A 53,131-nucleotide genomic window follows, 5' to 3' on the forward strand; every position below is an offset into this window, starting at 1 on the left:
TAATTTTATTTGTACATTTTTTATGAAAATAATCACATATCGTTTAGTTTTTGCCTAAACGGTATAACTAAGCGCTCAATTCAACTTGGAATTTTATCTTTAGCACGATCTTGCAAACTTAAATGACCACGCAAAACATCGGCAAACATCCGCCAGTCTGAAATAAAACTATACACAGGCTGTTTAAAACTGGCAGGTTTATTTTTTTCAAAAACAAAGTGCCCGACCCATGCACAAGCATAGCCTGCCAGCAAACCATAGAGTACATATTTGGCTTTTTTATGGCGTATGGCTTTACTCACACAATATAAACCGATACTACTGCCAACAACGTGCAAACGACGGCTCATAATGTTGCGGTGTTCAGTTAAATAAAAGCGATAAAATGTTGAATAATCCTGAATTGGCAATTCAAACTTGGGATCTGGTGTCGGCTCAAATTCGGGGTTTAATGCTGCGTTCATGTTCATCATCCTGATGTTTATAGGTTTGAATTATTTTTGCTACGCTCAACGACACTTTAAACTAAGCCAAAAAAAAACCAAACTCAAGGGTCTGTTGACACTTCGTCTATGTTTGCGACAACGCATATTTTTCAGCTGATATAAGGCATGAGACAGGAAATTTAGTCGTTCTAAATAACTGACTCATAACGCAATAGCAGCAAAAAATATGCTTGTCCTGAAAGGCTGTGGCTAAAACTTTCTCAGATTGCGTTATGAAACTTGGCAATAGTCTCGCTATTCCCTACGTTTCATGCCTGATCTGCTCAGTTTTAGCCTACAGCGCAAGCCATTTAGGAAATGCCAACAGACCCTAAAAAAGCCAAGGTCAAGCCTTACTTCTTGGCATATTTTAGTTACAATCAAACGCACTTTTGCAAAACCTTCGTTCTGCAATTTTCACAAATTTATAATACCAATTTGTTTGCCGCTGCTTTGGCGCAACATGCTTTACGTTCAGGATATTTTTCATGGTCGAAGTTGAATTAAAATTTCAAATTCCAGTCGCACGTCGTACTGCACTACTCAAAACTTTAGACCCGAAAAAATCGACTCAAATTCCATTAAAAGCACGCTATTTTGATACATCTGCGCACAGCTTGGCGCATCATGGCATGGCGTTAAGACTGCGTTTAGAAGGTGAGCAATGGGTACAAACTTTAAAAGCGGCAGGTCAAAGTCATTTTCATAGTTTTGAACATAACCATCCACTTGCGCCAACTGAAAATCCAGATACTCCACCACAACTTGATCTGCAAATTTATCAAAGTATTCCCGAAGCACAACAATTGCTAAATCAAGCTTTGGGACAAAATTGGGATCAGTTGCAACTACAATTTGAAACCGATATTCAACGTACCTCACGACTAATGACCGTTGAAGATACTGACATTGAAATCAGTTTAGATGTTGGTCACATTCGTTGTGCAGATGCTGAAGTTGAAGTACATGAAGTTGAGTTTGAACTGAAACAAGGTTCAATTCAGCAATTGCTGGCTTTTAGTTTTGAATGGGTGAAAAAATTTCATTTATGGCTGGATGTGCGCAATAAAGCAGAAATTGGACATTTGCTTTCTGTGCAGCAAAAAGTCAGCCCTGCGGCTCAGAGCAAAGAATTTCAATTCAGTAAAAAAGACCATGCCGACCAAAATTTACGCCTGTTAATTGCACAACAATTACAGCATTTATTGCCCAATATTGCCGCAATTTCTGCTCAAGTTGCCGAACAAAGTCATATTGATCAGGCGCAGTTCGCTTTGCAACATTTACAACTAACACTATCCTTATTTAAAGATTGGTCGAAGCATTTAGGCGATAAATGGGCAATGCAAATTGCAGCATTTAAACAACATTTTGATCACCTGCAGCATTTGGAACACATGCAAGCCACACTCGGCGCATTTTTACAGAACCCGACGACTGCAGAGAACCTAAAAAAAGATACCTTGTACGCCCAAGAAAAATTGGTCAATTTAGTCCGTTCAACGCAAAATGTGCATCACTATTTAGAATTATTGATGTTTAGTTTAGCCGCGAGCGATCACTCAGGTTTAGACTTAAAAACTGCCGCACAAAACACGTTGCAACAGCAATATAAGCAGTTGCATGAACAATTACAGCACAGTGATATTCACGATTTTGAAAGTTTAGATCAACTGGCTTTGCGTATTCAGGAACTAAAATTTAGCTTCCCCATTTTGACGCATATTTATGATGTCAAAAATTTGCAGAAATATAGTAAAGCTTTGAATGATGCACAGCTTGCAGCACAGGAATATCAAGTGTTGGCATCTTCTGCAGCATACATTCAACAAACTGAATTGGAAGCGAGCGACTGGTTTGTTTTAGGTTGGCTCACTGCAAAACAGGAAGTGTATGCACAGCGTTTATTGGAAGCGACAGAACAATTTATGGTGAGCCGTAAATTCTTAAAATAAGTATCCTTAACATCCTCAAAGCACACGCTAAAAATACTGCAATACAACGGCAGCCTTGTGAATATTCATTCGGCTGCTTTGTGTTAAAAACTGAATACAAATTATTTTATTTTTCAAGCTTTTGTTCACAGTTCTCCCCTTGTTCATTTATAGATTTACACTATAGTAAAGAGAACTTATCTTGTTTCATCAAGGGCATTCCCGATGTGTGAAATAGAATTAAAATTTCAAATTCCACACAACTATCGTGCGGCATTTGAAAAAGCATTTAAAAAGAACAAACTGGTTCAACAACAACGCTTATGGGCTAAATATTATGATAGTCCTGAACAGCACTTAGCCAAGCAACGCATTGCCCTGCGTCAGCGTTTAGAGGGCGATATTTGGAAACAAACTTTAAAAGCGCCTAGTCCACAACATTATGAACGCTTTGAGCTTGAACATGAATTAGGACATGATGCGCCTGAATTGTGTGATTTGGCATGTTATGAAAATCATAAACAAGCTCGGAAGATTTTAAAAAAGGCTTTGGATGGTTCAAAAGTCAATTTAACTCTGCAGTTTGAAACCGATGTTTTACGCTACAGTCAATTGGCACATTATAAAAACAGCCAAATTGAAGTTGCTTTTGATTTAGGTGAAATCCGACAAGGTAAAAATTCGATTGAAATTTACGAAGTTGAGTTTGAACTGAAACAAGGTGAAATTGCAGATTTAATTGCCTATATTCAGCCGTGGATTAAAAAATATCATTTATGGCTCGACACACGTAGTAAATCGCAGCGTGGCAATATGCTGTATAACAATGAAACCATGATTCCTGTACAGCAGCAAAGTGCTTTACAATTGCAACACCCCGAAAATATGCATGAGTTGTTGACACAAATTACTCAGAATTGTTTGGCACACTTGCTACCCAATGCAGCTGCGATTGCCAGTCAAGATTATGCCAGTGGGCATGTGCATCAAGCGCGTGTTGCCATTCGACGTTTACGCAGTGCCTTAAAAATTTTTGCTGAATATGATGCGTTGGCAAATAACAATTGGGAAAGTCAATTGGCGACACTTTTTCAGCAGTTAGGTTCGACCCGCGATCAAGATGCTTTGCGCGAGAGTCTGATTCCGCAACTTGAAAATGCAGGCTCACCTATTACCGAACTACCACCTGCAGCATCTGAAAACATTGCGATTGATGCAATTTTCCGCTCACCGACCACAACCTTATTACTGTTACAACTTATGAGTTTTGCACATTCGGCTGCGATTGCAGATGCAGAATCAAAACCATTCAAAAAAGTATTACGTAAACGCTTGCAGAAAATGCATCAACAAATTTGTGATGATACAGGTCATTTCCAAACCTTGGATGTGGAATCTAAACACCGCACGCGTAAGCGTGTAAAACGTTTACGCTATACCGTGGAGTTTGTGAGTAGTTTATTTGCAGAAGATGACGTCAAAACGTATTTAAAAACCCTAAAACCATTACAGGAAACTTTAGGGCATTTTAATGATTTAATGGTGGCACAAGGTCTATATGAAAGCCATGCTCAAACTGAACCGAAAACATGGTTTGTATTGGGTTGGATTGCGTCGGAAGAACGTCATATTTCCATACAGATTGAACAGGATTTACAGCAGTTTGCTGAAAGTCAGCCTTTTTGGTCGTAGTTGAAGTTTGATCATCAATCAATGATCACATTTAAGCTCAACAGGGATTCATTTCATGTTGAGCTTATTTTTTATATCTTAGATTAGTATTTAATCTGCAAATTCCAAACTTTCTAAAAGATTAACGATATTTACCAAATACTTTCCATGTTTGGTTATCTGCCAAAGGGTCTTGATAACTGTCACTACGCTGCTTACGTGGCTTATCTCGGGCATCGACCAGTTCAAAATATGGTTCGACACTTAATACAATACCATTCACATAAAAACGGGTGCGCGTGTAGTCACTTTGCCCATGCTGAAACACATAAGTACGCAAATCAATAAACTCACGATGTGCCACCAGTGCTGCATTGTCATCACTGTCTAACCAACGCTGCATGAGCTGAATTTCCTGCGGTTCAAATTGCCCACATTTTTCGATCAGGCTGGCAATCCCCCGAAAAGTTTTCGATTCTTTGGCGCGGGTTTTATTCACTCGAATCCGATCGACATGAAAATAAAATAAGGGCAAGTTCAAATGACTGGGTAAATGCACCGCATCAATGACTGCATCTTGCATAAAAGGCTGAAATAAATCCTGTGCACGTTCAATCAACCCTGTCCATTGTTTATAGTATTCTGCTACTTCTGCGCGTGTTCCATAATAAATCGGCAAGCCTTCAACATGGGCAAGTTGCACGGGTGGCCAAATATTTTGACGTAATAAAGCAATGTCGCTTTTTAAACTTTGTACCGCAATCGCATCTTGCATCAACCACTCCAATTTTGCTTAGGCTATTTTTAGCTTAAGGCAAAGGTTTTGTTTCTGCAAGGCTTTGCCTATAATGAAACATTCAGATTTTTAGCTTAGGAAAAATTCATGGTTCAAAAGATTGAAGCAACCGATGTAACCGAAGAAGAAGCATTAAATGCGGCTTTTTTTGAACGTGCCGATGAATTTATTAAACAGGCCAATGGCTTCTGTCATTTTGAAAAAGGCTCGACAGTAAAACCTGCCGAAATTCGTGGTCAGGTGAGTGCTGCCATGTTATTTGCTACTGCACGTTTTAATACTTGGGTGGCAGCCAATAATTTTAAAGATGGCAATGAAATGCGCGATGCCAAAGACCAAGTTATGTCATATATCTTGCAGCAATTTCAAATGATGCTTGAAGATAACTATGATGAATATTGCGAACAGTTTGAAAACTATTTGCGCTTCCGTCACAACGAAGAATTTCATACCCATAAACATGATCACGACCACTCGCACGATCATTAATTTTGCATATAAACAAAGCCCTACGGGGCTTTTTTATTGCGGCTAATTTTCAAACTTGTAGATTTCGATAAATAACCCTTCCCTTTTGTAACATGATGGCTTTGAATAGTGAAATAATAGCGTCATAAAAACAGGATCATTATGCAGAATCTAGGATTTGCACTCATTGATGCACATATTCATCAGTGGGATCCGTATAACACGCCACACAGCGCACGACTTGCTGTTAAGCTTTTGGGCAAGCATCCCAATTTGCTAGATAAAACCATCCGCCTGATAAAACCGAAAACACTCATTGAAACTTTGGGACGCACCGAGCACGTCACATCGCCCTATTTACCTGAGCATTATGCCCGCGACTTAGGTTTTTATACGGCTGAAAAAGTTGTGCATATTGAAGCCAATTGGCACAACCATAAAGGCAAAGGTGTAGTTGGTGAAACCGAATTTATAGAAAGTCTGGATTTTAAAAATAATGGTTTGGCTTTGGGCGCGATTGTCGCCACTGCAGACCCGCGCGATTCTAATTTTAAGAAAATTCTAAAATTACATCACAAAGCCTCTCCAAACTTCCGTGGAATTCGTAAAATGGCAGCCGTGCATGAAGATCACGGGATTTTCTCTTGGGCAGACGAACCACATTTATATCGGAACAAAAAGTTTCTAAAAGGTTTTGAAGCTTTGGCGCAATATAATTTAAGTTTTGATGCATGGACGTATTCGACCCAATTGGGCGATGTCTTGGCGCTGGCTAAACAATTTCCAGAAACTTCTATTGTACTTGACCATTTGGGCACACCTGCAGGGCTGTTCGGGCAAGTTGGCACACATACAGGCGTGACCAAAACAGCACGGGAAAACATTCTGTTTCGTTGGCAAGAAGATATTGCCGAGTTGGCACACTGTCCAAATGTTTACAGCAAAATTTCAGGGTTATTTATGCCTGTTTTAGGACATCAATTTCACTTGCAAAAACGTGAAGCCTCAAAACAGGAAATTATAGATTTAACTGCACCACTGATTCAGCATGCCTTACAAAGCTTTGGAATATATCGGTTGATGTTTGCTTCCAATTTTCCAATGGATCGAGTGAGCACGTCTTTGGTCAATTTAATTGATGCGACTAGTGATATTGTTGCGGCCTATCATCCAAATGCTTTGCAGCAAGTGTTTCATCATAATGCCAAACAGTTTTATCGTTTATAAAGCTTTAGCCAATTGAGCATAGATAGCAAACTTGAAGACAAAAAACGCATCGAAATGGATGCGTTTTTTGTATCTGCTCAAAATTAAATTGAATCTTTATTTAGACTGCGGCTTTAACGGCAGCACCTCAACATTGGCTTGACCATATTGATCGGCGGCTACTTCAAGCAAATGTTCTAAGCGTAAATATTTCTGAATCACAGCATCTACATCAGCTTTACTGAGTTTTGCCAACGCTTGATCACGTCGCTCACGGTAACGTAAATCACGACCTTGTTCTAATTGTGGCACTAACATACGGTGGATACTGCGTTCATCTTCTAAGGCAGTCACACGTTTTTTCAAAATATCGGCTTTTGCAGCTTCAACTTCTTGCAAGCTGACACCATCACGGCGCAAATCCTGCAACACTTTATGCACCGCCTGTGACACTTGAGCCGACTTGCCTGCACTGTATTGTGCAGAAATACTGAGCGCACCCGATTGTTCAAATTCACTTAAACTCAAACCACTACTAAAACCATAAACCAATGCATTTTTTTCACGTAATTCTTGCGCCAAACGTGAAGACAATTGCGATTCGCCCAAAATATAACTCAGCACCATCATGGCAGGTGTGTCAGGATGATTTACGCCCAAAGGCAAGGTCAATAAACTTTGATAACTGCCAAATTCGCGCTGTTCTGCCAATACATGCAACTTTTTCGCAGGATATGCCGTATAGGCTGAATCTAAGCGTTGATACACTTCCGTATTACGCGATTGCCCCAAACGCTGAACTAAAGTTTTTTTAATTTGTTTCGGATCAAACTCACCTGTAATGGCAATCTGTGCATAATTCATGGCGAAAAATTGACGATATAACTGCTGCACCTGCGCTTGGGTTGCAGCTTGCAGTTGTTGCTTCGCAAATCCAGGTTCGAAGTGATAGCGTAAATCGCCCTGCGGGTAAATTTCAATTAAACGCGCCATAGTCAAAGCAGCCACAGTTTCAGGCTCGGTATAAGGTCGTTCTAAACTGGATAAACTTTGAGAACGAATTAAATCAAACTGACTTTGCTCAAAACTTGGGTTTTGCATGACATCTAAAACAAAATTAAAAAACGCATTAAACTTTTCTTTTTTTGCCACAATTTGAATATGAATCGCATTAGCATCGGCTTGTGCAAAAGCCGAACCACCTGCAGCAATTGACTGATCGGCGATGTCTTGCAAACTATGCTCTTGAGATGCACGCAGCAACAAATACGCGGTTAAATCTAAAATTTCGCCCTGCTTAAATAAAGATTGTGCCGTACCAAAATTTACCGAAATAGTGGCATAGGTTTTATCATCACGCGTTGCAGTTGGAAATAATGCATACTTGGCACCATTTTTTAAGCTGCCACGCTGAATCTTTTTTTCATTTTGAATCAAAGCTTGTTTAGATTTTTGCACATAGTCTGTCACTTCTTGCTGATAACTTTTCACATCTTTCAAAGGTGTAACAGGTGTATCTTGCTGATCTAAAGTTTTTGCTGTATTTAGATTATTTTTTGCTGTGAGTGCCTGTTTTTGATCTTCAGGTGTGGGCTGAATATCGCCAATGACCCGATGCTGTGCAGTGAAGAACTGTTTTAAACGCTGATTTAGTTCATCTGCATTTAACTGTTGAATATTGTTTAAATCACGCCAATATTGTGTCCAATCACCTTGATACGCCACAGCATAATCACTCAAGCGACCACCCAAAGCCACCGCATCATTCATTACACTGTCTGCCTGATTTTGAATCAAGTTTTTCACACGTTGTAACTCGGCATCATCAAAGTTTTTTGCCTGTTCGATGCTTTGGTTTAAGCCAATTTGTACTTGCTTGGCATCATGATTGGGTGCATACAAAGCCCCCATCAGCACCAAATTAAAATCTTGATCTAACCAAGTGCTGGACTGCACCATCGTACTTTTGCCTGTTTCTACCAGTGTTTGATACAAATGCCCACTCGGTTGCAACGTATGTAAATAAGGTGACAGCGCCAAAGCGGTTTTGATCTTTTCGTCATTGCCATTTAAATACAGATTAAACTTGGCCAGTTGACTGCCCTTTTGCACCACAAAATTACGTTGCTGAATTTTATTACTGTCTAATCGTGGCACCTGTACCTGTTTGGGAATTTGCCGTGCAGCAATTGGACTAAAATGCTGATCAATTTGTTTTAACACTGCTGCCTGATCAAACTTGCCTGTCATCACTAAAATGGCATTATTCGGCGCGTACCATGTGCGGTAAAATTGATTTAATTCCTGCATTTTAATGGATTGCAGTTCGTTTAAATCGCCAATGGGTAAGCGTCCGAAATACTGATTACCATAGGCCGATTTCCACACCTGATCTAACAAGACTGAAAACGGTTGATCCATACGCACTTCGCGTTCACGCTTTACAATCGCAATTTCGGCAGGCACATATTTTTCCTGCATGACCAATTTATCCATGCGTTCCGCTTCAAGATAAATCATCTCATTGACGGCGCGAGTTTCAGGACGAATGATGTTGGTGTATTTAGTCGAGTAATAGTCGGTGCTGGCATTGTGCATTAAACTATATTGATCTAAACGGCGCTGAAACTCCTCGGCAGGTACGTTTTCTGTACCTTTAAATGCCAAATGTTCCAACAAGTGTGCCAAACCACCTTTGCCTTGTGGATCATTCAATGAACCCGTTAAATACACCATATTCATAAAGACTTTATTTTCTTTCTGATTGGGTGCCAAAATGACTTTTAAGCCATTATCAAGTTGATATTCTTGTATTTCTTGCTTAGATTTTACTAAAACTGGCTGCGCGAAAATCACGCCATTAAATGCCAGTACACATAAAGATAAAGTGAGAGTTTTAAAACGTAGCAACTTCTTTTTCCCGATTGATTTCATTCTATTTTTTGATTTGCCATGAAATATGACAATTTTCAACTTGAGCGCAAACAGCATAACAAGCTGCAATTAAACCCACAGTAAATATTTGCAAATGATGTAAGTTAAAACCAAGAAAAAAATCCAGCAGACTTCTCTCATCTCAGCTTCATCTCCAAAATAAAGTAAAATGAAAACTCAATTTTGACCCTGCATTTGAACATTTTTAAATGGATGAAAGGTCTAATGCTGTGCATGTTTAAATCATGATTTCGCCCTGCAAATATAACTGCGCATAACCTGAAATTTCGATGCGATCATTAGGCAAAATCTTGCAATACAGTACGCCACCTCGGGCAGAAGCCTGATATGCCACAAGTTCGGTTTGCTGTAATTTTTCTGCCCATAGCGGTGCAATTGCAGTATGAATTGAACCTGTAACAGGATCTTCTGCAATGCCCATGGCTGGTGCAAAATAACGCGATACGCAGTCATACTGTGTATTTGCAGAGACAGTAATCGCAACATCAACACTCGACTGTGCCGTAATGGCTGTGCGCAACTGTCCCAATTGTTTTAATAATTCAAGGTTGGGCTGTTCATCTAACACATCTTGTACCGATTCATATTCCACAATATAGGCTTGCGCATTGATATAGACGTTTTTAAATGGTTTAGTCAAAGCTTGGCGTAAAATATCGGGATAATCTTCAACTTGTTGGGCAGCACGAATTGGGAAATTCATGCAAATTTTGCCATCTTGCTGTTGCTGAACTGTAAAAATCCCCAATTTTTTCACATGAAATTGAATTGTCTTTGTCTCGGTATAATCCTTAAATAAAACAAAGCCGCTGGCAAGTGTCGCATGTCCACAAAAATCGACTTCTGTTGTGGGTGTAAACCAGCGAATTTCAAAGTTTTCCGCATCTATCATTTTGACAAAAGCGGTTTCAGACAGATTATTTTCCAATGCGATATTTTGCATTAAATCATCGGCTAACCATGTTTTACTAACAAGTACGGCAGCAGGATTGCCTTTAAATAATTCATGGCTAAAAGCATCGACTTGGTAAATTTTCATTAATGAACTCATGATCCTAAAAATATATACACTTATTTCATCTTAAGTTCTTTTCACTATAAGTGCCTAGCCAATTTCTATACTTTCAATCTGCCTAGTAGTTTGATTTTGGATTAATTCGGCATAAAGCGAGCTGTAATATCTAGTAAGTATGTTATTGGCTGTGATGCCAAGTTTGTAAAAGCTGCCTTCTTTATTCCAATATTTGATTAAGTAGAAGATTGCTTGTCCAGCATTTAATACGGCTTAATCGAGGAAAGACGGTCATTTGTATTCATTAGCTTTCATTTCGTAATAGCATCTTTATAGACCTATTAACAGGACTTGCATCAGGTCTTTAAATTGATTATATTGTCTGTACATATTGTGGAGTGATGCTAATGAACAACATTATTCACAGTCGATTTGTCGCTAGTGTTTCGAAGCTTAAAGAAAACCCAATGAAAGTCGTCAATGAAGGATTTGGTGAAGCTGTCGCTATTCTGAATAGAAATACCCCTGCTTTTTACTGTGTTCCTGCTGAGTTATATGAAGAAATGATGGACTTAATTGAAGATCGAGAGCTTATAAAACTGGCTGAACAAGTTGATACTACAGAAACAGTAAAGGTATCTATTAATGACCTACGAGCTAGAGTTCGCAGACGCAGCTCTGAAGAAGTTTGATAAACTAAATCCACAAATTGCTGAACAATTTATTAAAAAGTTGGAAGCAATCTTAGATTTTCCCAAGATACCTAAAAATAAGTTACGTGGATCTTCTGATCTTTATAAACTAAAGCTTAAATCTGCAGGATATAGATTGGTGTACCAAGTTATTGACGATAGGGTTCTTGTATTAGTCCTAGATGTTGATCGGCGAGATACTGTCTATAAAAATATGTAAGCTAGATTAGCCCTCAATTTCAGATTGTAGGGCTTTTTAGCGCTTAGCTTTCTAGTTTTTAATCGTTGTGATACTGCTGCTCATTTTGGCAAGCACACCAAAAAAATATTTATCAATAAGCAATACTTTCCCCCATTCTTATCGCATAATAGAGCCATCTCAAACGCACTGTATTTGCGATTTAATTGGAAATCGCCCGTTTTTCCTTTTAAATACTCTCAATTTTCCCAATTTATTGAATTTAAAGAAGCATTTCTTATGAAAATCGTCATCTTAAATAAACCATATGACGTTCTCTCTCAATTCCGTGAAGATGAAAAACATCTCACCATGTCGGCTTTTGTTGATGATCCAGACTTACGTTTAGCTGGTCGTTTAGATATGGATTCGGAAGGCTTGGTGTTCTTGACTGATCATGGCGGCTTGAATCAGTTTATTACCAATCCAGCCAATAAAAAATACAAAACCTATTTGGTTCAAGTCGATGGTGATGTCACTGAAGATGCCTTGGCACAATTGCGTAAAGGCGTGGAACTGAAAGATGGCATGACTTTGCCTGCGCAAGCGTATAAAGTCGATGAGCCTGAATGGTTGTGGGAGCGTGATCCTCCTGTACGTTTCCGTGCTTCTGTACCTACTTCGTGGATTCAAATTTCAATTTGTGAAGGTCGCAACCGCCAAGTGCGTCGTATGACGGCTGCGGTTGGTTTTCCAACTTTGCGTTTAATCCGCACCAAAATTGGTTCGATTGACTTGGTACAGTTGGGTTTACAACCCGGTGAAACTAAAGAAATCGAACCGTTGTTGTATCCTGATTTTAAAGATGTGCCTGCTGCTGAACCGTATCGCTCGCGTTCTTATGTGAAAAAACCTGGTGGTACGGGTGGCAAGCCAATCCATCAAAAGAAAAATAAAGATGGCACTACCAAGAAAAAATCAGGTACGCCACGTATTTGGCAAATGGAAGAAAGTGAGAAACCTCGTCGTAAGACCAATGGTACTACACGCCCTAATACCAAAAGCCGTGGACGTCGGGCACGTTAATGAGTTGGTGAGTCAAAACTCAACTTGTTCAAGATACAAAAATGGATGCCGAAGCATCCATTTTTTTATAGCTGAACTTTAAATTAAACTTTAACTCAGCCTTTTAACCACTGTTCTACTTTTGCCTGATCTGTAACGCTTAATGCCACTTCTGGCAATTCAATCTGCGCAGCATTCAGTTCAAAAGTCATCAACTCATCACGGCGAAATGCATGAACAGTATAAGCTGCATCCTGTTTGGCATATTGCTCAAGTGATTTTACAGATGCCTTTAAGCCATCAATCGCAACAATCACATCAAGCGCAGAAAGTCCTGCTTTTGCCGCAGCACCTTCACGATGGGCAGCTTGTACCAACACCCCTTCAGGTTTATCTGCCAATTTTAAACCAAACGGCAAAGACTTATCCTGTTTTAGCTGATAATCAACGCCAAATTCAGGCAATAACTGATCGAGCGGCAATTCATCAGTCGTGTTAATTAAATGATGGATTTGCTCCGACCAATCATCTCCTGTCAATTCTTTACATAATTCAAAGATAGTGCGCTCATGCACTTGAATGCCCTGTTGCGCATTAGCGTACAATTTCTGCATTAAGGCATCTAAGCTTGAACCACGTAAACGCAAGCCCAAATCTAAACATAAAGCCACCAAACAGCCTTTGTTATAGTAGCTGGTTCCTGCATTGTTCGAGTTTTCATCTTGACGATAGAACTTAACCCAAGCATCAAAACTAGATTCTGCTACCGTTTGAATCGCACGACCCGGATTTTGCAAATAACGATCAATTTGTGCTTTGAGCAACTCCAAATAAGCCGCCTGATCAATTACACCACTACGCAGCAATAACAAATCATCGTAATAAGACGTAAAGCCTTCAAAAATCCATAACAGCGATGTATAACCTTCCTGATTCAGATCATAATTCACAAAGCTTTCAGGACGAATGAATTTCACCAACCAACTATGAAAATACTCATGGCTGCACAGACCTAAAAAGCGCTGATAATCTTTAGAAGGTTGTTCAGGTTCGTTAGCTTTCGGCAAATCATCACGAGGTGTAATTAAACTGGTACTGTTTGGATGCTCTAAACCGCCATAGCTATTGCCTGTTGCCATGGTCATAAAGGTATAGTTTTCAAATGGCGCAGAACCAAACATGGTAATTTGTGTAGCACAAATTTTTTCAATATCTTGCTGCATACGCGCAGCGTTCATTGCATGTTTGCCCGAAACCACAAATTCGTGTGGAATATCTGCTGCGGTAAAACTAAAACGGGTTTGTTCTGCCAATTCAAACGGTGCATCAATCAGTTCGGCATAGTTTTTGGCTTTTAAGGTATAACGCCCTTTCACCAAACTTTTTGCTGCCAAACCTGTCGCAAGCTGAAAATGCTTCAGCTCGTCTGGTAAAAATAATTCAACTTCAATAGCTTTATCTTCTTGCCCATCTAAGCCCAAACAGGCACAGGCAGGATTGACGTATAAACGGGTTTGATCGACATAAGCGCCACGCACTGACAAATCATAAGCGTAGACATCATATTCCACCGTAATCAATTCATGATCGATATTAAATAAGCGCCATTTATTCTTTTCAAATTTCTGAATTTTAAGGATACGCCCCGCTTCATCATAAGCACGTACCGACTCAAGATGTTTGGAAAATTCACGAATTAAATAGCTGCCTGGAATCCAAGTGGGTAGAGATAAAACCTGAGTAGGATTAGCCAAAAAACGCACGGTGACATGAATAAGATGCTGACGATAATCGTCAAATTCGATTTGATAATGCAACATAATGGGCAATACAAAATGTATAAATAAGAACTTGGCAACAAGCTTAACATTTTTTTAGCAATTGATGCGTCAAGATGAGATTTGTCTGCATTTATGGGTAGCCATCTGAGCAAAAAAGGCATAGCATTCCCTAGTCAATTGTTATTGTTTTTGCTGCTTAAAACCATTGTGACACCAATGGATTGGTGTAAATAAGGAACTTCTTTGAAACGTGTTATCTATCTGATTGCGGCGCTCTGCTGGCTCTGCAGCGCAATCACGCATGCCGCATTATTGAATATTCAAGCTGAAAGTGTCGAAGCCGAAGCATGGGCAATTTTAGACCCACAATCTGGGCAAGTGATTGCAGAACACAATAGTCACGTACAACGTGCACCTGCTTCACTCACTAAAATGATGGTGGCCTATATTGTGCTGAAAGATATTCAGGCAGGTAAATTAGACCGACATGAAATTTTGACCGCAACACCTGTGGTAGAACAAGTGATGTGGGATGAATCACAAATGTATCTAAAAGCAGGTGAGCAGATTTCGGTAGATCAATTATTGGCAGGCTTAATTATTATGTCTGCTAACGATGCTGCACTCACTTTAGGTGAACGTGTTGCAGGTGGTGTGCCGCAGTTTATTGCCCGAATGAATCAGGAAGCGCAAGCTTTGGGTATGCAAGACACACATTTTCAGAATCCGTCTGGTGTGACCATGCCAAACCATTATTCTTCTGCGGCAGATATGGCACGTTTAGCACAAGCGATTGTGACTGAAACACCCGATTATTTGGCTTATTCAAAACAGACCAGTTTTACCTATAATCAGCACTTTCACCGTGCGACCAATATTTTATTAAAACAAGACCCAAGTGTAGATGGATTAAAAACAGGCTTCACCAAAGCTGCAGGCTACAACCTTGCCCTAACCGCAAACCGCCCAACACTGGACAGTGATGCACCTGAACGTCGTTTGGTGGTGGTGGTGATGGGAACCAAGAGTGCGCAAAAACGCGCTGAGGTGGCACATCAATTATTAAATTTAGCCTATAGCTATACCCGTAATGAAGTCGCGATTAAACCCAAACAAATGATTGCAGAATTGCCTGTGGTGAAATCGACTTTACGCATGTTTAAGATTGAAAGCAGTCAGCCAAAGTTTGTAACGACATCACTGTATGAACAGCCACATGCAATTAACTTGGCGCAGTTTGATCAAAGCACTCAACGTCTACAACTTACGAATGCACAAGGTGGATTAGAAACACTTGAACCTGCACAGCGTACACAAACGCATGTCAATATTGAGTTGTCTGAAAAGTTACTGACTGCGCCATTGGCACAGGTCATGAAACTGGCAACCGTACACGTTTATCAAAATAATCAATTGATTAATAGCTTTGCGATTGAAGAACAAGTCAACATTGTTGAAGCCAATATTTTTGAAAGAATTATGATGTGGTTTGGCAGTTTGTTTAATTTCTTTAGCCATCAACCTGTAGAAGATGAGCAAACTTCACTTGGTTAGAAGCCGATGATCCTCAAGATTTAACGATCACCAAGATGGGCAATGTCCCATCTTTTTTATTGTCATCTACACATCATACAAAGGGGTTAAAATGAGCCTGCAATAAAATCTGCAAATTTATATGTATGACGCATAAATTTGCATTGAAATTATAAAAATTGCCCCGATTAACTAAAAAATGTCATAAAAACTCGGAAAAGTGAAGAATTTGCAGAAATGTCTATAACAAATTCCACGTTTCACTTTATGATGTACCCTTAAAAAATTGAATGGATCAATAACATGACTGCTATTGCAAATGACCTCGTGGTTTCTTTCCACTACACATTGACTAACGCAGAGGGTGAAACTCTCGACAAATCTCAAGGTGAACCACTTGCCTATTTGCATGGTGCAGGTAATATCATCCCTGGTTTAGAAAAAGCGTTAGAAGGTAAAACAGTAGGTGAAAAATTTACTGTAAACGTACCTGCAGCTGAAGGTTATGGCGAATACAACCCAGACTTAGTACAAGAAGTTCCTGCACAAATGTTCCAAGGTGTAGACAACATCCAAGCAGGCATGCAATTCCAAGCGCAAACTGATGATGGCGTTCAAATCGTAACTGTAAAAGCAGTTGAAGGCGACAACGTAATTGTTGATGCAAACTTCCCACTTGCTGGTCAAGATTTAACGTTTGAAGTTGAAATCATTGAAATCCGTGAAGCTTCTCAAGAAGAATTAGATCACGGTCACGTACACGGTGCGGGTGGTCATCACCACTAAGATCAGTATTGATCGAAGCAAAAGGCAAAGTATTTTTACTTTGCCTTTTTTGTTTGTCATTCTAAAATTCAGGATAAGCACATGACTGAAAGATCCTTTCAGGCAGACTATTGCGGAAAGATCATTACAGGAAAAATCAACACAGCACATTGTCGTTTTATTGGACAATTAAACCCTTCGCATTTAAGACAATTTTACCCAGTCATGCTTATAATGAAGTCACCTTTCTAGCGCTCACATCAAGCATTCTTCCCATGCAAAACTATAATTTAGTTTGGTTCCGACAAGATTTAAGAATTTCAGATCACACCGCACTTTGGCATGCTAACCAAGCAGGAGCTTGTATTGGCGTGGTGATTCTTTCGCCTCAGCAATATCGTTTACATCACGATGCGCCCATTAAAATTGACTTTTACTTGCGTCAATTAAATGCACTAAAAGACGAACTCGCACAACTCAATATCCCACTGATTGTTCAAATTACACCATCTTGGGCTGACATTGCACAAACACTGCTCCAACTATGCCAAACATTGAAGGACTCTCATCCGATTCAAAATATTTATGCCAATATTGAATTGGGAGTGAATGAGCTAAAACGTGATCTTGAAGTTCAACAAACCTTGAACCAACACGGTCAGGATTTGGTTTTGTACCATGACCGCACGCTTTTTCCTGTGGGTACGGTGCGCAATCAGAGCATGAAACCGTATCAGGTATTCAGCGCATTTAAAAAGTATGCCTATCAACAGTTGAATGTCAGTATTCCGCGTTGCTTTCCTCTGCCGCAACCACAACTACCCATCCAACTTCCTAAACAATATCTCTCTACAGTGCCAAGTTTAGAACACTTAGGTTTCGACCCGCTTCCAACGGCACAACAAAACTTATGGGCAGTCACGGAACAACATGCACATCACTTGTTGGATGATTTTACACGTGAAAAAATGCACGATTATCAGCAACAGCGTGATTTTCCTGCGTTGTCTGGTACCAGCCAATTATCTGCGTATTTAAACTGTGGCATTCTCTCCATTCGGCAATGTCTGGCTGCGGTTTTTGCTCATTCACAAGGGCATTTTCATCTCGAAAATGTAGGACAACAAACTTGGTTAGATGAATTACTTTGGCGTGAGTTTTATCAACATATTTTGTTTGATTATTCCAAAGTTTCCAAGCACCGTCCTTTTAAAGATCAGACCACACAAGTGGCGTGGCGCAATGATTCTGCTGGTTTAGCAGCATGGCAGCAAGGAAAAACAGGCATCCCCATTGTGGATGCAGGCATGCAACAACTTTTGCAAACGGGCTGGATGCATAATCGAGTCAGAATGATTTGCGCAATGTTTCTGTGCAAAAACCTGTTAATTGACTGGCGCTTGGGCGAACAGTGGTTTATGCAACATTTAATTGATGGTGATTTGGCTGCCAATAACGGTGGCTGGCAATGGTGTGCCTCGACTGGTACAGATGCAGTGCCCTATTTTAGGATTTTCAACCCTGTGAGCCAATCACAAAAGTTTGACCCCAATGGTGATTATATTCGCACATGGCTACCTAAACTGGCTCATTTAGATGCCAAAAATATTCATGAACCATATGCGAAAAATCCAAATCTAAAACTGGATTATCCGCATCCAATTGTAGATTTAAAACTTAGCCGATTACGTGCCATAGAAGCCTTTAAACAGCTTTAAGAGTACAAACAGGAGATTGGTCAGTCTCGCCCCCATCTGCCATAGGTTAGCATGATGGGAGATTCAACGATTAAACCGACAGTTAGGCGGCTTGCTCGTCACGTTTAAAGACCAATTCGCCTTTTAAAGAACTGTCTGCATCGAAATAATAACCTTCACTATTGAATGCTTTTAAGTCTTCTGCGCGTTCTAATTTATTCTCGATGATATAACGTGCCATCAAACCACGGGCTTTTTTGGCATAAAAACTGATGACTTTATATTTACCATTTTTCTGATCTAAAAATACAGGTTTAATAATTTCAGCCTGAATTTTCGCTTCCTGCACCGACTTATAATATTCATCGGAAGCTAGATTAACTAATAATGCCGACTGGTTATGTTTTAAATCTTGGTTAATTAAATTGGTGATGATATCGCCCCAGAAACGATACAAATTTTCACCGCGCGCATTATGCAACTTAGTGCCCATTTCCAAACGATACGGCATCATTAAATCTAAAGGACGCAATAAGCCATATAAGCCAGAAAGCATACGCAGGTGTTGTTGAGCAAACTCAATATCTGCAGCAGACAAACTATAAGCATCTAAGCCTGTGTACACATCACCTTTAAAAGCAAACATGGCCTGACGTGCATTGGCAAGATCAAACTCTGCTTGCCAGTCACGAAAACGCTCGACATTCAAAGTGGCAATTTTTTCACTGACACTCATTAAACTGGCAATTTCTGTAGCAGAAAGTTTACGTGCTACATCAATTAACTCTTGTGAATGTTGAAGTAATCTAGGTTGAGTATATTCATCGCTTGGTAATGCAGTTTCATAATCTAAAGTCTTGGCTGGAGAAATTAAAGCGAGCATAAACCACCTAAATAAAAAATACTGCGCTCACTATAGCAGCAGCTTTCAACAAACTCCAATGCGCGTTTTTGTTTACCCTTATGGGAAAACACGTTCAGTACGTGTTTCCTTACGATGATCGATTAGATCAATCCAACGTGGAGGATGAGGTGCTTTTATTTTAGTGCATGCTTTTAAAAACATTGGTTCTCTCTAATCAGTTGAGGTTTTTTTCAGTACTTACAACTTTTCTCTAGGCAATAAAAAACCCACTTAACTCTCCCAAATTAAGCGGGTTAAATAAAAACTATTTTGTTGTATTGTTCTTGCTGCTTAATATACGGTTGTGATGTGTCATTTAGATGACACATCAATTAAAAAACGAATGATTTTGATTTAAAAATCATGTATAGATTTTAAACATCCAACACATATCGTCCTAGTTTAACCTTTCCACTCAAATTCACTAAAAGATTGGTCTTCTTTCAGAGTATTTTCTACCGCTTGCGCCAATTGATTTAATAAACTTTGCTCTGTAATCCGTTCTAGCCAGTCTTGTTCTTCATTGGGGTATGAAGTAATTTCACAAACAAGATGTCCATCTTCACCACGGCTTTGACAGTTCACAGCCAAAGGCAGCGCATGTTGATCTACACTTACAGCGACTTGTGCACCACTCTGCGGCAACGTTTGAAAGCCATAGTGAGATAAGTTTTGTGAAAGTAAATTCGCCACATAATTCTGTGCCAAAGTGCAATCTTGTAACTCTTGTTTATTTTCACAATTCGCCATAAATTTTAATTTGCGCATGCTCGAACCCAAAGGCTTTTTTCTTGTATGGGTTTAGCATAAGCAATAAAACGCAAACAGCCAAGCAAAAGCTTGGCTGTTTCAGCATAAAGTCTAGGCTTTGCGATTTGTCATCGCAGCCCGTATCGTTTTGGCTTATTCTGTCACTTGAATATTCAGACCTGCCACACCTGCAAGCTCAGTAAAGGTAGGGAAACTTGTTGCTACTGTTTCTGTACCTACAATTTTAATTTCACCAGAAGTACGCAAGCCTGCCATAGAGAAACTCATGGCGATACGATGGTCATGATGTGATTCAATCTCGCCGCCTGTAAATATCGCTGACCAGTCGCCTGCTTTGCCTTTACCCTGAATGATGATGCCATCGTCAGTGGGTGTGCAGTCAATGCCCATGGTTTTTAAACCATCTGCCATCACTTGAATACGGTCTGATTCTTTTACGCGCAATTCTGCAGCACCTGTCAGTACAGTTTGACCTTCAGCACAAGCTGCAGCAATGAACAATGCAGGAAATTCATCAATCGCCAATGGCACTTGATCTTCAGGAACATGAATCCCTTTTAAAGTACGTGAACCACGAATACGAATATCTGCAATTGGTTCACCGCCTGCAATACGTTCATTTTCCACGCTCAGGTCTGCACCCATTTGTTTCAGAATTTCAATCACACCTGTACGGGTTGGGTTAATGCCCACCGCTTCTAAGGTTACATCTGAATTTTCTGTAATGGCTGCACCCACCATGAAGAATGCCGCAGATGAAATATCAGAAGGTACTTGAATATCTGTACCCACCAATTTACCGCCGCCTTGCAATGAAATACGGTTACCTTCAGTTTTCACTTCATAACCAAATGCTCGTAACATACGTTCGGTATGGTCACGCGTTGGTTCAGGCTCAGTCACTGAAGTTTCACCTTCTGCCCAAAGCCCTGCCAATAAAATACCAGATTTCACCTGTGCAGATGCCATTGGCAAATCATAGTGAATACCTTTCAGCGCTTGCGCACCTGTAATCGATACTGGCGGTGTGCCACGTTCACCCGTCGTTTGAATTTGTGCACCCATTTCACGCAATGGTTTAGCAATACGTTCCATTGGACGCTTGGTCAGTGACGCATCACCTGTCATAACAGAATCAAACTGCTGTGCAGACAACATGCCTGCCAACAAACGCATAGATGTGCCTGAGTTACCCATATAAATTGGGCCTGCAGGTGCTTTTAAACCTTGCATACCTACGCCATAAATGGTGACCTCACCATTTTTAGGGCCTTCAATGCTCACACCCATATCACGGAATGCCTGCAAAGTCGCCAATGCATCCTCACCTTCAAGGAAACCTGTCACATGCGTAGTGCCTTCGGCAATTGCACCAAACATAATGGAACGATGTGACACAGATTTGTCACCCGGTACGGTAAATTTACCTTGGAAAGTCTTAGCACCCGGCAAAATCGTAAATTGTTGTGTCACGTTATTGTTCTCCATAAAAGGTTTCTTGGCGAGCATATGATTAAAATGCTGTCGTGCCGCTTGTGCATGTCCAAGCAAGCCCATTAAAGCATGCGAGTCTTCTTGTTCAATCAGTTGGCGAATAATCGCGAGTTGACTTTCAAAGCCATCCACCGCTTTTAACAATGCAGTTTTATTGGCAAAGAAAATGTCATGCCACATTTGTGGATCGCTAGCAGCAATACGTGAGAAGTCACGAAAGCCACCCGCAGCATAGCGGAAAATGTCTAAATTATCTTCCCGATTTGCCAATTGTTCGACTAAATTAAAGGCCATTAAATGTGGAAGATGACTGGTATATGCCAATACCTCATCATGTTTTTCCACATCCATGCAAATTACTTCGGCTTTGGCGCTTTCCCACATTTGAATCAGTTTATTGACTGCCCACGGCGCACTGCTTGGTAATGGTGTCAAAATGACTTTGTGATTGGCAAATAAATCAACCTTGCCTGCATGCACGCCTGTATGCTCTGCCCCAGCAATTGGATGCCCGGGTACAAAACCTGCAGGTAAATGTTCTCCAAAAACCGCTTTGGCTGCAGCCACGACACTGCCTTTGGTGCTGCCTACATCGGTCAGAATTACATTATCTGCCAAATGTGGCTGAATTAATCGCAAGACTTTTTCTGTGGCTTGCACAGGTAGCGCCAACACCACTAAATCTGCGCCTTGTACCGCATCTACAGGATTGTTAAAGCCTTGTTCAATTAATCCTAATTCCAAAGCATCTTGCAGCGTTTTTTCAGAACGGGTCGATGCCACAATATGCCGACTTAAGTTTTCTGCCAGCATTACACGTGCCAAACTCGAGCCTATTAGCCCGAGTCCGATAAATGCAACTTTTTCAAACAATGGTTGCGCCATGTTTTATGCCTTTGCTTCCTTGCCCAATACTTTGGCTAATGCACGCAGGAACTTGGCATTTTCTGCTTCTGTGCCAATTGAAACACGTAAATGGGTCGTAATACCCACAGGACGTACAATTACACCTTCTTTCAATAAGGCATTAAAAGTTTGACCCGGATCGGCTTCTACATCTACCAAAATAAAGTTAGCACGTGAAGGCACATAATTCAGACCCAATGCTTTAAAGCCTGCTTCCAATTGCGCCATGCCTGCTTTGTTGGCAATACGTGATTTTTCGATAAAATCTTCGTCTTTTAATGCCGCAACCGCAGCCACCATTGCCAAGTGATTGACGTTAAATGGTTGACGAATACGGTTTAAATAATCGGTCACTTCTGCAGAAGCTAAAGCAAAACCAACGCGCAGCGCCGCCAAACCATAGCACTTAGATAAAGTACGGCTCACGATTAAGTTTGGATATTGCTCAAGGAATTTAAGGCTATTGAAGTTCTCTGGAAAATATTCCACATAGGCTTCATCTAATACCACAATCACCCGTGCAGGAACTTTTTGCATAAAGGCTTCAAATTCAGCCTCTTCAAACCATGTGCCTGTTGGGTTATTTGGGTTGGCAATAAAGATTAACTTGGTGTTGTCTTGAATTGCTGCCGCCATAGCATCCAAGTCATGTGAAAAACCTTTGGCAGGCACTTCAATCGCTTGAGCATTAATCGCTTGCGTTACCAAAGCATATACTGCAAAGGCATGTTGGCTGTACAACACTGAATCTTGATCTGAAACGAATGCGCGAGCAAACATTTCTAGCAAATCGTTTGAACCATTACCCAAAGTAATACGGTCATGCGCAAAGCCAAATTGTTTTTGAATTTGGTCTTTTAAAATAAAACCACCACCATCTGGATAGCGACCAATTTCAGCAATTTCTGCTGCAACGGCTTCTTTGACTTTGTCTGAACAGCCCAATGGGTTTTCATTTGAAGCAAGTTTGACGATATCTGTAATCCCCAACTCACGCTCAAGTTCACTGATTGGTTTACCTGGTTGATAAGGCTTTAACTTCGAGATGCCTTCATTGGCTGGGACAAACGACATTTTACACTTCCAGTTGACTAGGTGGTGAATGTGGCGCGCATGACAAACATGCACACCACTGAATTAAATACGATTACAACACGGCAGCAGGATAAGAACCCAAGACACGAATTTCTTTCACCAATGGACGGATTTCTTCAATCGCTGCACGGACATTGTCTTGCTCGACATGCCCTTCTAGGTCAATGAAGAATACATAGGCCCATTTTTCAGGCAAGGCAGGACGTGTTTCAATACTGGTCAAGCTAATATTATGCTTCGCAAATGGCGCAAGAATCTCAAGCAACGCCCCTGCGCGGTCATGTGCAGACACCAACAATGAAGTTTTGTCATTGCCACTAGGTGGAACTTTCTCACGACCAATCACCAAGAAACGTGTGGTATTTTCTGGGTTATCTTCGATATTGCTATGTAAAATTTCAAGTTCGTAAATATTGGCCGCAATTTCAGAAGCAATTGCAGCAGAATGCCATTCATTACGAATACGGCGTGCTGCTTCTGCATTGGAGCTGAGTGCTACACGCTCTACACCCGGATAATGTACATCTAACCATTTACGGCATTGTGCCAAAGTTTGCTGATGCGCATAAATTTGTTTAATGCTGTCTTTACGAGTGTTTTCTGACACAAGGAATTGGTGATGAATACGCAATTCTACTTCACCAATCACATTTAATGGCGATGATTTAAAGCAATCTAAAGTATGGTTCACCACACCTTCAGATGAGTTTTCGACAGGTACTAAACCATAGTGTGCACTGCCTGCTTCCACTTCACGGAAAACTTCATCAATAGTAGGCAAAGGACGCACAATCGCATCTTGACCAAAATGTTTAAGTACTGCGGAATGCGTATAAGTACCAATTGGCCCTAAAAACGCAATACTTTGTGGCGCTTCAAGTGCCAAACATGCCGACATAATTTCACGGAATAAACGTGCCATGGTCACATCAGACAACGGCCCTTCGTTGCGTTCCATAACATTACGTAAAACTTGCGCTTCACGTTCAGGACGGTAAAACAACGGGCTCTCTTCTGCTGCAAATTTTGCTTTCGCCACCGCTTCAGCAAGTCGTGCTCGACGGTTAATCAGCTGCTGAATCTGTTGATCTACAGAGTCAATATCTTCACGGATTTTAGCGAGATCAAGAGAAGTCGTTGTGTTCTGATCGTCTTGGATCATTGTTATGTCGCCCTTCATAAACATTTTGCAAATAGTATAACAATAGTTAGCTTTCAAATGTTGCGCAATACAACTTTCAGTGTTTCAGATTTAAAAACATACAGTTGATCAAAGCATCACCAATCTATACATTTAAGCCGCAACTTTGCACAACGTACCGCTTAAAACTGGGCAACTATGCTTTTCTTTTTTGCATCTCTAATTCTAAGCGGTGTAATTTTATTTTTAAGTGTAATTATCAATCAGCTCATTGCTTTTAAGTCTGATCAAATTCATAAAAAAAGAGCCAGCACTGGGCTGACTCTGGAGATGATCCTTGATCTTTATTCAATTGGACTTTTAGGCATTGTTTTAACGCCCCAATAAACCACGCGCGACAATTTCTTTCATAATTTCATTGGTTCCACCGTAAATTCGCTGGATTCGCGCATCGACAAAGAAACGAGAAATCGGGTATTCCGTCATATAGCCATAACCGCCAAACAGTTGCAGCAATTGATCGGCAATTTTCATTTGCATATCTGTCGCAAAGCTTTTTAAAGCGGCTGCAGTTTCGACGTCCAGTTTGCCCTGCATATACAATTCGACGTTTTGATTATAAAAAGCAGCGGTTGCCAATTCATCAATTTTAGCCTGTGCCAAAACAAAACGGGTATTCTGGAACTGACCAATGGCTTGTCCAAACGCCTGACGCTCTTGCACATATTGTGTGGTCACATCAATTGAACCACGAATAGCACCCAATGCTGTGGCTGCAATCGCGGTACGTTCACGTGGCAATTCTTGTATTAAATAGGCAAAACCATGCCCTGCCTGTCCCAACAGTTGGTTTTTCGGCACTTTGACATTGTCGAAGAATAGCTCTGACGTATCTTGTGAATGCAAACCAATTTTTTCCAAATTGGTGCCTTTTTTAAAGCCTTCCAAGTGAGTATCGACCAACATGAGCGACACGCCTTTGGCACGTGCTTGCGGATCAGTTTTTACTGCCAAAACCACCAAGTCTGCATGCTGACCATTGGAAATAAAGGTTTTAGAGCCATTCAGTACATAATGATCTTCTTGCAAAATGGCATTAGTACGCATGGCTTGTAAGTCTGAACCCGCACCTGGCTCAGTCATGCCAATTGCACCAACTACTTCACCCGACACCATTTTAGGTAGCCAGTATTGTTTTTGTTCTTCTGTACCAATATGCAAAATGTACGGCGCAGCAATTTCAGAGTGACAGGAAATACCTGTAGAGAGTGCGCTATAACCTGCACGTGCCGACTCTTCGACCAACATTAGGGAATAATGCGTTGGAACACCATAGCCGCCATATTCTTCAGGCACATCAATACATAAAAAACCATTTTCACCTAACAGATTCCACACGCTGCGCGGCATGATGCCCTCACGTTCCCACGCAGCATAATGCGGTGCAATATGCTCCTGCATAAAACGTCGAAAGTTATCTCTAAATAATTCTAAATCAGCATCATAAGCCAGCATATCCAATCCTTTATTTTTCAATTGTTGTTTTCAACAGTATCCATGCTATGCATTTTTATGCAGGCTGTCATGTGTTATCCCTACAGATTGTCTTACTTTACAGTCAAACTTTAGTCGTCATTTCAGATGTGCAAACGAAGCTTGTATAAGCTGAAGCTATGAATAGTGCTGCAAACTGTTGCCGAAGTTTATACACTAGTATACTAGGGTCTGTTGACAATTCGTCTATGTTTGCGGCAACGCATATTTTTTAGCTGATATAAGGCATGGGACAGGAAATTTAGTCATTCTAAATGACTGGCACATAACGCAATAGCAGCAAAAATATGCTCGCCCTGAAAGGCTGTGGCTAAAACTTTCTCAGATTGCGTTATGAAGCTTAGCAATAGACCCACTATTCCCTGCGCTTCATGCCTGATCTGCTCAGTTTTAGCCTACAGCGCAAGCCATTTATGAAATGTCATCAGACCCTAATTTAAATTGATGTCGTGTGAACTCGCTTATGCCAAATACAAACCCCAATAAAAGAAATATTTATAAAGATGTAGAACATCCATTTGCACAATTTATTCGAATTATTGGCAAAGGCAAAACAGGCGCACGTTCACTGACCTATGATGAAGCCTATCAAGCTTTTTCTATGATTTTGCGCAATGAAGTCTTGGACGTTCAATTAGGCGCTTTTTTAATACTGCTGCGTGTGAAGGAAGAATCTGTAGAGGAGTTGGCAGGTTTTGTGCAAGCCACCCGTGATCAACTGCAATTTAAACCGCTTCAGGTCGATTTAGACTGGTCATCTTATGCAGGTAAACGCAGACATTATCCGTGGTTTTTATTGGCAGCGCTGACTTTAGCAAAACATAACTATAAAGTGGTGATGCATGGTGCTTCTGGGCATACCATCAACCGTTTATATACCGAACAAGCACTGCAATATTTAGATTATCCAATTTGCCAAAATGACCTAGACGTTGAACAGCAATTGGCACAGCGTAATTTTGCTTACTTACCATTGGATGTTATTTCACCGATTTTGAGTGAGTTGATTAATTTACGCAATGTGATGGGTTTACGTTCACCCATTCATACCCTTGCCCGTTTAATCAACCCTTTTAATGCCAAAGCCACCATGCAGGCGATTTTTCACCCTGCCTATCGCAGTTCACATCAACAAGCCGCATTTCAGCTGGGTTATCAAAACAGTGCAGTGATTAAAGGCGAAGGTGGCGAGTTTGAACGCAACCCCGATGCCAAAACTTTAATTTGTGGCATCAAAAATGGCGCTTTATATGAACACGAACTGCCTAAACTGACCGATAACCGCAGCCCTATAGAAGAAGAACTGGATTTGGCAGTATTTAAAGCCGTCTGGCTAGATCAGCAAACTCATGAGTATGGTGAAGTCGCCATTACCGAAACCATAGGTATCGCTTTATATACCATGGGCGTTTGTGATGATTATGCTGTAGCGATGCAAAACGCACAGCAGCTTTGGCAAAATCGTCACAACTAAAACGTCATTGAAAATACAAAAAAAGACACCCATCTCAGGTGTCTTTTTTATCTTTCAATTTTCATGAAAGCAGTTTTGCATCATTTAAACAAAACGAATCGGTTTAAATTCTTCATGCTTGTGATGATCGTCATCACACTGCTCGCCTTCTTCTTTAGTGCCACGGTCAATATAGCCACTACGCTCAGTTTCAGGCAGGTTTTTCATTTCCCACGCATACACTGCTTGCATACAAATTTGACGTTGCTCTTGGGTCAGCGCAACACCATTAGGCCACTTGCCAATTTCAATTGCCGTTTTTAAACGTCCAACAATTTCAGGATCGAGTACGGCAAGCATTTGTTCAATATTCATCATTCATCCTGCTGTTGCATTGATTCAAAATCTTGATTCCACCCTAACTTAGTACGACAAGCCATATAGAAGTCATAACCTGGTGGATGTAATAAATTTAATTTATAAGGATGTTTGCGGATATGCAAACTATCTCCGACATTTAATGAAACACTATGTTGACCGTCAGCACTAACCATCGGCAACACACGGTTTTCACGAATATTGATTTTAATTTCGCTGTGTCCACCCACCACAATTGGGCGTGAAGACAAGGTATGTGGATGCATAGGCACCAATGCAATTGCATCCATGCTCGGATGTACAATTGGGCCACCACCCGACAAAGCATAAGCCGTTGAACCTGTTGGGGTCGAAACGATTAAACCATCACTGTGCTGACGATAGACATATTGCCCATCAATATTCAGTTCAAAGTCAATCATGTGAACCGACTTACCCGAATGTAGCACCACATCATTCAAGGCAATCGCTTCATAAATGATTTCACCTTTAGAGCGCACTTCCATTTCCAATAAAAAACGACGGTCTGACTGAAAATGCCCTTGCAAAACCTGATCAAGTTTAAAGATTACTTCTGTCGGTTTAATATCGGTTAAAAAGCCTAAACGCCCGCGGTTCACACCAATTACAGGGGTATTGTATTTAACCAAAGCGCGTGCTGCATGCAGCAATGAACCATCCCCCCCCACCACAATCACCAAATCGACCACTTCGCCTAATAAAGCACGGCTGACTGTTTGGGTGTTGTTATAAGGTACAAGTTGAGCAGTGTCAGAATCAAAAACGGGATGCAAACCCAATCCTAAAATATGGTCGTGAATCAGACATAATGTTTCTACGACAGAATATTTGTCTGGACGGCCAATCAGTCCAATGTTCCGAAAGTTCTTATGTGAAATTTGCACCTGCGATATCGCTCCGCTACGATTCGACGCCTATCATAGCACTAACCTAGTTGATTTAAAAAAACTTTAAAACTACATTTCTGCTCAATTTTATGACGATATTTTCCCTTCAGTCACAGATTAATTATTGCAAATTCAGTAAAAGCTTCGCATGATTAGCAAAATTTATCAGGATCTTATCGCGATTTATGAAGTCTGAGCGTGGCATAGGCATAATTGCATTACTATTTTGCATCATCGTTATTGGTGGATTTATTGCATTTAGTATCTACTTGATTCGTCTGGATAATATTGTCAGAGACAAATTTGAAGGACAGCGTTGGGATATTCCAGCCAAGGTTTTTGCACGCCCATTAGAAGTGTATAACAATGCACCTGTCAGCCAGACCGACTTTACTCAAGAACTAAAACTGCTTGGCTATAAAAATACAGATAATTACGCTAAATCAGGCAGTTATGTCAGCGATGGTAATACTTTATTTGTGCATACCCGTGGTTTTGACTTTGGCGATAGTGTTGAACCTGAACAGGTTTTAAAAGTCAGCTTTGCCAATAATCAAATTAGTGAGGTGAGTGCCACCAAGCCTTCTAATACAGGCATTGCACGTTTAGAACCGATGTTGATTGGCGGAATCTATCCGCAGCACAATGAAGATCGAGTGCTGATTAAACTGAATAAAGTGCCTAAACCACTCATTGAAGCTCTTATTGCCACCGAAGATCGTAATTTCTATCAACACCACGGCGTTTCAATTCGTGGTACTGCACGTGCCATTGTCAGCAACGTCACGGGTGGCAAACGTCAGGGTGGTTCTACCCTTACGCAGCAATTGGTGAAAAACTTTTATTTAAGCCCAGAGCGCACTTTAAAACGTAAAGCCAATGAAGCACTCATGGCTATGCTGATTGAGTTGCATTACAGCAAAGATGAAATTTTAGAAGCCTATTTAAATGAAGTGAATTTAGGTCAAAATGGTAACTATTCTATTAATGGTTATGGTCTGGCTTCACAGTTTTATTTTGGTATGCCATTGCGTGAGCTAAACATTTCACAACAAGCCTTTTTGGTCGGTTTGGTACAAGGTCCATCATTATATAATCCTTGGCGCAACCCTGAAGCTGCCAAAAAACGTCGTGACATTGTACTAAACAATATGTTGGTGATGGGTTATTTAAACCAAGAACAATATGAAAAAGAAACTGCGCGTCCCTTAAATGTCATTACAAAACCGACCATTGGCCCTGCCCGTTTCCCTGACTTTTTAGATATTGTCCGCCGTCAATTACGTACTGAATATCAAGAAGGAGATTTGACCAATCAGGGTTTGCGTATCTTCACGACGCTTGATCCGATTGCACAAACCAACGTACAAAATGCTTTTAAAGCATCGGTTGAGCGTTTAAGCAAAGCCAATCCAAAGCGTTTAAAAGAATTACAAGGCGCGGTGCTAATTTCTCATCCTGAAAATGGCGAGTTAGTGGCAGCGGTAGGTTCTACGCAAGATTTTACGGGTTTTAACCGTGCCTTGGATGCCAAACGTCAAGTTGGCTCACTGCTCAAACCAATTATTTATTTAAGTGCGATTGAGTCTGGTCGATATAACTGGGCAAGTCCTGTAGAAGACAGCCAAATCAGCATCCCAATTGATGGTAAATCTTGGACACCACGTAATTATAGCGGCAGCGATCATGGGATTGTGTCTATGTCACAAGCCCTATCTCAGTCTTATAACCTATCTGCAGTTCGTTTGGGACAGGAGTTTGGATTATCTACCTTCCGTAATCACCTCATTAAATTTGGTGTACCAAGTGATGCGGTTCCGCAATATCCATCTATTTTCTTGGGTGCGGTAGATTTATCACCAATGCAAGTGATGGACATTTACGGTAACTTTGCCACAGGTGGTTTTAAATATCCGACCAAAGCGATTCGCACCGTAGTCGATGCCAATGGACGTTTACTGGATCGTTATGGTTTAACCGTACAACAAACTATTGATCCTTCTGCCGCCTATATTTTGAATTATGGCTTACAGCAAGTGATGAGTTCTGGTACAGGTCGTTCAGCTTACAATAGCTTATCGACAGATTTAAAATTGGCAGGTAAATCAGGTACAACCAATGATACTCGTGATTCATGGTTTGCGGGCTATTCAGGCAATTATTTAGCCGTTGTATGGCTTGGTTTGGATGATAACAAAGTCACAGGCTTAACAGGCTCGTCTGGTGCTTTGCCTGTCTGGAGTAATGTGATGCAGCAATTGCGTCAAAAACCTGTCAACTTACGTCAGACTGAACAAATTCAATGGCATTGGATTGACCGCAGTTCTGGGCATTTATCTGCACAAGGCTGTGAAGGTGCGATGTATATTCCAGTGAATCGTAATAATGTACCACGTCAGGCAACCGCATGTGGTTTTTCACACTATCAAGTTGAACCCGTTTACCAACCCGATACTGAAACTCAACAAGCAGCTCCTGAAACCAGTGACAGTATCGAAAATTATATCCGTGAAACTGAACCTGTATCAGATGACAATACCGATGGTCGTGTCATCTCAAGCGGCAGTTATATCAATTAAACTTGAGGATATCGATTGGTTACGCTTATGAAATTATCACGTTTAAGACAGGTTTTTTTCACCACATTCGCTATGGGTGCGATGGCAACGATTGTAGCTTGCCAGAGTTTACCTGAACCGCCTGCTCCTCAGCCTGTGCCTGAAAAACCTAAAACTGTGACGACACCAGAAGGTGTGGTGATTCGTCCTTATGAACGTGAAGAAATTAAGCGTCAATCGTTGCAAGTGGTGGTGCCACAACAAACCGTGCAACAAAAATTAGAGGATGGTCGTAGTTTGCCTGCTTTTCAAAAGTTGATGCAGCAAACCCAGACCGCTTATAAACAAGGTCAATTCAATCAGGCCGAAACAGCAGCTTTGCAAGCGCAGCGACTTGCCCCGCAAGCGGCTGAAACCTATTTATATTTGGCTTTAATTGCCAACCAAAAAAAGCAACCTGCCAATGCAGAAGCCTTGGCACGTCGTGGTTTAAGCTATGCACAAAGCGATGCCATGAAACGTCAATTGTGGTTAGTCATTCAAAAAGCAGCACAGCAACAAAATAATGCCAAAAGCCTTGCGCAAGCCCAACAAGCTTTGAAGGATTTGTAAGGACGATGATTTAATAAACTAAAAATCGCTGAGTGTAATTACATCAGCGATTTTTTATTTGTCAAACCAGAAATTCAAATAAAACGTACGCCTGCAATGCCATAGGCATGATGCTGCTCTGCCGTAGCAAAATCATCCTGAGTTAAGCCACCCAAAGCAAAAACAGGAATATCGACAAACTCAGCAATCTGTTGGAATTTTTCCCATCCTAAAGGTGTGGCATCATGATGCGTAGTAGTTGCTAAAACAGGGCTGAGCAAAATTGCTTCACAGCCAATTTGCTGTGCATGTTGTGCCGAAACAATGTCATGACATGCTGCAATATAACGCTGCCCGACTTTTAAATCGCCCTTTTGGAATTGCATTAGTTGCGATTGTTTCAAATGAATTGCTGCAATCGCGTGTTGCTGAATCGTATTTAATTGCTTCCACAATTCCAAATTGATAATCACTTGCCCCAGTTGCTCAATGCAATATTCTGACAATTCAACCTTGCAGGCAGCATTGGGCTCAACCCGCCAATACAGCAGTTTTTGCTTAGGCAAATTTGCTAAATGTTTTAAATCTTCACTGACTTTAATAGCCTGTTGCCACGCCAGTCGTTGCACAATTGCACGATTGGCTTGCGGAAAATTCAGCTCTAAAAGTTGCGGACGGCTAAACCATGTCCAAGGCACTTGAATATCTTTTAATAAAGCCGCAGGTACAGCAGCCTGAAAAATATGCAGATTGACAATCACATCATCATATTCATGGCAAATAATATCAAAGGCATGCCAATGCTGTATGCCAATACCAACTTCTTCAAACACCTCACGGCGGCAGGCATCTACAGGAGTTTCGCCTGCTTCCACTTTTCCACCAGGAAACTCGTGTTTATTGCCCTGATGTTGTTTGGCTTCGCGCCAACCCACTAACACTTTGTTTTGATGAAATAACAGCGCAATTGCCACATGAATATTTGGCTTGGACATGAACCCGTTTCCTTTTCTGCAATGTACGTTTAACTGCAAATTGTAGACTTTTATAAAATCAAAAATAATCCGTTGACAGGCTTATATGATAATGATTATCATTTAAAACAATTCTTACACACCACGGAGTAACTCAAAATGAACGCCCCATTTAATTTATTTTCACGTCATTCAGACACTCAGCATGCCCTACCTATGTTACATTCAAATAACTTGTTTGCGCTAGGACGCGAAATTCGTATTTTGCATGCAGGCGAAGAATATCGTTTACGCTTAACCCGTAACAATCGTCTTATTCTCACAAAATAATTAAAATAATCAACACAATAATAAACGTGGAAACAGCAGTATGAATCAGCGCATACTGCTTTTAAGTTCTGACTTGTTTAATTTTAACTTGCTTCCTAAAACCAATCATATTTACAACTGGGCTTTAGGCAACAAAATACGCACTTTTAAACCACCTTGTTCAGCACGTGAAAATTCAATTTTTCCTGCATGCAACTCTATAATTTTCTTACAAATCGACAGTCCTAAACCAGAACCTTGAGTTTTACTGCCTAAAGCACGGTAAAAGCGTTCGCCCAAACGTGCCAAAACGTCATCAGTCACTGCATGACCATTGTCGGCGATGCAAATTTCCTGCATCAATTCATGCGGTTTCGCTTCAATCCAAATACGTCCTTGAGGTGCTGCATAACGCACTGCGTTGTCAATCAAGTTGCGCAGGCAGCTAAATAGCAATTCAGGATTGCCTTGCACTTGTATCGGTTGAATATCTGACTGAATCTGAATGGCTTTTTCCTGAATAAACGGCGTCAGACTTTGTAAAACTTCCTGCACCAAGTCTGCTATAGATACCGCACTTTTATTTAACGATGCCGCATCTGTCGGGTCTAAACGTGCCAATAACAGCAAATTTTCCAATACTTGTGTACCACGACTGACATCACGCTGAATTTGCTCTAAATCTTGTGCCAACTCAGGTTGTTGTTGGTATTTACGTTTTAGCACCTGCAAACGCAATTGAATGGCAGATAAAGGAGAGCGTAATTCATGCGAAGCATCTGCTGTAAATCGCTGTTCTGCAATTAAAGACTGCTCTACTCGCCCCAACAATTTATTCAATTGCTGCAGCATGGGTTGCAGTTCTTTCAATTCAGGTTGTGTGGGGATAATTGGCGTCAAATCATGTTGATTTTTTTCTGCAATTTGTTGGGAGAGTTGCTGAATCCGCTTAAATTGACGACCAATCATAAAATGCACAATGGCCCATTGCAGCAACCACAACAGCAATAAAATAGCGGCATAACCTAAACTGGTTGCAGCAATTTCCTTGAAGCGATATTTAAGCGGCTGCGCGACAATCACATGCAAGCCATCTTCCTCTGCCACATAGCTGCGCCAAATTTGTCCATCTTGCCAGTGAAATGAAAAACCATGCTCAGATACCACGGCAAGCTGAGACAAGTGAAGCTGAGAAATGTCATGTTCATCTTCAGAGGTGGTCAAAATCAGATCATCTAATCCCAATTGATAGGCAATATGAAATTGCTCACTCAACTCATCGACCTGATTGCCTGCATGGTCACGCAAGTCTGCTCGCAGCAACATATCGGCTATTTCATCCATAATGTCATCATGCACGCGCATGGTCTGATAACTGGCAACCGCCAATAATAAAATCAGGGCGAGTCCACCCGCCAAGACCGAACTTAAAACGGAGCTTTTAACCAGTTTGGACTGTAAAGAAATGACCTGTTTAGACATGCGGAGATCAAACTGAATTAGTTATCTTGCTGCATACGATAGCCTAAACCTCGGATGGTTTTAATGCGGCTACTGCCAATTTTTTTGCGTAATTGATAAATAAACACTTCAATCGCATTACTTTCAATTTCATCGCCCCATGCATATAAAGACTCTTCGAGCTGTTCACGAGTCACCACATGCTGCGGGTTTTGCATCAGTTTATGTAAAATCTGGAATTCCTTGGCCGTTAAATTGACCTGTTGATCATCCACTTTCACTTGTTTGCTTTGCGTATCTAAAACCAAGTTGGCAAATTCAAGCTGCTGTGTCGGATGACTTTGCGCACTGCGTAACTGACTGCGTACCCGCGCCGATAGTTCTTCAAGGCTAAACGGTTTGACCAAATAATCATTGGCACCTAAATCAAGTCCCTGTACCCGATCTTGAATACTATCGCGCGCAGTAATAAAAATAACAGGTGTGTCCTGTTGCTGCTGTCGTAAAGCGTGCAGAATTTCATCACCGCTATTTTTAGGCAACCCACGGTCTAACAACACACAATCATAATGATGCTGCTGAATCGCTAAAATGGCATGATCACCACGTTCAACCCAATCGACATTATAACCATCCATTTCCAGCCAAGTTTTTATACTTTCTGCTTGCGATACATCGTCTTCAGCCAAGAGTAAGCGCATATCTTCCTCTGTTATTTATGCTTCAAAATTTTATGATTTCAAAATACTTTACATGATAAAACCACATACACCTTACAGCGTATGTGGTTTTTGAGTGAAATCAGTTTTGTGTAGCAACTAATGCTGTTTTACACAGCGTAGATTTAGAAACGAACTTGATCCACATCTATTTCAATACGTTTTGTAGGCTTGTGATCAATATCCACTTCACCAATTAAGGTAACAGGCGTTTTGGCAGAAACTGCTTTGCCATTCCATAAGTCATCATCAATATCGACCGTAATAGTGCCTGTGTTATCACGGAACTGATATTTTTCATCACCAATAGATTTCACCACATAACCTTTTAACTGCACTTTGCTGTCATCTTTCAGGCTTAAAGCTTGTTTTACAGTTACATTTTGATGTAGTGCTTGGGTGTTAATGCTGTCGTTTGCCATGGTGATTGAAGCCATTGCCATTAAACCTGCCATCAACATTGCTTTCATTGTAAATTTCATTGCTTCACCTTTTTGTGTTGCTCATTTCGTTATGGTGATTAAAACAAAGCAAGATGAGCTGAATCTTAAGATTTCCATTTTATAAAATTCATCGTAAAAAGTTTGAATCTGCTAATTTAATGGCACGACTCGCAACACTTCCTCTAAAGTGGTCATGCCTTCTAAAACTTTGCGTGCGCCTGCAATACGCAACGGTTCAATGCCCTCTTTTTTAGCTTGCTGACGTAATTCATTTAAATTGGCATTGGCACTGATGAGCTGTTTGGTGTCTAAACTTAAAGGCATAAACTCATAAATTCCGACCCGACCTTTATAGCCCGTTTGACGACATTCATCGCATCCGACAGGTTTAAACACTTGTGCAGGCATTTCCATAATGTAGTCAAAGGTCAAATGTTCCCAGTCTTTTTCATTTATTGAGCCTTCCTGCTTACAATGCGGACATAGCTTACGCACCAAACGCTGTGCCAAAACGCCTAAAATTGTGGCAGCAGTCAAAAATGGCTGCACGCCCAAATCATGCAAACGAGTCAAACTTGACGGCGCATCATTAGTATGCAGTGTCGATAAAACTAAATGCCCCGTCAGTGCCGCTTGAATCGCCATATTTGCGGTATCCTGATCTCGAATTTCTCCGACCATAATAATGTCAGGGTCTTGACGCATTAAGGCACGCACACCATCGGCAAAACCTAAATCAATTGCGGTATTCACCTGCATTTGGTTAAAACTCGGTTCTAACATTTCAATCGGGTCTTCAATGGTGCAGACATTGACTTCATCGGTAGCCAATTGCTTTAGCGATGAATACAGCGTGGTGGTTTTACCCGAACCTGTAGGGCCTGTAACCAAAATAATGCCGTGACTATGTGCAGTCAGGGCATGCCATTCATTCAACAAACGACTATCAAAACCCAATTGCTGAAAACTGCGTACCAATACTTCTGGGTCAAAAATACGCATCACCAGTTTTTCGCCAAACGCCGTTGGTAAGGTCGATAAACGCAGTTCAGTTTCTTGTCCTTTTGGAGTTCGGGTTTTTAAACGTCCATCTTGCGGTTTACGTTTTTCGGCTACATTCATACGCCCTAAAATTTTAATCCGTGAGATGACTGCGGTAAGCGTATTGGCAGGCATGTTATAGATGGTGTGCAACACGCCATCAATACGAAAACGTACTTTGCCTGTGTCTTTACGTGGTTCGAGGTGAATATCACTTGCGCCTTGTTCAAAGGCAAATTGCAGCACCCAATCGACCAACTTCACAATATGTTGATCATTGGCATCTGGGTTTTGGGTATCGCCCAATTGCAATAAAGCCTCGACCCCTTTATTTTCACGGTCGTGTGCAGAAGATTTTTGTGATGAATGTACTGCACGACTCACTTGGTAATATTCAATCAAATAGCGCTGTAATTGATCTGGGCTGAGTAAAACCCGCTGAATTTTTTTGGGCAATAAACTATGTTCTAAGTTGGCAACCCATTCTTTTTTATAAGGTTGATCTGTCGCAATTAATACCGCATCTGCAGTCACTTCCACCGCTAAAATACGGTTACGCAGCGCAAATTCCTGCGACATCACAGCAGTTAAAGCGGCAACATCGGCTTTTAACGGATCAATAATATAGAATGGCAAGCCTGATTTATCAGCCAGCCATTGGCATAAACGGTTTAAAGTTAAAGTGGTTTGGGGATGACTTTGATCGACCAAATTAAAGTTGGCAATCCATTGTAACGGATGCCATTTTAATTGATCACGTTGACGATGCGTGGTTTGTACCAAAGCCTGATCACGTTCGGTAATTTTACCATCTTTGACTAATTGTTCTAAGCACCAAGTACTGTCTATTTCAAAATTAAAATTCATTGTTATATGCCCCAAAATCTGGGTTTACTATAGCAGAGTTTGCTTTCAGGGCTGAATGACTTCTTTAATACAGTAATCTTGTATGGTTCGATTAAGCCATAATTTTAGAGTGAAAATAGATTCATAAATGGCGATAAACACAATTCAAATATATGATGTTTAAAATAACACCTTGTATTTGGAATGTTGCTGTGGATTTTCTGACTCCTCCATCTTTGGTTACAACCAATTTTCCCGAACTGCTCACCATGTTTGCAGCAGCACTTGGCTGTGGCTTACTGATTGGATTAGAGCGTGAACGCAGTAAAAAAAATGGACAACATCATCATTTTGCAGGCGTACGCACCTTTGGAATTTGCGCATTATTAGGTGCAATTTGCTTCTTATTGGGCATGAGCATTGCCATTGTAGGCGCACTGATTGTTGGCGGAATAGGCTTATATTCCCTCAAAAATCAAGCGGAAGATGACCCAGGTGCAACCACAGAACTGGCCTTCGTCATGACCTATTTTATTGGTGCCTTGTGTTTATGGAATATTCCATTGGCAGCAGGTTTATCGGTCATTTTGACAGGTTTACTCATGACCAAGCACACCATGCATGGCATTGTCAGTCAGTGGATTACCGAAGCTGAACTACGTGATGGCTTGTTTTTACTGGCTTTGGTGTTAATTGCCTTGCCACTGACGCCTAATACTGCACTATGGGGCAATGTGCTTAATCCTTATGTGATTTTAAAATTATTGATTTTAATTCTAAGTGTGCAGGCTTTGGCGCATATCGCCAAGCGTTTACTCTCAAGCAGCAACGCCCTCATATTATCTGCAATTGCTTCAGGTTTTGTATCAAGCACCGCAACCATTGCCAGTTTAGGCATGGAAGTACGCGCAGGTCGTGGCGACGCACGTGCCAATGCAGGTGCAGCGCTGATGTCTTGCGTGGCAACTTTAGCGCAAATGTTGATTATTGTGGCGGGTGTCAATCTGGCGTGGTTTAAGCTGTTAATTATGCCCAGTCTGGCAGGCATTGGCATTTTAATTTTGGTCGGCGTATGCTTGCTTAAAAAGCATAAAAATACGACAACAGCAAAACCTGAAGCCGACACCCGTATGTTTAGCCTTAAAGAAGCCGCTATTATTGTGGCGACCTTAACCGCAATTCAAGCCATGGTCTACGGCTTAGAGCAAATGCTTGGCGACGCAGGCTTAATCATTGGTACCTTACTCGCCTCTTTATTTGAGGTGCATGCCGCCATTGCTACTGTGGTGATGCAAGGTCCACCCAGTCAGCAAATGTTGCTGTACGCCTTAATTTTAGGTCTTGTTGCTCATGCAATTTCTAAATGTATCAATGCCGCACTCATTGGCGGCTTACGTTTTGCACTTTATTTCGCACCTACCCAAATTTTGCACATGCTGGCGTTGGTGGCTATTTTATATATGATGGTTTAATCGACAGCGATTAAAACAATTTTTAGGATGTGTACTGCGTGCTGATCGACACGGAAACTGACATCAAAATCTGCAAAATTCATGGTGTAAATTCGTTCAGCATCATCCTGATATGCAGGTCGTGGATCTAAAGACAAGACCTGTTCCAATTCCTGCGCAATCTGTGGCTGTAATACGCCAGATTCGAGCAACTGATTTTTTTGCGCTTCGGCTGTGTCCATCCATAGCACTGTTTTTCTTATGGGTTCATCTTGCGCATAACCACTTTGTGCATCAGGCACAGCATCTGAATATTGAATATAAGGTTTAATATCCAAAATAGGCGTGCCATGCAACAAATCTGCTCCTGTCACATAAACTCGCAGTGACTTACCCACTTTTTTGACCTGTTTAAATTGCACTACAGATAAACCAATGGGTGCAGGTCGATACATGCTGCGCGTCGCAAACACACCTATTTTTTGATTACCACCCAAACGTGGCGGACGCACTTGTGCACGAAAACAGGGGTTTTGCTGTTTCTGTACGGTTGGATGAGCATCGGTTTGGTTTTTATTGTCGTGAAATTGCCAGATTAACCATAAGTGACTAAACGCTTCGATCCCTTGAAATGCCAACACATCGTTATAAGGCGCTTGCATTTCAATATACGATTCGACCTGTACCAGATTTGGTTGACGAGGAATACCAAATTTTTCTCGGTAGGGAGAGTGCATAAATCCGATTATTGGCATTTTTAGATCAGTCTTCATCACTTTTTCTGATAAGCTCAATTAAATATATTCAGTTTATAGAGAATGATTTTAGATTAGAATAGCAAGCTGTTCTAATTTGATAATTTATTGAGACCTTTAATGGCTGCTTTCAACGTCGAAAAGATTACTCACGTACACCACTGGAATGACACTTTATTCAGTTTTAAAACGACTCGCGATACCGCACTACGTTTTAAAAACGGTCAATTTGTGATGATTGGTCTGGAAGTAAATGGCAAGCCTTTAATGCGCGCTTACTCGATTGCCAGTGCTAACTATGAAGAAGAGCTAGAATTCTTCTCAATTAAAGTACCTGATGGCCCTTTAACGTCTATTTTACAAAAAGTAAAAGTGGGCGATGAATTGCTGGTTTCTAAAAAACCTACAGGCACTTTGGTACTGGATGATTTAAATCCTGGTAAAAACCTATACTTACTTTCTTCAGGTACAGGTCTAGCTCCATTTTTGGCAACCATCCGCGACCCTGAAACTTATGAACGCTTTGAAAAAGTGATTGTGGTTCACGGTACACGTTTCATTTCTGAATTGGCTTATCAAGATTTAATTCTAAATGAATTACCAAATCACGAGTTTTTCCAAGAACTTGGTATTCGTGAAAAACTGGTATATTACCCAACCGTTACACGTGAAGAATATCCAAACCAAGGACGTGTGACCACGGCAATTGAATCGGGTGAAATCTTTGAAAAAATTGGTTTACCACGTTTTAACCCTGAAACTGACCGTGCCATGTTATGTGGTAGCCCTGCATTCTTAAAAGATGTTGCAGCATTACTTGACCAACATGGTTTAAAAGAATCACCACGTATGGGTGAATTGGGCGATTACGTGATTGAACGTGCTTTCGTTGAAAAATAAAAGCTGTTGAATCTAAAAAAACCGAGCTAAATAGCTCGGTTTTTTGTCATTAGCATCAATTAACGTACACTGCGACCTTCTTGGTTAGCACGTCCTTCACAGTGTGCACCACCACCAATTACAAACCCACGCTCTGCCTGACATGAACCAATCATACGACCACTCGAATCATAAGTTGTCACTTTTGAAGCACAACCTGTCATCAAAATAGCCGCTGTTAATGCGATTAAACTAGAAATTTTCATTGTATTACCCCTCTAAAAAATTAGTCTTGTTGCAGTGAAATCTGCGAATTATTTGGTATGGTTGGCAATAAACCCGTGCGCTCATCTACTTTAGAATAGTTAATGCCTTGTATGTTGGCACCACCATAACACACAGCTTTAGCCCCCAAAATAAAGCCCTGTGTAGCGACACATGAACCAATCACTTGCCCTGCAGTATCATAAGTCACTACTTTAGAACTACAGCCAGCCAAAGCAATCAGGCTTGCTATAGAAAATAATTTAATTAGTTTCATTTAACCCTCAATTTAAAAAAAATTAAATATTATTCATCGTGTAAATTATTTTTAAATACATCAATTTATTTTTAATTTTAGTTATATATTATTTTTTGTAAATAGCAATTTGGAATAACTTATCGTTATTTTTACTTCAAATTTTAAAATTATTGCGACTACAAAAAATTAAAAGCACTCCATCTAAATCACTCAAATCAGATGGAGTGCTTTTTACGTTTATTCTTTATTCTGGTACATTCATTCTTCGTTCAGCCAAAGCTTGCTGAATCACATGATACCCCGCTGTTAAGCCCAAACTCGCCATAATCACGGCTACCACAAGATCTGGAATCAAACTACCCGTACCAAATACACCCACTGCCGCCAAAATAACTGCGAAATTACCAATCGCATCATTACGGCTACATAACCACACCGATTTCATATTCGAATCACCATCTCGAAATGCATATAAAATCAATGCAGTAACCACATTGGCTAATAAGGCGATGATCCCAATAATACCCATGGTTATGGCTTCAGGTGGAATACCCTGTATATAGGCATAGATAACCTTGCCCATCACCACCACACCAAACAAGGCCATCGTGATGCCTTTGACCAAAGCCACAGTAGCACGCCAATACAAACTTGCACTTAACACCGCAAGTGAAATCCCGTAATTGACAGCATCTCCAAAGAAATCCAGTGAATCTGCCCATAGGGATGATGAATGGGCATAGGCACCACCTATCAACTCAATAAAAAACATGCTGAGATTGATCACCAATGCAATCCATAACGCGGTTCTATATTTACTATTCGGTTTGATTGGCGCAGGTTCATGACTACACGTACATGCCATAGACACACCTTCTTTCAAAATGAAACTGTTTCGATTATGCTCATTTAAAACTATAGACTTAGTCCAAGGTCAAGTATGGCACAATATTTAATTCATGAATTAGCTAAAAAAGTTGGAGTCAGCACAGATACAATTCGTTTTTATGAAAAGAAACACTTACTCACCCCAAGCTTTCGTGCCGAAAATAATTATCGCTATTACAACGATGAGGCACTCAAGCGTTTGATTTTTATTAAGCGTTGCCGTGCTTTAGATATGAACTTAAAAGAAATTGAAGCCTTAATTGAATTAGAAAAACAGCCGAAACAAAACTGCTGCGCTGTGAATGAATTGATTGATGAACATTTAAGGCATGTAGAAGATAAAATTGCCGAGTTGCAGCATTTTCAGCTACAACTTCAGCAACTTAGACAAGCCTGCACCACGCAAACAACCATTGATGATTGTCAGATTTTAAAGCGACTTGAAGCCGAATAATCGCTCTCTAAGCCTTTTGTAATGCAGTATTTACGTATCTAAAATTGGATTATAAACACTTCTGATTAACACGCTTCGATAGCTGCTCGGCAGTTTCCACACGTTCAGAATAACGATCTACCAAATATGCTGCTTGCCCGCGAGTCAGCAAAGTAAATTTATATAACTCTTCCATCACATCGACAATACGGTCGTAATAGCTAGACGCTTTCATGCGGCCATCTTCCTCAAACTCTAAAAAGGCTTTAGGAATAGAAGACTGATTGGGGATGGTGATCATCCGCATCCAACGTCCTAAAATACGTAATTGATTGACACTGTTAAATGACTGCGACCCGCCACACACCTGCATTAAAGCAAGCGTTTTACCTTGTGTGGCACGAATTGCACCCGCGGCAAGTGGAATCCAGTCAATTTGTGCTTTAAAAATTGAGCTCATCGAACCATGACGTTCTGGGCTACACCAAACCATGCCTTCTGCCCACGCCAGCAATTCATGTAACTCTTGGACTTTGGGATGTGAAGCATCGCCATCTTCTGGTAAAGGCAAACCTTTAGGATGGAAAATTTTTACCTCAGCGCCAAAGTGCTCCAAAATTCTGCCCGCTTCCTGTACCGCCAAACGACTATAAGAACGCTCACGGTTTGAACCGTACATCAATAAAATACGTGGCGGATGGTTCAACGGCTTTGCCTGCACCTGTTCAAAACTTGGTGTAGGCAATAAATCTAAATCAATATTGGGTAATACCATGCTGCATACTCTTAAAACTAAAATGGGCAACGCATGCCCATGTTTTTATCTTAAACCTCAAAATGAAGAAAATTACTTTGAACTGACAATCGACTCATTTTGATAAAACTTTTTACGCAGCCATAAAGACACACTCACCAAAGCAATCAACACAGGCACTTCAACCAAAGGGCCAATAATCGTGGTAAATGCAACGGGAGAAGCCAAGCCAAACGTTGCAATGGCAACAGCAAGTGCTAATTCAAAATTATTCCCTGCTGCGGTAAAGGAAATGGCGGTCGTCCGTGGATAATCATTGCCCATCCATTTGCTCATAAAGAAGCTAATAAAGAACATGGCAACGAAGTAAATAATCAATGGAATGGAAATGCGTAAAACATCCATCGGCAAGCTCAGTACTTCTGCGCCTTTTAGTGCGAACATCGCCACAATGGTAAATAGCAATGCCAACAGACTAAATGGGCTAATTTTGGGTAAAAAAGACGTTTGATACCAATCTAAGCCTTTGCTTTTCACTAAAATCAAGCGTGTTAAAAAGCCCATCAAAAAAGGAATACCCAAATAGATTAAAACAGCTTGGGTGATTGTCCAAAAACCAACATCAATCACTTGTCCTGCCACGCCAAAATACGGCGGCAAGAAACTCAGAAACAGCCATGCATAAGTACTAAAGAATATAATCTGAAAAATACTGTTAAACGCAACTAATGCAGCCACGTATTGGTTATCACCACAAGCCAAGTTGTTCCAGACCAAGACCATCGCGATACAGCGTGCCAGACCAATTAAAATCAAACCTGTCATATATTCAGGATAGTTTTGCAAGAAAATAATCGCCAAAGCGAACATCAAACACGGAGCAATCAACCAGTTTTGTACCAAAGACAACAACAAGGTTCGGCGGTCTTTAAACACTTCTGGCAAAGCTGCGTAATCGACTTTTGCCAATGGTGGATACATCATCAAAATCAAACCAATCGCAATGGGAAGATTGACTGTTCCCACACTCATTTGATCTAAGCTTGCCGATACTGCAGGAAATACCACGCCAATCGCAACACCTAGCCCCATGGCAATAAAAATCCATAAGGTCAGATTACGATCTAAAAAAGAAAGTTTGGACTGTGCCATGTGCTTACTCGCAATGTGTTGCAATTGTAGGGTTGATGTGCTTCATCGGGCTGACATCTTGCTGCGCGATAATATTTAAAACAGCAAACGCCCATTCGGGTAAATCTGGGTTCAAACGGTAATACACCCACTGCCCCTGACGTTGATCTAGCAAAATAGATAAATTCCGTAACAACGCCAAATGACGTGATATTTTCGGTTGATTTAACTGCAATTGTTCTGTCAATTCGCATACACAAATATTGTGTTGAGCCATCACCAATTTCAGAATGTCCAGTCGGGTTGGGTCTGACAAACATTTAAAAAAATCAGTTTGATTCATTTTTTATCTGCACTTCAATATTAACTATTGCGAATATACGCATATCCATATATAAATGCAATATTGAATTTTTATCGGACTAAAACGGGTCACTACACATGAGCAACAGCATCAAAATTTTTCATAACCCTGCCTGTGGAACGTCACGCAATACTTTAGAATTAATTCGTAATACAGGACAAGAACCTGAAATTATTGAATATTTAAAAACCCCACCTACACAAGCTGAACTTACTAGCATGATTCAACAAGCAGGTTTAAGCGTGCGCGATGCAATCCGCAAAAATGTAGAACCATACGAACAGTTGCAACTTGAAGGTAGTTCACACAGCGATGCGGAATTAATTGCATTGATGGTCGAGCATCCGATTTTAATTAATCGTCCATTTGTCGTGACCGAGTTAGGTGTGAAATTGTGCCGCCCTTCTGAACTGGTCTTAGACTTGCTCACTCAACCACAACTAAAAAGCTTCAGCAAAGAAGATGGTGAGGTGGTCATTGATGAACATGGGCAACGAGTACGTTAACACGCTTTTATCCATCAGAAATTGATTATAGGCAATGAGTCAAATTGGTATGAAAGTCCCTTCTCTTAGATTCTGTATGGCTCAGGATGAGGAACTTTCTATATCAAGATCATTTACAACAGATGCTCTCCATGTGATGGATAAAACATGCTTTCTAATTTCAGATCAAAACGACCTTGCAAAACCACTGATTGAATTTTTATCTCCCTTCCCAAGCAGCACGAGTTTTCTTCTGAATCCCGAGCTATTTACTAGGTTGAATCCTAAATTTAGATTCATACAATAAAGCCATATTTCTGCTATTGCTTTTTGATCATGACCATTTCCCACGTCACCGAACTTCTCTCTCCTGCTGGTTCTTTAAAAAACATGCGCTATGCCTTTGCTTATGGTGCAGATGCAGTCTATGCAGGTCAGCCGCGTTATAGTTTGCGCGTGCGTAATAACGAATTTGATCATGACAATTTGGCAATTGGTATTCAAGAAGCGCATGAATTAGGCAAAAAGTTTTATGTGGTGGTGAACATCCAGCCGCATAACAGCAAACTCAAAAACTTTATTCGTGACCTAGAGCCAGTGGTTGCTATGCAACCCGATGCACTGATCATGTCTGACCCTGGTCTGATTATGATGGTGCGTGAAAACTTCCCCGATATGCCTGTACATTTATCGGTACAAGCCAATGCAGTGAACTGGGCAACGGTGAAATTCTGGCAAAATATGGGTTTAACCCGTGTCATTCTTTCGCGTGAATTGTCGATTGATGAAATTGAAGAAATTAAAAACAACGTGCCTGGCATGGAAATTGAAGTATTTGTGCATGGTGCGCTGTGCATGGCCTATTCAGGTCGTTGCATGCTTTCAGGCTATATGAATAAACGTGATGCCAACCAAGGCGCATGTACCAATGCCTGCCGTTGGGAATATAAAATTCACGATGCAAAAGAAGATGAAACAGGTGACGTAATTCCTGTCAAAAATCTTTCTGAAACTGCCGATGCAGATGAACAACACATGCAGGCACAGCATCAATTTAACGAGCCTGTGTTATTACAACGTAATGACGAAGATATGTTTGCTGCCGAAGAAGATGAACACGGCACTTATTTTATGAATTCTAAAGATTTACGCGCAGTGCAGCACGTTGACCGTTTAACTAAAATGGGCATCCATTCACTAAAAATTGAAGGTCGCACCAAATCTTATTTCTACTGCGCACGTACTGCACAAATTTACCGTAAAGCGATTGATGATGCGCTTGCAGGCAAACCATTTGACCCTGCATTAATGACTCAATTAGAAGGTCTAGCTAACCGTGGTTATACCGAAGGTTTCTTGCGTCGTCATGTGCACAGCGAATACCAAAACTACGAAACAGGTTCATCAAGTTTTGATCATCAGCAATTTTGTGGTGAAGTCTTAGAACGCAATGGTGACTACATTAAAATTGATGTAAAAAACCGTTTTGTAGTGGGCGATTCTCTAGAATTGATGACGCCACAAGGCAATATCTATTTCACTTTAACTGAAATTAAAGATAAAAAAGGCAATCTGATTGAAGATGCCAAAGGTTCAGGGCATATTGTAGAAATCCCTATACCTGCAGATGTCGATATGCGTTATGCCCTGCTGATTCGCAACTTACCAAATTCGACTGCAGATATTTCTGCCTCATCGTTGGCTTATCAAGCCAACTAAGTGGCAATAAACTAAGCGAGTATTGCGATGGCACTCCTGATTACCGACCAATGCATCAATTGCGATATGTGCTTACCCGAATGCCCGAATGAAGCAATTTATGAGGGTGAAAAGGTGTATGAAATTGATGTGGCGCGTTGCACAGAATGTGTTGGGTTTTATGACTATCAAACCTGCGTTTCAGTCTGCCCAATTGAATGTATTATTCCGCATCCTGAGCATGTCGAAACCAAAGAGCAGCTACAGGAAAAGTTTAATCAGTTGAATTTATTTGGACAAAATAATAAGGCTAATTAGACTGAAATGAATCTAACTGCTGTAAATCAAACTGGATGTTAAAAATAAAAAAAGAACTGAGTTGTTAGCCGACTCAGTTCTTAAAACCAAAAATAGAATAAATAAACTTTTAATACTGTGCGATAACGCACTTTACTGAACATAGCGCCTGAGTATTGGGGAACTCAGGCGCTATCTTTTTAGCGAATACAATTTAAGGATGGTTAATCCGCGTATTCAGATGTATTCGTTCAGACTTATTGACCTGAACGGATGATGTAATCAAATGCTGAAAGTGATGCTTTCGCGCCTTCACCTGTTGCAATGATGATTTGCTTGTACGGTACAGTTGTACAGTCACCTGCCGCAAATACACCTTTTACATTGGTTTCATTGCGCTCATTTATCACAATCTCACCACGATTCGTCAGCTCTACTTTTGACTCTTTTAAGAAGTCCGTATTTGGTAATAAACCAATTTGTACGAAAATTCCTGCAAGTTCAACAGTATGCTCAACATCTGTCGCACGGTCTTTATATTTCAATGCAGTCACTTGTGCGCCATCACCAATCACCTCAGTCGATAATGCATTGGTAATTACAGTAGTATTTGGCAAGCTGTTCAATTTGTTTTGCAAGACTTGGTCTGCACGTAATTTAGTATCAAACTCTACCAAAGTCACATGCTCTACAATCCCTGCAAGGTCAATCGCTGCTTCTACACCTGAGTTACCACCACCAATCACTGCAACACGTTTGCCTTTAAACAACGGGCCATCACAGTGTGGGCAGTATGCCACGCCGCGGGTACGGTATTCTGCTTCACCAGGTACATTCATCTCTCTCCAACGTGCACCTGTAGACAAGATCACCGTTTTCGATTCAAGTGTTGCGCCATTTTCCAAAGTCACTTCGACCAAACCATTGGCAGTTTCATCAGCACCTTTAATGGCAGATACTTTTTGTAGATTCATAATATCGACATCGTATTCACGCACATGCGCTTCCATTTCTGCCGCAAACTTTGGACCTTGTGTTTTTTGGATAGAAGTGAAGTTTTCAATATCCATGGTATCCATCACCTGACCGCCCATCCGCTCAGCCACAATACCTGTACGAATACCTTTACGTGCTGCATAGATTGCAGATGTATTCCCTGCAGGGCCGCCACCAATTACCAAGACATCAAACGCCTCTTTGGCATTCAGTTTCGCTGCATCTTTGCTCGCAGAATCTGTATCTAATTTAGCTACAATTTCTTCCAAAGTCATACGACCTTGACCAATGTGGTTGCCATCTTGGAATACCATCGGCACAGCCATAATTTTGCGCTGCTCAACTTCTTCTTGGAAGAATGCACCATCAATCATGGTTGCTGTTGTGCCAGGGTTGTAAATCGAAATGAGGTTCAAAGCTTGTACTACATCTGGACAGTTGTGGCAGCTCAACGATACAAACACATCAAAGTGAGATGAAAGATTCAATTCTTTGATTTGCGTTAATACTTCATCCGATACTTTTGGTGCATAACCAGAAGTTTGCAATAAAGCCAAAATTAATGAAGTGAACTCGTGCCCCATTGGTAAACCTGCGAAGAATACGCGCGGTTGCTCACCTACTTTTGCAATCCCAAAACTTGGTGCACGTGCGTTGTTACCGTCAAAACGTGCAGTAACTTGTGGCGAAAGTGCTGCGATTTCTTCAACCAATTCTTTAATTTTGGCAGATTTATCAGAACCATCTAAAGTCGCGACAAGCTCGATTGGGCTTTCAAGACGTTCTAATAAAGTTTTAAGTTGTGTAGAAGTATTTTGGTCTAACATGGCTAACGTCTCCAAGGGAGTAAATTTATTTGTTGATGTCATCTTACGAAAAATAGTCACATAGGGGAAACGGTTTATTTTTATATTTATGATCGTTTTTTTAAATGATAGTGAGTTTCAAGCTTACTATTTCATTTAAAATACCTAAAGCTATTCAATTTAGACATTAACATAAAAACTGAATGTCTGCCTTAAGCAATTGAGCCTAATCATTTTTTATTCAAGTTGTTGTTGAATCCGCAGAATACGCTGCTGTAAATGTCGCGATAAAAACCAGAGTACCGCAGACAGTATTAACATAAGCGCCATAACCGCGAGATTCATATAATAAACCAGCGTATTTAATTGCTGTGCTTGCTGCACTTGCTTATGTACGCTTTGCGCCATAGGCGTTAAAGCTTTGCCATAAACTTGCTGCTGCATCGTCCATAATTGTTCAGGTTTAAATCCATAATGTAAAAATTGCGGATCTTGCTGCTCTGCTTTGACCAAGGTCAACACTTGCGGAATGGCTGCATCTTTATCTGCGGGATGATGCATCAATGCCGTTTGCGCCAACAAATAGGCTTTAACAGGCGCTGCCATTTCTGCATTTTGTAAATAACGCGCCAATTCACTTTCTTGAATGTGCTTTTCATAATGCACAATTTTGGCATATACCTGCTGCGTATCATCTTGTCGGTCATGCTGAACATAACTCAATGCCGACCAAAGTAAAATAAAACTCAGCAACCAAGCTACAAATTTCAAGACAAAGGACTGAAAGCGAATATAAAAAAAACGAATTTTCTTGAGTAGATGAACTAGAACGAATGCACCAATAAATGACACCGACAGTTTTAAAATCAACCAACCCAACCAGTTCAACAAACTGAAAAAATAATCAGGTTGCTGCCCTAAATTTGCCAAAGTCGCATCGACACTTGCAGGCATGTGTAATTGCTGAACTTCAGTGCTTAAACCAAAGAAGCTATAAATCACATCTTGCTGAATAAAAAAGCCAATTGCCGATATAAGCACCACCGTCATAGACAGCACAGCCAAAAAACTGAGCTTTTTTTGACGCTGCTGTAATGCCACAACACCTGTTTTTAGCTGCTGTGGCTGAATGGCATATTCATCAAGTGGGGGCAAATCCGACTCCTTATCAGGTAAATTTCAGATTAAATGAAGTCATTGTCAAAATGCATTTATTGACCAGACTGTTGACTTGAACCAATCACCAATTGATTCAGATTCTCCTGTAAGGCTCGCAAACGCGTAGTCGCTTCTGCACGTTTTTGCATGCCTTCTTTTTGTACCTGGATCACATCGTTCACTGTTTTAATGAGGGTATTTTGTACGTGTTCAAGGGTTTCAATATCAATCACCGAACGCTGATTGGCTTTGGCAGTATCAACCGAGTTTTGATGCAATAAATCTGCATTACGGCGCAGCAATTCATTGGTGGCATCATCAATACTGTTGGCCAGTTGCACACTGTTTTTCTGCTCATTTAAAGAAATCGCCAAACTAATCTGGTTTTTCCACGCAGGTAAGGTAATGTTTTTAATCGCATAAAATTTATCGACCAACATTAAATTATTGGACTGGATAATCCGAATCATCGGCAAAGTTTGCATGGCAGATTGTTGCAACACCTGCAAATCACTCACCCGCTTTTCTAAATTATTAGCAAGATGATTGAGATCATAAATTTTTTGAGTCGTGGTCTGATCCTGCGGCTGCGCGGAAAATTCAGAAATTTGCTGCTGAATTTCCTGCTGTTTTAACTTACCTGCTGCAATATAAATCCCCAATTGTTTATATTCATCTTGCACACCATGAAACATTTTATCCAGTGTATCTACACGGTTTTTTAAACCATTTTGTGAGCTTTCAATTTCTGTGACCAGACTATCAATTTGCGCTTTGGTGCTGTTAAAGTTTTGATCAAAACTTTGTTTAGCGCCTTTTAACTTATTGAATAAACCACCCAAAAAGCCACTGCTTTTGTTTGGATTTAAAATACTGTTGGTATTTAACTGCTGTGCAACCTGCACCACCTGATTCAGCTTTTGCCCTGTGACATCCAAATCCTTATTTTGCACCAAACCTAAAAGCTCATCGGTATAACTTGACGTTTTAGTGGCGATATTTTTGCCATATTCTGCAACCGAATGATGGCTAAGATCGCTTAATTCTTTACGCGCAGCCAGCACCTCCTGAAAGTCATCAGGCTGTAAGCCAATTTCCTGCAAATTGAGTTGCTGAAATTGTTGCTGAGTCTGTTCATCACTCACTTGCACAGCGACGTTGCGTTGTTCAGAAGTTGTCATATTTCGCCTCTATCTAATCAAAACCATGCCTTATGATTGCGCAGGTTTTTCTAAGGATTTTCTTAATGTCTTAATTAAATGCTCACGACTTTGATCCAGCTTTTCTAGCTGACTGTGTGAGCCACTTTGCTGACTTTGTTTGACATGATATTGCCATGCAGGAATGAGTACCTGCTGCGCTTCTTTAAAGCGATCTAACAAACTAAAAGAGAGTTGCTGTGAAAGTTGCATTTGAGTAATCGCAATATCATTACTACTTTGCAAAGTCTTTAAACTATAAATTTTCTTGGCCAGTCGTTCGCTAAAATTATCCAAAGGATGCTGATTGCGCACAAATCGTGGATATTCCACTAAAAACTCATCGGCAGCTTGAATGTATTTCGCCATTTGCTCACGCAAACCAACCAACTGCTGAAAACGTGATTGTGATTTCTGAATTTCGATTTGCAGCTTTTGGCTTAAACGATCTGCTTGTCCTAATAAATGATCTAGGTTTTTATAATATTGCACTTGCCCCGCGCCATATTCCAAATCTATGCCTAGCCACTTTTGTAGTGCATTAAACTTACGTTGCTTTAACACTTTTTTAGATTTGCCAAGCGCCTGAATCAACTGCTCAATGGTCACACTCAATTGCTGAGTTAAATGTGGATCCACCCCATCCAATAAAACTGACTGCGCTTGAATCACCTGATCTGCATAATGATTTAGACGATATTGATCATTCAACAACGGAACTAAATCATTGCGTTGAATCGCCAAAAGCTCTGCACGATCCACCGTAATCTCTTGCAAAGGCAGTAACACTTCAAACTGAGCCATAGACCATCACAACCCTCTTTACATGATTTTATAGTACGTGTTTTTCGGCTAAGGTCATGTAATATTTTGCAATTTTTTATTTCGATCTGCTTAAATGCTTTTTTATAGATTCGCATAACATCAGTCACAAGATGCCTGATTCAAAACACCAGTGCTTGACATCCTCACCCCCTTAAAAGAGGGTGATTCCCACAGCTAGACGCTTATGCCCAAGCGCAAGAATGTTTAGAGCTGAGTTTATATCTCGATCATGAGCTGTACCACAGCTCATGCACTCCCATTCTCTTATTCCAAGATCTGTCCTACCTTTGGGACTACTTGAGGTGATCTCACCGCAGCACGAACAGATTTGGGTGGTATAGGCTTCTTGGACTTCTTCAAACAATACGCCTGCGTTCTCGCATTTATACTTGAGCATTGTTTTTAGTGCCGAAAATCCTGTATCCAAAACAGATTTTGCCATTTTGGTTTTTACTAATTTTTTAGCACTCAAGTCACCTACAATAATCAATGCATTTTCATTCACAAGCTTGGTGCTTGCTTTATGCAAATGATCTTTTCGACTATTTGCAATCTTGGCGTGTAATGCACGAACACGCTTCTTATTCCTGGCTCTCTGAGCAATACCTAATGTCTGCTCATATTTTCGATAGAATTTTGGATTTGAAATTACAGTGCCATCAGAACAGGTGGCAATATCTTTTAAGCCTAGATCAATACCAATCG

Annotated in this window: 50 protein-coding genes; 20 read left to right on the forward strand and 30 right to left on the reverse strand. The window is 40.7% G+C overall.

What is annotated here, in order from left to right; translation table 11 throughout:
- Positions 1 to 80: 80 nt before the first annotated feature.
- Complete coding sequence (locus tag FTU71_RS01805) at positions 81 to 470, reverse strand: Mpo1-like protein (RefSeq protein ID WP_373682974.1); 390 nt, start codon at positions 468 to 470, stop codon at positions 81 to 83.
- Between the two features lie 503 nt (positions 471 to 973).
- Between FTU71_RS01805 and FTU71_RS01810 the strand changes: the two genes are divergently transcribed.
- Together FTU71_RS01810 and FTU71_RS01815 are read left to right on the forward strand one after the other, a co-directional pair.
- On the forward strand, positions 974 to 2,440 hold the full coding sequence (locus FTU71_RS01810; RefSeq protein WP_179996251.1) for a CYTH domain-containing protein: 1,467 nt from the start codon (positions 974 to 976) through the stop codon (positions 2,438 to 2,440).
- Between the two features lie 204 nt (positions 2,441 to 2,644).
- Complete coding sequence (locus FTU71_RS01815; RefSeq protein ID WP_180111210.1) at positions 2,645 to 4,111, forward strand: CHAD domain-containing protein; 1,467 nt, start codon at positions 2,645 to 2,647, stop codon at positions 4,109 to 4,111.
- A 121-nt stretch (positions 4,112 to 4,232) separates the two neighbouring features.
- On the opposite strand, the gene FTU71_RS01820 is transcribed toward FTU71_RS01815, so the two are convergent.
- A complete protein-coding gene (locus tag FTU71_RS01820; RefSeq protein ID WP_167846097.1) occupies positions 4,233 to 4,865 on the reverse strand; it encodes a hypothetical protein in 633 nt (210 codons plus the stop codon).
- Positions 4,866 to 4,973: 108 nt separating this feature from the next.
- On the opposite strand from FTU71_RS01820, the gene FTU71_RS01825 reads away from it, so the two are divergent.
- The gene (locus FTU71_RS01825) at positions 4,974 to 5,375 is read left to right on the forward strand and encodes a DUF3144 domain-containing protein (RefSeq protein ID WP_004973007.1); all 402 of its coding nucleotides are present in this window, start codon (positions 4,974 to 4,976) and stop codon (positions 5,373 to 5,375) included.
- Positions 5,376 to 5,516: 141 nt separating this feature from the next.
- A complete protein-coding gene (locus tag FTU71_RS01830; protein ID WP_096901876.1) occupies positions 5,517 to 6,581 on the forward strand; it encodes an amidohydrolase in 1,065 nt (354 codons plus the stop codon).
- Between the two features lie 96 nt (positions 6,582 to 6,677).
- Here FTU71_RS01830 and FTU71_RS01835 read toward each other — a convergent pair whose 3' ends face one another.
- Positions 6,678 to 9,494, reverse strand: a complete 2,817-nt coding sequence (locus FTU71_RS01835; RefSeq protein ID WP_180111212.1) for a pitrilysin family protein — start codon at positions 9,492 to 9,494, stop codon at positions 6,678 to 6,680.
- Positions 9,495 to 9,732: 238 nt separating this feature from the next.
- The gene (locus tag FTU71_RS01840; RefSeq protein WP_179991074.1) at positions 9,733 to 10,554 is read right to left on the reverse strand and encodes a PhzF family phenazine biosynthesis protein; all 822 of its coding nucleotides are present in this window, start codon (positions 10,552 to 10,554) and stop codon (positions 9,733 to 9,735) included.
- Between the two features lie 380 nt (positions 10,555 to 10,934).
- Here FTU71_RS01840 and FTU71_RS01845 point away from each other — a divergent pair, with 380 nt between their 5' ends.
- From FTU71_RS01845 to FTU71_RS01855, 3 genes are all read left to right on the forward strand, one after another.
- Entirely contained in the window at positions 10,935 to 11,219 is a 285-nt protein-coding gene (locus tag FTU71_RS01845) for a type II toxin-antitoxin system Phd/YefM family antitoxin (RefSeq protein ID WP_154320647.1), read from the forward strand.
- Entirely contained in the window at positions 11,173 to 11,439 is a 267-nt protein-coding gene (locus FTU71_RS01850) for a type II toxin-antitoxin system RelE/ParE family toxin (RefSeq protein WP_154320646.1), read from the forward strand. Before FTU71_RS01845 ends, FTU71_RS01850 begins: the two co-directional genes overlap by 47 nt.
- A gap of 258 nt (positions 11,440 to 11,697) precedes the next feature.
- Positions 11,698 to 12,483 (forward strand): rRNA large subunit pseudouridine synthase E, encoded by a 786-nt coding sequence (locus FTU71_RS01855; protein WP_179991064.1) that lies wholly within the window; start codon positions 11,698 to 11,700, stop codon positions 12,481 to 12,483.
- Between the two features lie 95 nt (positions 12,484 to 12,578).
- Here FTU71_RS01855 and FTU71_RS01860 read toward each other — a convergent pair whose 3' ends face one another.
- On the reverse strand, positions 12,579 to 14,282 hold the full coding sequence (locus tag FTU71_RS01860) for a M61 family metallopeptidase (protein ID WP_180005701.1): 1,704 nt from the start codon (positions 14,280 to 14,282) through the stop codon (positions 12,579 to 12,581).
- A 204-nt stretch (positions 14,283 to 14,486) separates the two neighbouring features.
- On the opposite strand from FTU71_RS01860, the gene FTU71_RS01865 reads away from it, so the two are divergent.
- From FTU71_RS01865 to FTU71_RS01875, 3 genes are all read left to right on the forward strand, one after another.
- A complete protein-coding gene (locus FTU71_RS01865) occupies positions 14,487 to 15,797 on the forward strand; it encodes a D-alanyl-D-alanine carboxypeptidase family protein (RefSeq protein ID WP_180005702.1) in 1,311 nt (436 codons plus the stop codon).
- 282 nt (positions 15,798 to 16,079) lie between these two features.
- Positions 16,080 to 16,562: a peptidylprolyl isomerase gene (slyD, locus tag FTU71_RS01870; protein ID WP_096901865.1), complete on the forward strand. Its 483-nt coding sequence runs from the start codon at positions 16,080 to 16,082 to the stop codon at positions 16,560 to 16,562.
- A gap of 254 nt (positions 16,563 to 16,816) precedes the next feature.
- Positions 16,817 to 18,259, forward strand: a complete 1,443-nt coding sequence (locus tag FTU71_RS01875; RefSeq protein WP_180111214.1) for a deoxyribodipyrimidine photo-lyase — start codon at positions 16,817 to 16,819, stop codon at positions 18,257 to 18,259.
- 82 nt (positions 18,260 to 18,341) lie between these two features.
- Here FTU71_RS01875 and yaaA read toward each other — a convergent pair whose 3' ends face one another.
- The 6 genes from yaaA to FTU71_RS01905 all read right to left on the reverse strand — a co-directional run bounded on the left by yaaA (position 18,342) and on the right by FTU71_RS01905 (position 26,064).
- Entirely contained in the window at positions 18,342 to 19,121 is a 780-nt protein-coding gene (gene yaaA, locus FTU71_RS01880; protein WP_180111216.1) for a peroxide stress protein YaaA, read from the reverse strand.
- Positions 19,122 to 19,544: 423 nt separating this feature from the next.
- Positions 19,545 to 19,910 (reverse strand): hypothetical protein, encoded by a 366-nt coding sequence (locus FTU71_RS01885; protein ID WP_004972981.1) that lies wholly within the window; start codon positions 19,908 to 19,910, stop codon positions 19,545 to 19,547.
- Between the two features lie 135 nt (positions 19,911 to 20,045).
- Positions 20,046 to 22,292, reverse strand: coding sequence for a bifunctional prephenate dehydrogenase/3-phosphoshikimate 1-carboxyvinyltransferase (locus FTU71_RS01890; RefSeq protein WP_179993730.1), 2,247 nt, complete (start codon positions 22,290 to 22,292; stop codon positions 20,046 to 20,048).
- 3 nt (positions 22,293 to 22,295) lie between these two features.
- Positions 22,296 to 23,387 (reverse strand): histidinol-phosphate transaminase, encoded by a 1,092-nt coding sequence (gene hisC / locus FTU71_RS01895; RefSeq protein WP_004972978.1) that lies wholly within the window; start codon positions 23,385 to 23,387, stop codon positions 22,296 to 22,298.
- 73 nt (positions 23,388 to 23,460) lie between these two features.
- Positions 23,461 to 24,570, reverse strand: a complete 1,110-nt coding sequence (pheA, locus tag FTU71_RS01900; protein ID WP_004972976.1) for a prephenate dehydratase — start codon at positions 24,568 to 24,570, stop codon at positions 23,461 to 23,463.
- A 351-nt stretch (positions 24,571 to 24,921) separates the two neighbouring features.
- Positions 24,922 to 26,064 (reverse strand): acyl-CoA dehydrogenase family protein, encoded by a 1,143-nt coding sequence (locus FTU71_RS01905; protein ID WP_179988816.1) that lies wholly within the window; start codon positions 26,062 to 26,064, stop codon positions 24,922 to 24,924.
- Between the two features lie 502 nt (positions 26,065 to 26,566).
- Here FTU71_RS01905 and FTU71_RS01910 point away from each other — a divergent pair.
- Positions 26,567 to 27,577, forward strand: coding sequence for a glycosyl transferase family protein (locus FTU71_RS01910; protein ID WP_180111218.1), 1,011 nt, complete (start codon positions 26,567 to 26,569; stop codon positions 27,575 to 27,577).
- 84 nt (positions 27,578 to 27,661) lie between these two features.
- Here FTU71_RS01910 and FTU71_RS01915 read toward each other — a convergent pair whose 3' ends face one another.
- On the reverse strand, positions 27,662 to 27,931 hold the full coding sequence (locus FTU71_RS01915) for a YeaC family protein (RefSeq protein ID WP_004972971.1): 270 nt from the start codon (positions 27,929 to 27,931) through the stop codon (positions 27,662 to 27,664).
- The gene (locus FTU71_RS01920) at positions 27,931 to 28,848 is read right to left on the reverse strand and encodes an NAD(+) kinase (RefSeq protein ID WP_207973958.1); all 918 of its coding nucleotides are present in this window, start codon (positions 28,846 to 28,848) and stop codon (positions 27,931 to 27,933) included. The genes FTU71_RS01915 and FTU71_RS01920 overlap by 1 nt, the downstream gene beginning before the upstream one ends.
- A gap of 179 nt (positions 28,849 to 29,027) precedes the next feature.
- Between FTU71_RS01920 and mrcB the strand changes: the two genes are divergently transcribed.
- Both mrcB and FTU71_RS01930 read left to right on the forward strand, forming a co-directional pair.
- The gene (gene mrcB, locus FTU71_RS01925) at positions 29,028 to 31,421 is read left to right on the forward strand and encodes a penicillin-binding protein 1B (protein ID WP_180111220.1); all 2,394 of its coding nucleotides are present in this window, start codon (positions 29,028 to 29,030) and stop codon (positions 31,419 to 31,421) included.
- A 72-nt stretch (positions 31,422 to 31,493) separates the two neighbouring features.
- Entirely contained in the window at positions 31,494 to 32,012 is a 519-nt protein-coding gene (locus FTU71_RS01930) for a hypothetical protein (protein WP_096901888.1), read from the forward strand.
- A gap of 74 nt (positions 32,013 to 32,086) precedes the next feature.
- On the opposite strand, the gene FTU71_RS01935 is transcribed toward FTU71_RS01930, so the two are convergent.
- Positions 32,087 to 32,986 carry an NUDIX domain-containing protein gene (locus FTU71_RS01935; protein ID WP_179990675.1) on the reverse strand — a complete coding sequence of 300 codons (900 nt, stop codon included), beginning with the start codon at positions 32,984 to 32,986 and terminating at the stop codon, positions 32,087 to 32,089.
- A 138-nt stretch (positions 32,987 to 33,124) separates the two neighbouring features.
- Between FTU71_RS01935 and hemP the strand changes: the two genes are divergently transcribed.
- Positions 33,125 to 33,295, forward strand: coding sequence for a hemin uptake protein HemP (gene hemP / locus FTU71_RS01940; RefSeq protein ID WP_004972965.1), 171 nt, complete (start codon positions 33,125 to 33,127; stop codon positions 33,293 to 33,295).
- Between the two features lie 111 nt (positions 33,296 to 33,406).
- Here hemP and FTU71_RS01945 read toward each other — a convergent pair whose 3' ends face one another.
- The 4 genes from FTU71_RS01945 to FTU71_RS01960 form a co-directional block, all read right to left on the reverse strand.
- Complete coding sequence (locus FTU71_RS01945; protein ID WP_004972962.1) at positions 33,407 to 34,756, reverse strand: HAMP domain-containing sensor histidine kinase; 1,350 nt, start codon at positions 34,754 to 34,756, stop codon at positions 33,407 to 33,409.
- Between the two features lie 17 nt (positions 34,757 to 34,773).
- Positions 34,774 to 35,436 (reverse strand): response regulator transcription factor, encoded by a 663-nt coding sequence (locus FTU71_RS01950; RefSeq protein ID WP_004972960.1) that lies wholly within the window; start codon positions 35,434 to 35,436, stop codon positions 34,774 to 34,776.
- A gap of 143 nt (positions 35,437 to 35,579) precedes the next feature.
- Positions 35,580 to 35,936, reverse strand: a complete 357-nt coding sequence (locus FTU71_RS01955; RefSeq protein WP_179988821.1) for a NirD/YgiW/YdeI family stress tolerance protein — start codon at positions 35,934 to 35,936, stop codon at positions 35,580 to 35,582.
- A gap of 111 nt (positions 35,937 to 36,047) precedes the next feature.
- Positions 36,048 to 37,805, reverse strand: coding sequence for a GspE/PulE family protein (locus FTU71_RS01960; protein ID WP_004972956.1), 1,758 nt, complete (start codon positions 37,803 to 37,805; stop codon positions 36,048 to 36,050).
- A gap of 248 nt (positions 37,806 to 38,053) precedes the next feature.
- Here FTU71_RS01960 and FTU71_RS01965 point away from each other — a divergent pair, with 248 nt between their 5' ends.
- The gene (locus FTU71_RS01965; RefSeq protein WP_180111226.1) at positions 38,054 to 39,256 is read left to right on the forward strand and encodes a DUF4010 domain-containing protein; all 1,203 of its coding nucleotides are present in this window, start codon (positions 38,054 to 38,056) and stop codon (positions 39,254 to 39,256) included.
- Here the strand turns inward: FTU71_RS01965 and tsaA are convergent.
- Complete coding sequence (gene tsaA / locus FTU71_RS01970) at positions 39,253 to 39,990, reverse strand: tRNA (N6-threonylcarbamoyladenosine(37)-N6)-methyltransferase TrmO (protein ID WP_207973603.1); 738 nt, start codon at positions 39,988 to 39,990, stop codon at positions 39,253 to 39,255. The genes FTU71_RS01965 and tsaA overlap by 4 nt on opposite strands.
- A 120-nt stretch (positions 39,991 to 40,110) precedes the next feature.
- Here tsaA and FTU71_RS01975 point away from each other — a divergent pair, with 120 nt between their 5' ends.
- Positions 40,111 to 40,890: a ferredoxin--NADP reductase gene (locus tag FTU71_RS01975; protein WP_004972950.1), complete on the forward strand. Its 780-nt coding sequence runs from the start codon at positions 40,111 to 40,113 to the stop codon at positions 40,888 to 40,890.
- 59 nt (positions 40,891 to 40,949) lie between these two features.
- Here the strand turns inward: FTU71_RS01975 and FTU71_RS01980 are convergent, their stop codons facing one another.
- From FTU71_RS01980 to FTU71_RS01990, 3 genes are all read right to left on the reverse strand, one after another.
- Entirely contained in the window at positions 40,950 to 41,135 is a 186-nt protein-coding gene (locus FTU71_RS01980; RefSeq protein ID WP_004972947.1) for a hypothetical protein, read from the reverse strand.
- Positions 41,136 to 41,155: 20 nt separating this feature from the next.
- Complete coding sequence (locus tag FTU71_RS01985) at positions 41,156 to 41,410, reverse strand: hypothetical protein (protein ID WP_004972946.1); 255 nt, start codon at positions 41,408 to 41,410, stop codon at positions 41,156 to 41,158.
- Positions 41,411 to 41,636: 226 nt separating this feature from the next.
- Positions 41,637 to 42,257: a cation transporter gene (locus FTU71_RS01990; RefSeq protein WP_004972944.1), complete on the reverse strand. Its 621-nt coding sequence runs from the start codon at positions 42,255 to 42,257 to the stop codon at positions 41,637 to 41,639.
- A gap of 75 nt (positions 42,258 to 42,332) precedes the next feature.
- On the opposite strand from FTU71_RS01990, the gene cadR reads away from it, so the two are divergent.
- Positions 42,333 to 42,734, forward strand: a complete 402-nt coding sequence (gene cadR, locus FTU71_RS01995; RefSeq protein WP_004972941.1) for a Cd(II)/Pb(II)-responsive transcriptional regulator — start codon at positions 42,333 to 42,335, stop codon at positions 42,732 to 42,734.
- 49 nt (positions 42,735 to 42,783) lie between these two features.
- Here cadR and arsH read toward each other — a convergent pair whose 3' ends face one another.
- The 3 genes from arsH to FTU71_RS02010 form a co-directional block, all read right to left on the reverse strand.
- Positions 42,784 to 43,488: an arsenical resistance protein ArsH gene (gene arsH / locus FTU71_RS02000; RefSeq protein ID WP_004972939.1), complete on the reverse strand. Its 705-nt coding sequence runs from the start codon at positions 43,486 to 43,488 to the stop codon at positions 42,784 to 42,786.
- Positions 43,489 to 43,560: 72 nt separating this feature from the next.
- Positions 43,561 to 44,619, reverse strand: coding sequence for an ACR3 family arsenite efflux transporter (gene arsB / locus FTU71_RS02005; RefSeq protein WP_179993715.1), 1,059 nt, complete (start codon positions 44,617 to 44,619; stop codon positions 43,561 to 43,563).
- 4 nt (positions 44,620 to 44,623) lie between these two features.
- Positions 44,624 to 44,941: a metalloregulator ArsR/SmtB family transcription factor gene (locus tag FTU71_RS02010; RefSeq protein ID WP_136144348.1), complete on the reverse strand. Its 318-nt coding sequence runs from the start codon at positions 44,939 to 44,941 to the stop codon at positions 44,624 to 44,626.
- 98 nt (positions 44,942 to 45,039) lie between these two features.
- Here FTU71_RS02010 and arsC point away from each other — a divergent pair, with 98 nt between their 5' ends.
- The 3 genes from arsC to FTU71_RS02025 all read left to right on the forward strand — a co-directional run bounded on the left by arsC (position 45,040) and on the right by FTU71_RS02025 (position 47,463).
- Positions 45,040 to 45,468: an arsenate reductase (glutaredoxin) gene (gene arsC / locus FTU71_RS02015; RefSeq protein ID WP_154320582.1), complete on the forward strand. Its 429-nt coding sequence runs from the start codon at positions 45,040 to 45,042 to the stop codon at positions 45,466 to 45,468.
- A 315-nt stretch (positions 45,469 to 45,783) separates the two neighbouring features.
- Positions 45,784 to 47,166: a tRNA 5-hydroxyuridine modification protein YegQ gene (gene yegQ, locus FTU71_RS02020; RefSeq protein ID WP_136144203.1), complete on the forward strand. Its 1,383-nt coding sequence runs from the start codon at positions 45,784 to 45,786 to the stop codon at positions 47,164 to 47,166.
- A gap of 27 nt (positions 47,167 to 47,193) precedes the next feature.
- A complete protein-coding gene (locus tag FTU71_RS02025) occupies positions 47,194 to 47,463 on the forward strand; it encodes a YfhL family 4Fe-4S dicluster ferredoxin (RefSeq protein ID WP_004972931.1) in 270 nt (89 codons plus the stop codon).
- Positions 47,464 to 47,699: 236 nt separating this feature from the next.
- On the opposite strand, the gene ahpF is transcribed toward FTU71_RS02025, so the two are convergent.
- The 5 genes from ahpF to FTU71_RS02050 form a co-directional block, all read right to left on the reverse strand.
- A complete protein-coding gene (gene ahpF / locus FTU71_RS02030) occupies positions 47,700 to 49,265 on the reverse strand; it encodes an alkyl hydroperoxide reductase subunit F (RefSeq protein WP_180111222.1) in 1,566 nt (521 codons plus the stop codon).
- A gap of 216 nt (positions 49,266 to 49,481) precedes the next feature.
- Positions 49,482 to 50,399, reverse strand: a complete 918-nt coding sequence (locus FTU71_RS02035; RefSeq protein WP_131261786.1) for a hypothetical protein — start codon at positions 50,397 to 50,399, stop codon at positions 49,482 to 49,484.
- Between the two features lie 56 nt (positions 50,400 to 50,455).
- Positions 50,456 to 51,583, reverse strand: a complete 1,128-nt coding sequence (locus FTU71_RS02040) for a toxic anion resistance protein (RefSeq protein ID WP_104852204.1) — start codon at positions 51,581 to 51,583, stop codon at positions 50,456 to 50,458.
- Positions 51,584 to 51,613: 30 nt separating this feature from the next.
- Positions 51,614 to 52,405 carry a hypothetical protein gene (locus FTU71_RS02045; protein ID WP_004972923.1) on the reverse strand — a complete coding sequence of 264 codons (792 nt, stop codon included), beginning with the start codon at positions 52,403 to 52,405 and terminating at the stop codon, positions 51,614 to 51,616.
- Positions 52,406 to 52,577: 172 nt separating this feature from the next.
- Positions 52,578 to 53,131 (reverse strand): RNA-guided endonuclease TnpB family protein (locus FTU71_RS02050; protein ID WP_180111224.1); only part of this gene is annotated, 554 nt, incomplete at its 5' end.

The sequence above is a fragment of the Acinetobacter sp. YH12136 genome, assembly GCF_013418545.1.
In the GTDB taxonomy this organism is placed as follows: Bacteria; Pseudomonadota; Gammaproteobacteria; order Pseudomonadales; family Moraxellaceae; genus Acinetobacter; species Acinetobacter towneri.

What these genes read in the sequence shown, in the direction of transcription:
- FTU71_RS01805 (WP_373682974.1), bottom strand. Translation starts at nt 470, where the DNA reads ATGAACATGAACGCAGCATTAAACCCCGAATTTGAGCCGACACCAGAT.
- FTU71_RS01810 (WP_179996251.1), top strand. Translation starts at nt 974, where the DNA reads ATGGTCGAAGTTGAATTAAAATTTCAAATTCCAGTCGCACGTCGTACT.
- FTU71_RS01815 (WP_180111210.1), top strand. Translation starts at nt 2,645, where the DNA reads ATGTGTGAAATAGAATTAAAATTTCAAATTCCACACAACTATCGTGCG.
- FTU71_RS01820 (WP_167846097.1), bottom strand. Translation starts at nt 4,865, where the DNA reads ATGCAAGATGCGATTGCGGTACAAAGTTTAAAAAGCGACATTGCTTTA.
- FTU71_RS01825 (WP_004973007.1), top strand. Translation starts at nt 4,974, where the DNA reads ATGGTTCAAAAGATTGAAGCAACCGATGTAACCGAAGAAGAAGCATTA.
- FTU71_RS01830 (WP_096901876.1), top strand. Translation starts at nt 5,517, where the DNA reads ATGCAGAATCTAGGATTTGCACTCATTGATGCACATATTCATCAGTGG.
- FTU71_RS01835 (WP_180111212.1), bottom strand. Translation starts at nt 9,494, where the DNA reads ATGAAATCAATCGGGAAAAAGAAGTTGCTACGTTTTAAAACTCTCACT.
- FTU71_RS01840 (WP_179991074.1), bottom strand. Translation starts at nt 10,554, where the DNA reads ATGAAAATTTACCAAGTCGATGCTTTTAGCCATGAATTATTTAAAGGC.
- FTU71_RS01845 (WP_154320647.1), top strand. Translation starts at nt 10,935, where the DNA reads ATGAACAACATTATTCACAGTCGATTTGTCGCTAGTGTTTCGAAGCTT.
- FTU71_RS01850 (WP_154320646.1), top strand. Translation starts at nt 11,173, where the DNA reads ATGACCTACGAGCTAGAGTTCGCAGACGCAGCTCTGAAGAAGTTTGAT.
- FTU71_RS01855 (WP_179991064.1), top strand. Translation starts at nt 11,698, where the DNA reads ATGAAAATCGTCATCTTAAATAAACCATATGACGTTCTCTCTCAATTC.
- FTU71_RS01860 (WP_180005701.1), bottom strand. Translation starts at nt 14,282, where the DNA reads ATGTTGCATTATCAAATCGAATTTGACGATTATCGTCAGCATCTTATT.
- slyD (WP_096901865.1), top strand. Translation starts at nt 16,080, where the DNA reads ATGACTGCTATTGCAAATGACCTCGTGGTTTCTTTCCACTACACATTG.
- FTU71_RS01875 (WP_180111214.1), top strand. Translation starts at nt 16,817, where the DNA reads ATGCAAAACTATAATTTAGTTTGGTTCCGACAAGATTTAAGAATTTCA.
- yaaA (WP_180111216.1), bottom strand. Translation starts at nt 19,121, where the DNA reads ATGCTCGCTTTAATTTCTCCAGCCAAGACTTTAGATTATGAAACTGCA.
- FTU71_RS01885 (WP_004972981.1), bottom strand. Translation starts at nt 19,910, where the DNA reads ATGCGCAAATTAAAATTTATGGCGAATTGTGAAAATAAACAAGAGTTA.
- FTU71_RS01890 (WP_179993730.1), bottom strand. Translation starts at nt 22,292, where the DNA reads ATGGCGCAACCATTGTTTGAAAAAGTTGCATTTATCGGACTCGGGCTA.
- hisC (WP_004972978.1), bottom strand. Translation starts at nt 23,387, where the DNA reads ATGTCGTTTGTCCCAGCCAATGAAGGCATCTCGAAGTTAAAGCCTTAT.
- pheA (WP_004972976.1), bottom strand. Translation starts at nt 24,570, where the DNA reads ATGATCCAAGACGATCAGAACACAACGACTTCTCTTGATCTCGCTAAA.
- FTU71_RS01905 (WP_179988816.1), bottom strand. Translation starts at nt 26,064, where the DNA reads ATGCTGGCTTATGATGCTGATTTAGAATTATTTAGAGATAACTTTCGA.
- FTU71_RS01910 (WP_180111218.1), top strand. Translation starts at nt 26,567, where the DNA reads ATGCCAAATACAAACCCCAATAAAAGAAATATTTATAAAGATGTAGAA.
- FTU71_RS01915 (WP_004972971.1), bottom strand. Translation starts at nt 27,931, where the DNA reads ATGAATATTGAACAAATGCTTGCCGTACTCGATCCTGAAATTGTTGGA.
- mrcB (WP_180111220.1), top strand. Translation starts at nt 29,028, where the DNA reads ATGAAGTCTGAGCGTGGCATAGGCATAATTGCATTACTATTTTGCATC.
- FTU71_RS01930 (WP_096901888.1), top strand. Translation starts at nt 31,494, where the DNA reads ATGGGTGCGATGGCAACGATTGTAGCTTGCCAGAGTTTACCTGAACCG.
- FTU71_RS01935 (WP_179990675.1), bottom strand. Translation starts at nt 32,986, where the DNA reads ATGTCCAAGCCAAATATTCATGTGGCAATTGCGCTGTTATTTCATCAA.
- hemP (WP_004972965.1), top strand. Translation starts at nt 33,125, where the DNA reads ATGAACGCCCCATTTAATTTATTTTCACGTCATTCAGACACTCAGCAT.
- FTU71_RS01945 (WP_004972962.1), bottom strand. Translation starts at nt 34,756, where the DNA reads ATGTCTAAACAGGTCATTTCTTTACAGTCCAAACTGGTTAAAAGCTCC.
- FTU71_RS01950 (WP_004972960.1), bottom strand. Translation starts at nt 35,436, where the DNA reads ATGCGCTTACTCTTGGCTGAAGACGATGTATCGCAAGCAGAAAGTATA.
- FTU71_RS01955 (WP_179988821.1), bottom strand. Translation starts at nt 35,936, where the DNA reads ATGAAATTTACAATGAAAGCAATGTTGATGGCAGGTTTAATGGCAATG.
- FTU71_RS01960 (WP_004972956.1), bottom strand. Translation starts at nt 37,805, where the DNA reads ATGAATTTTAATTTTGAAATAGACAGTACTTGGTGCTTAGAACAATTA.
- FTU71_RS01965 (WP_180111226.1), top strand. Translation starts at nt 38,054, where the DNA reads ATGTTTGCAGCAGCACTTGGCTGTGGCTTACTGATTGGATTAGAGCGT.
- tsaA (WP_207973603.1), bottom strand. Translation starts at nt 39,990, where the DNA reads ATGCCAATAATCGGATTTATGCACTCTCCCTACCGAGAAAAATTTGGT.
- FTU71_RS01975 (WP_004972950.1), top strand. Translation starts at nt 40,111, where the DNA reads ATGGCTGCTTTCAACGTCGAAAAGATTACTCACGTACACCACTGGAAT.
- FTU71_RS01980 (WP_004972947.1), bottom strand. Translation starts at nt 41,135, where the DNA reads ATGAAAATTTCTAGTTTAATCGCATTAACAGCGGCTATTTTGATGACA.
- FTU71_RS01985 (WP_004972946.1), bottom strand. Translation starts at nt 41,410, where the DNA reads ATGAAACTAATTAAATTATTTTCTATAGCAAGCCTGATTGCTTTGGCT.
- FTU71_RS01990 (WP_004972944.1), bottom strand. Translation starts at nt 42,257, where the DNA reads ATGGCATGTACGTGTAGTCATGAACCTGCGCCAATCAAACCGAATAGT.
- cadR (WP_004972941.1), top strand. Translation starts at nt 42,333, where the DNA reads ATGGCACAATATTTAATTCATGAATTAGCTAAAAAAGTTGGAGTCAGC.
- arsH (WP_004972939.1), bottom strand. Translation starts at nt 43,488, where the DNA reads ATGGTATTACCCAATATTGATTTAGATTTATTGCCTACACCAAGTTTT.
- arsB (WP_179993715.1), bottom strand. Translation starts at nt 44,619, where the DNA reads ATGGCACAGTCCAAACTTTCTTTTTTAGATCGTAATCTGACCTTATGG.
- FTU71_RS02010 (WP_136144348.1), bottom strand. Translation starts at nt 44,941, where the DNA reads ATGAATCAAACTGATTTTTTTAAATGTTTGTCAGACCCAACCCGACTG.
- arsC (WP_154320582.1), top strand. Translation starts at nt 45,040, where the DNA reads ATGAGCAACAGCATCAAAATTTTTCATAACCCTGCCTGTGGAACGTCA.
- yegQ (WP_136144203.1), top strand. Translation starts at nt 45,784, where the DNA reads ATGACCATTTCCCACGTCACCGAACTTCTCTCTCCTGCTGGTTCTTTA.
- FTU71_RS02025 (WP_004972931.1), top strand. Translation starts at nt 47,194, where the DNA reads ATGGCACTCCTGATTACCGACCAATGCATCAATTGCGATATGTGCTTA.
- ahpF (WP_180111222.1), bottom strand. Translation starts at nt 49,265, where the DNA reads ATGTTAGACCAAAATACTTCTACACAACTTAAAACTTTATTAGAACGT.
- FTU71_RS02040 (WP_104852204.1), bottom strand. Translation starts at nt 51,583, where the DNA reads ATGACAACTTCTGAACAACGCAACGTCGCTGTGCAAGTGAGTGATGAA.
- FTU71_RS02045 (WP_004972923.1), bottom strand. Translation starts at nt 52,405, where the DNA reads ATGGCTCAGTTTGAAGTGTTACTGCCTTTGCAAGAGATTACGGTGGAT.